Origin of the sequence: Streptomyces sp. NPDC050738, assembly GCF_040654175.1 — a bacterium.
Taxonomy (GTDB): Bacteria; Actinomycetota; Actinomycetes; order Streptomycetales; family Streptomycetaceae; genus Streptomyces.
Window position 1 is genome coordinate 170,075 of record NZ_JBFAHN010000013.1, and the last position, 45,250, is coordinate 215,324.

Annotated in this window: 50 protein-coding genes and 1 riboswitch (1 of these 51 only partly in view); of the genes, 20 read left to right on the forward strand and 30 right to left on the reverse strand. The window is 69.7% G+C overall.

The genetic code is table 11. The features are described from left to right. From AB0H78_RS28880 to AB0H78_RS28890, 3 genes are all read left to right on the forward strand, one after another. Positions 1 to 210 carry the final stretch of a TVP38/TMEM64 family protein gene (locus AB0H78_RS28880; RefSeq protein WP_363237571.1) on the forward strand. 510 nt of this gene lie to the left of the window's left edge, so only the last 210 of its 720 coding nucleotides appear in the window; its start codon lies beyond the left edge, outside the window; it ends in the stop codon at positions 208 to 210. An 87-nt stretch (positions 211 to 297) separates the two neighbouring features. Next, positions 298 to 1,173, forward strand: coding sequence for an undecaprenyl-diphosphate phosphatase (locus AB0H78_RS28885; protein ID WP_363237572.1), 876 nt, complete (start codon positions 298 to 300; stop codon positions 1,171 to 1,173). A 50-nt stretch (positions 1,174 to 1,223) separates the two neighbouring features. Next, positions 1,224 to 1,406 carry a hypothetical protein gene (locus tag AB0H78_RS28890; protein ID WP_363237573.1) on the forward strand — a complete coding sequence of 61 codons (183 nt, stop codon included), beginning with the start codon at positions 1,224 to 1,226 and terminating at the stop codon, positions 1,404 to 1,406. Between the two features lie 31 nt (positions 1,407 to 1,437). Here the strand turns inward: AB0H78_RS28890 and AB0H78_RS28895 are convergent, their stop codons facing one another. Continuing rightward, positions 1,438 to 2,280 (reverse strand): peptidoglycan-binding domain-containing protein, encoded by an 843-nt coding sequence (locus tag AB0H78_RS28895; RefSeq protein ID WP_363237574.1) that lies wholly within the window; start codon positions 2,278 to 2,280, stop codon positions 1,438 to 1,440. Between the two features lie 103 nt (positions 2,281 to 2,383). On the opposite strand from AB0H78_RS28895, the gene AB0H78_RS28900 reads away from it, so the two are divergent. Then, positions 2,384 to 2,875, forward strand: a complete 492-nt coding sequence (locus tag AB0H78_RS28900) for an amino acid transporter (RefSeq protein ID WP_363237620.1) — start codon at positions 2,384 to 2,386, stop codon at positions 2,873 to 2,875. Here the strand turns inward: AB0H78_RS28900 and AB0H78_RS28905 are convergent, their stop codons facing one another. Continuing rightward, positions 2,876 to 3,487: a flavin reductase family protein gene (locus AB0H78_RS28905; RefSeq protein WP_363237575.1), complete on the reverse strand. Its 612-nt coding sequence runs from the start codon at positions 3,485 to 3,487 to the stop codon at positions 2,876 to 2,878. 15 nt (positions 3,488 to 3,502) lie between these two features. Next, positions 3,503 to 4,276, reverse strand: a complete 774-nt coding sequence (locus AB0H78_RS28910; protein ID WP_363237576.1) for a crotonase/enoyl-CoA hydratase family protein — start codon at positions 4,274 to 4,276, stop codon at positions 3,503 to 3,505. Positions 4,277 to 4,328: 52 nt separating this feature from the next. On the opposite strand from AB0H78_RS28910, the gene AB0H78_RS28915 reads away from it, so the two are divergent. Beyond that, a complete protein-coding gene (locus tag AB0H78_RS28915) occupies positions 4,329 to 4,817 on the forward strand; it encodes a nuclear transport factor 2 family protein (RefSeq protein ID WP_363237577.1) in 489 nt (162 codons plus the stop codon). Between the two features lie 81 nt (positions 4,818 to 4,898). Then, entirely contained in the window at positions 4,899 to 6,449 is a 1,551-nt protein-coding gene (gene lnt, locus AB0H78_RS28920; RefSeq protein ID WP_363237578.1) for an apolipoprotein N-acyltransferase, read from the forward strand. Here the strand turns inward: lnt and AB0H78_RS28925 are convergent. Beyond that, on the reverse strand, positions 6,373 to 7,278 hold the full coding sequence (locus tag AB0H78_RS28925) for a Gfo/Idh/MocA family oxidoreductase (RefSeq protein ID WP_363237579.1): 906 nt from the start codon (positions 7,276 to 7,278) through the stop codon (positions 6,373 to 6,375). The genes lnt and AB0H78_RS28925 overlap by 77 nt on opposite strands. Before the next feature lie 249 nt (positions 7,279 to 7,527). Here AB0H78_RS28925 and AB0H78_RS28930 point away from each other — a divergent pair, with 249 nt between their 5' ends. Further along, complete coding sequence (locus AB0H78_RS28930; protein WP_363237580.1) at positions 7,528 to 7,965, forward strand: hypothetical protein; 438 nt, start codon at positions 7,528 to 7,530, stop codon at positions 7,963 to 7,965. Between the two features lie 13 nt (positions 7,966 to 7,978). Here AB0H78_RS28930 and AB0H78_RS28935 read toward each other — a convergent pair whose 3' ends face one another. From AB0H78_RS28935 to AB0H78_RS28960, 6 genes are all read right to left on the reverse strand, one after another. Continuing rightward, positions 7,979 to 8,416 carry a hypothetical protein gene (locus AB0H78_RS28935; RefSeq protein ID WP_363237621.1) on the reverse strand — a complete coding sequence of 146 codons (438 nt, stop codon included), beginning with the start codon at positions 8,414 to 8,416 and terminating at the stop codon, positions 7,979 to 7,981. A 101-nt stretch (positions 8,417 to 8,517) separates the two neighbouring features. Continuing rightward, on the reverse strand, positions 8,518 to 9,201 hold the full coding sequence (gene ung, locus AB0H78_RS28940) for a uracil-DNA glycosylase (protein WP_363237581.1): 684 nt from the start codon (positions 9,199 to 9,201) through the stop codon (positions 8,518 to 8,520). A gap of 111 nt (positions 9,202 to 9,312) precedes the next feature. Then, the gene (locus AB0H78_RS28945) at positions 9,313 to 10,071 is read right to left on the reverse strand and encodes an SDR family oxidoreductase (RefSeq protein WP_363237582.1); all 759 of its coding nucleotides are present in this window, start codon (positions 10,069 to 10,071) and stop codon (positions 9,313 to 9,315) included. 17 nt (positions 10,072 to 10,088) lie between these two features. Then, positions 10,089 to 10,850 carry a 3-oxoacyl-ACP reductase FabG gene (gene fabG / locus AB0H78_RS28950; RefSeq protein ID WP_363237583.1) on the reverse strand — a complete coding sequence of 254 codons (762 nt, stop codon included), beginning with the start codon at positions 10,848 to 10,850 and terminating at the stop codon, positions 10,089 to 10,091. A 154-nt stretch (positions 10,851 to 11,004) separates the two neighbouring features. Next, positions 11,005 to 11,388, reverse strand: a complete 384-nt coding sequence (locus tag AB0H78_RS28955; RefSeq protein WP_363237584.1) for a DUF3037 domain-containing protein — start codon at positions 11,386 to 11,388, stop codon at positions 11,005 to 11,007. Beyond that, entirely contained in the window at positions 11,385 to 12,233 is an 849-nt protein-coding gene (locus AB0H78_RS28960) for a HipA family kinase (RefSeq protein ID WP_363237585.1), read from the reverse strand. Before AB0H78_RS28960 ends, AB0H78_RS28955 begins: the two co-directional genes overlap by 4 nt. Before the next feature lie 86 nt (positions 12,234 to 12,319). Here AB0H78_RS28960 and AB0H78_RS28965 point away from each other — a divergent pair, with 86 nt between their 5' ends. Both AB0H78_RS28965 and AB0H78_RS28970 read left to right on the forward strand, forming a co-directional pair. Further along, positions 12,320 to 14,275: a prolyl oligopeptidase family serine peptidase gene (locus tag AB0H78_RS28965; RefSeq protein WP_363237586.1), complete on the forward strand. Its 1,956-nt coding sequence runs from the start codon at positions 12,320 to 12,322 to the stop codon at positions 14,273 to 14,275. 32 nt (positions 14,276 to 14,307) lie between these two features. Continuing rightward, positions 14,308 to 14,757: a Rieske (2Fe-2S) protein gene (locus AB0H78_RS28970; RefSeq protein WP_363237587.1), complete on the forward strand. Its 450-nt coding sequence runs from the start codon at positions 14,308 to 14,310 to the stop codon at positions 14,755 to 14,757. Here the strand turns inward: AB0H78_RS28970 and AB0H78_RS28975 are convergent. After that, positions 14,744 to 15,394: a cysteine hydrolase gene (locus AB0H78_RS28975; RefSeq protein WP_363237588.1), complete on the reverse strand. Its 651-nt coding sequence runs from the start codon at positions 15,392 to 15,394 to the stop codon at positions 14,744 to 14,746. The genes AB0H78_RS28970 and AB0H78_RS28975 overlap by 14 nt on opposite strands. Positions 15,395 to 15,511: 117 nt before the next feature. Here AB0H78_RS28975 and AB0H78_RS28980 point away from each other — a divergent pair, with 117 nt between their 5' ends. Further along, entirely contained in the window at positions 15,512 to 15,997 is a 486-nt protein-coding gene (locus AB0H78_RS28980) for a pyridoxamine 5'-phosphate oxidase family protein (RefSeq protein WP_363237589.1), read from the forward strand. On the opposite strand, the gene AB0H78_RS28985 is transcribed toward AB0H78_RS28980, so the two are convergent. Further along, entirely contained in the window at positions 15,994 to 16,908 is a 915-nt protein-coding gene (locus AB0H78_RS28985; protein WP_363237590.1) for a LysR family transcriptional regulator, read from the reverse strand. The two genes, AB0H78_RS28980 and AB0H78_RS28985, sit on opposite strands and share 4 nt — an antisense overlap. A gap of 74 nt (positions 16,909 to 16,982) precedes the next feature. Here AB0H78_RS28985 and AB0H78_RS28990 point away from each other — a divergent pair, with 74 nt between their 5' ends. Next, a complete protein-coding gene (locus tag AB0H78_RS28990) occupies positions 16,983 to 17,969 on the forward strand; it encodes a DMT family transporter (protein ID WP_363237591.1) in 987 nt (328 codons plus the stop codon). On the opposite strand, the gene AB0H78_RS28995 is transcribed toward AB0H78_RS28990, so the two are convergent. Beyond that, positions 17,960 to 19,291 carry an aminotransferase class I/II-fold pyridoxal phosphate-dependent enzyme gene (locus AB0H78_RS28995; protein WP_363237592.1) on the reverse strand — a complete coding sequence of 444 codons (1,332 nt, stop codon included), beginning with the start codon at positions 19,289 to 19,291 and terminating at the stop codon, positions 17,960 to 17,962. The genes AB0H78_RS28990 and AB0H78_RS28995 overlap by 10 nt on opposite strands. A 23-nt stretch (positions 19,292 to 19,314) precedes the next feature. On the opposite strand from AB0H78_RS28995, the gene AB0H78_RS29000 reads away from it, so the two are divergent. Both AB0H78_RS29000 and AB0H78_RS29005 read left to right on the forward strand, forming a co-directional pair. Continuing rightward, the gene (locus AB0H78_RS29000) at positions 19,315 to 19,992 is read left to right on the forward strand and encodes a pyridoxamine 5'-phosphate oxidase family protein (RefSeq protein ID WP_363237593.1); all 678 of its coding nucleotides are present in this window, start codon (positions 19,315 to 19,317) and stop codon (positions 19,990 to 19,992) included. Further along, a complete protein-coding gene (locus AB0H78_RS29005; protein WP_363237594.1) occupies positions 19,992 to 20,633 on the forward strand; it encodes an FMN-binding negative transcriptional regulator in 642 nt (213 codons plus the stop codon). Before AB0H78_RS29000 ends, AB0H78_RS29005 begins: the two co-directional genes overlap by 1 nt. Here AB0H78_RS29005 and AB0H78_RS29010 read toward each other — a convergent pair. The 3 genes from AB0H78_RS29010 to AB0H78_RS29020 form a co-directional block, all read right to left on the reverse strand. Then, positions 20,615 to 21,571 carry an EamA family transporter gene (locus AB0H78_RS29010; protein WP_363237595.1) on the reverse strand — a complete coding sequence of 319 codons (957 nt, stop codon included), beginning with the start codon at positions 21,569 to 21,571 and terminating at the stop codon, positions 20,615 to 20,617. The two genes, AB0H78_RS29005 and AB0H78_RS29010, sit on opposite strands and share 19 nt — an antisense overlap. A 165-nt stretch (positions 21,572 to 21,736) precedes the next feature. After that, positions 21,737 to 22,723, reverse strand: a complete 987-nt coding sequence (locus tag AB0H78_RS29015) for an EamA family transporter (protein ID WP_363237596.1) — start codon at positions 22,721 to 22,723, stop codon at positions 21,737 to 21,739. A gap of 37 nt (positions 22,724 to 22,760) precedes the next feature. Continuing rightward, entirely contained in the window at positions 22,761 to 23,294 is a 534-nt protein-coding gene (locus AB0H78_RS29020; protein ID WP_363237597.1) for a Clp protease N-terminal domain-containing protein, read from the reverse strand. A gap of 235 nt (positions 23,295 to 23,529) precedes the next feature. On the opposite strand from AB0H78_RS29020, the gene AB0H78_RS29025 reads away from it, so the two are divergent. Continuing rightward, entirely contained in the window at positions 23,530 to 23,709 is a 180-nt protein-coding gene (locus AB0H78_RS29025; protein ID WP_363237623.1) for a hypothetical protein, read from the forward strand. Between the two features lie 78 nt (positions 23,710 to 23,787). Further along, entirely contained in the window at positions 23,788 to 24,216 is a 429-nt protein-coding gene (locus tag AB0H78_RS29030) for an SRPBCC family protein (RefSeq protein WP_363237598.1), read from the forward strand. Between the two features lie 80 nt (positions 24,217 to 24,296). Here the strand turns inward: AB0H78_RS29030 and AB0H78_RS29035 are convergent, their stop codons facing one another. Next, positions 24,297 to 24,890: a PadR family transcriptional regulator gene (locus AB0H78_RS29035; RefSeq protein ID WP_363237599.1), complete on the reverse strand. Its 594-nt coding sequence runs from the start codon at positions 24,888 to 24,890 to the stop codon at positions 24,297 to 24,299. Between the two features lie 141 nt (positions 24,891 to 25,031). On the opposite strand from AB0H78_RS29035, the gene AB0H78_RS29040 reads away from it, so the two are divergent. Then, positions 25,032 to 25,841 carry a PhzF family phenazine biosynthesis protein gene (locus AB0H78_RS29040; RefSeq protein WP_363237600.1) on the forward strand — a complete coding sequence of 270 codons (810 nt, stop codon included), beginning with the start codon at positions 25,032 to 25,034 and terminating at the stop codon, positions 25,839 to 25,841. Positions 25,842 to 25,902: 61 nt separating this feature from the next. On the opposite strand, the gene AB0H78_RS29045 is transcribed toward AB0H78_RS29040, so the two are convergent. After that, a complete protein-coding gene (locus tag AB0H78_RS29045; protein WP_363237601.1) occupies positions 25,903 to 26,682 on the reverse strand; it encodes a type II CAAX endopeptidase family protein in 780 nt (259 codons plus the stop codon). Between the two features lie 218 nt (positions 26,683 to 26,900). On the opposite strand from AB0H78_RS29045, the gene AB0H78_RS29050 reads away from it, so the two are divergent. Next, positions 26,901 to 28,589 (forward strand): substrate-binding and VWA domain-containing protein, encoded by a 1,689-nt coding sequence (locus AB0H78_RS29050; RefSeq protein ID WP_363237622.1) that lies wholly within the window; start codon positions 26,901 to 26,903, stop codon positions 28,587 to 28,589. Here the strand turns inward: AB0H78_RS29050 and AB0H78_RS29055 are convergent. Next, the gene (locus AB0H78_RS29055; protein WP_363237602.1) at positions 28,584 to 30,092 is read right to left on the reverse strand and encodes a glutamate--cysteine ligase; all 1,509 of its coding nucleotides are present in this window, start codon (positions 30,090 to 30,092) and stop codon (positions 28,584 to 28,586) included. The genes AB0H78_RS29050 and AB0H78_RS29055 overlap by 6 nt on opposite strands. A gap of 477 nt (positions 30,093 to 30,569) precedes the next feature. On the opposite strand from AB0H78_RS29055, the gene AB0H78_RS29060 reads away from it, so the two are divergent. Next, positions 30,570 to 31,154, forward strand: a complete 585-nt coding sequence (locus AB0H78_RS29060) for a hypothetical protein (protein WP_363237603.1) — start codon at positions 30,570 to 30,572, stop codon at positions 31,152 to 31,154. A 256-nt stretch (positions 31,155 to 31,410) separates the two neighbouring features. After that, positions 31,411 to 31,617 carry a DUF5999 family protein gene (locus tag AB0H78_RS29065; RefSeq protein WP_363237604.1) on the forward strand — a complete coding sequence of 69 codons (207 nt, stop codon included), beginning with the start codon at positions 31,411 to 31,413 and terminating at the stop codon, positions 31,615 to 31,617. Positions 31,618 to 31,685: 68 nt separating this feature from the next. On the opposite strand, the gene gcvP is transcribed toward AB0H78_RS29065, so the two are convergent. After that, complete coding sequence (gene gcvP, locus AB0H78_RS29070) at positions 31,686 to 34,571, reverse strand: aminomethyl-transferring glycine dehydrogenase (RefSeq protein WP_363237605.1); 2,886 nt, start codon at positions 34,569 to 34,571, stop codon at positions 31,686 to 31,688. Positions 34,572 to 34,758: 187 nt separating this feature from the next. Continuing rightward, positions 34,759 to 34,858: riboswitch (glycine riboswitch) on the reverse strand. Between the two features lie 114 nt (positions 34,859 to 34,972). Between gcvP and AB0H78_RS29075 the strand changes: the two genes are divergently transcribed. Further along, positions 34,973 to 35,341, forward strand: a complete 369-nt coding sequence (locus AB0H78_RS29075) for a PRC-barrel domain-containing protein (RefSeq protein ID WP_363237606.1) — start codon at positions 34,973 to 34,975, stop codon at positions 35,339 to 35,341. Here the strand turns inward: AB0H78_RS29075 and AB0H78_RS29080 are convergent. From AB0H78_RS29080 to AB0H78_RS29125, 10 genes are all read right to left on the reverse strand, one after another. Continuing rightward, the gene (locus tag AB0H78_RS29080; RefSeq protein ID WP_363237607.1) at positions 35,266 to 36,705 is read right to left on the reverse strand and encodes a DNA polymerase IV; all 1,440 of its coding nucleotides are present in this window, start codon (positions 36,703 to 36,705) and stop codon (positions 35,266 to 35,268) included. The two genes, AB0H78_RS29075 and AB0H78_RS29080, sit on opposite strands and share 76 nt — an antisense overlap. A gap of 57 nt (positions 36,706 to 36,762) precedes the next feature. After that, complete coding sequence (locus AB0H78_RS29085; protein ID WP_363237608.1) at positions 36,763 to 37,329, reverse strand: MerR family transcriptional regulator; 567 nt, start codon at positions 37,327 to 37,329, stop codon at positions 36,763 to 36,765. A gap of 167 nt (positions 37,330 to 37,496) precedes the next feature. Next, the gene (locus AB0H78_RS29090) at positions 37,497 to 37,970 is read right to left on the reverse strand and encodes a bifunctional nuclease family protein (RefSeq protein WP_033327106.1); all 474 of its coding nucleotides are present in this window, start codon (positions 37,968 to 37,970) and stop codon (positions 37,497 to 37,499) included. 53 nt (positions 37,971 to 38,023) lie between these two features. Then, complete coding sequence (locus tag AB0H78_RS29095; protein ID WP_363237609.1) at positions 38,024 to 38,749, reverse strand: MerR family transcriptional regulator; 726 nt, start codon at positions 38,747 to 38,749, stop codon at positions 38,024 to 38,026. A gap of 17 nt (positions 38,750 to 38,766) precedes the next feature. Further along, on the reverse strand, positions 38,767 to 39,525 hold the full coding sequence (locus AB0H78_RS29100) for an FHA domain-containing protein (RefSeq protein ID WP_363237610.1): 759 nt from the start codon (positions 39,523 to 39,525) through the stop codon (positions 38,767 to 38,769). Positions 39,526 to 39,718: 193 nt separating this feature from the next. After that, positions 39,719 to 40,495: a DUF881 domain-containing protein gene (locus tag AB0H78_RS29105; protein ID WP_363237611.1), complete on the reverse strand. Its 777-nt coding sequence runs from the start codon at positions 40,493 to 40,495 to the stop codon at positions 39,719 to 39,721. Between the two features lie 5 nt (positions 40,496 to 40,500). Then, complete coding sequence (locus AB0H78_RS29110) at positions 40,501 to 40,833, reverse strand: small basic family protein (protein WP_031069011.1); 333 nt, start codon at positions 40,831 to 40,833, stop codon at positions 40,501 to 40,503. After that, the gene (locus AB0H78_RS29115) at positions 40,830 to 41,738 is read right to left on the reverse strand and encodes a DUF881 domain-containing protein (RefSeq protein ID WP_363237612.1); all 909 of its coding nucleotides are present in this window, start codon (positions 41,736 to 41,738) and stop codon (positions 40,830 to 40,832) included. The genes AB0H78_RS29110 and AB0H78_RS29115 overlap by 4 nt, the downstream gene beginning before the upstream one ends. A gap of 97 nt (positions 41,739 to 41,835) precedes the next feature. Further along, positions 41,836 to 44,331 (reverse strand): mannose-1-phosphate guanyltransferase, encoded by a 2,496-nt coding sequence (locus tag AB0H78_RS29120; protein WP_363237613.1) that lies wholly within the window; start codon positions 44,329 to 44,331, stop codon positions 41,836 to 41,838. A 114-nt stretch (positions 44,332 to 44,445) separates the two neighbouring features. Next, on the reverse strand, positions 44,446 to 45,054 hold the full coding sequence (locus AB0H78_RS29125) for a CDP-alcohol phosphatidyltransferase family protein (RefSeq protein WP_363237614.1): 609 nt from the start codon (positions 45,052 to 45,054) through the stop codon (positions 44,446 to 44,448). Between the last annotated feature and the right edge of the window lie 196 nt (positions 45,055 to 45,250).

Here is a 45,250-nt window from a genome sequence, read left to right on the forward strand (position 1 = left end):
CGTATGGGCTGGACGTCGTTCCTCGTGGCGACCGGGGTCGGCTCGCTGCCGAACACGGCGGCGTACGTCGTCGCCGGCAGCACGGCGTCCTCGCCGACCTCGCCGACCTTCCTGATCGCCATGGGATTCATCGTGGTGACGGGCGCGGGCGCGGCGGCGGTCGCCTGGCGCAAGCGGCACCGTCTGCACGGGGCCGCTGAGCAGCGCTAACCGGGGGCCGTCGCGGGCCGGTCATTTTGGGGCGCTAGTGTGCCCCCGACCGATCACCCTTTGACCCACCTTGGACGGCCCTCACCCATGTCTTGGTTCGAATCGTTCGTCCTCGGATTCGTACAGGGGCTGACCGAGTTCCTGCCCATCTCCTCCAGCGCCCATCTGCGCCTCGCCTCGGCCTTCGCCGACTGGCCGGACGCGGGGGCCGCGTTCACGGCCATCACCCAGATAGGCACCGAGACCGCGGTCCTGATCTATTTCCGCAAGGACATCGCCAGGATCGTCTCGGCCTGGTTCCGTTCGCTCACCGACCGCTCGCTGCGCGGCGACCACGATGCCCGGATGGGCTGGCTGGTCATCGTGGGCTCGATCCCCATCGGCGTGCTCGGTGTCGTACTGAAGGACCAGATCGACACCAGCTTCCGCGATCTGCGCGTCATCGCCGTCACCCTAATCGCCATGGGCATCGTCCTCGGCGTCGCCGACCGCCTCGCCGCCCGTGACGAGTCCGGCGGCCGCCACAGGGCCGCGAAGGAGCGCAAGTCGCTCCGGGATCTGAGTGTCAGGGACGGTCTCGTCTACGGCATCTGCCAGGCGATGGCGCTGGTCCCCGGGGTCTCGCGGTCCGGCGCGACGATCAGCGGCGGCCTGCTGATGGGCTACACCCGGGAGGCGGCGGCGCGTTACTCGTTCCTGCTGGCGATCCCCGCGGTGCTGGCATCGGGCGTGTTCGAGCTGAAGGACGCGGGCGAGAGCGGACATATCGCGTGGGGGCCCACCGCCTTCGCGACGCTCATCGCCTTCATCGTGGGATATGCCGTTATCTCCTGGTTCATGAAGTACATCTCCAGCAAGAGCTTCATGCCGTTCGTGGTCTACCGGATCGTGCTCGGTATCGTCCTGTTCTTCCTGATCGGCTTCGGTGTGCTGAGTCCGGACGCGGGCCCTGCCGGGGGCTGAGCACGCGTCCGGTGCAGACGGCCGGCGGCCCCGACCGCTAGCCTTGGCCCATGTCCGCACCTTCTGCCCTTCCCGCTTCCCCGCGGCCCAGCGCCGTGTGGAACGAGGCGATCCGCGAGTTCCTGCGGTCCCGGTACGGACGGACGCTGAGCGCCGGGGAGAGCGAGGAGTACCGCCGGCTCCGCAAGGGGTACACCGCCGCGCTCAAGGCCGAGGACTCCGCAGCGGCCTAGTGCTCAGCCGGTGTCTCTCGGGCCGTGACGCTCAGGCGGTGACGGTGAAGCCGTGCTGGGCGCCGAGCCGGGCCAGGGTCTGCCGGCCGGGGATGCCGTCGGCTGCCGGGCCCGTGAGGTGGCAGCGGCGCTGCCAGGCGGAATAGGCGTCGACGGTCCTGGTGCCGAAGCTTCCGTCGACGTACTGCCGCGGCAGGAGCCCCTCGGCGCTGAGCGCCTTCTCCACGATCAGTACGTCGCCGTGATGGGTGGCGCTGCCCTCGGGCGCCGGGGGGTCGTGGCGGGCCGCGTGGACGACGTGGGCCAGCGACACGGCGGGCGCCGGCGTACCGGGCGCATGCCGCCAGGAGGCGACGGCCCTGCCTCCGCGCGCATCGGACGGGTCGGCCGTCGGCGGGCACTGGCCGTCGGGAAAGTGCGGGGCGAAGTAGCCGACGACGCGGGCGCTGCGCCGGGGAGTGGCGTGGGACCAGACCCCGTTGCCCTGCCCGTTGTCGGCGGCTCCGGCGCGGACGCTGTTGCCGCCCTTGGTGAAGACGGTGTCGGCGTCGAATCCGACGACCAGCTCGGTGTGCGCGCCGCCGCCGAGGTTCACCCAGGCTCCGACCGACGGATAGCCGGACCACTGGCCGCGCTTCTTCGCCCAGTCGGAGAAGACGGTGACGTTGTCGACCTTGGGGACCACCGCGTCGAGGCCGACGTCGTGGTACATGTCCCAGTTGAAGATCACGCACCAGCTGACGCCGTTCTCGCCGTACTCCTTCCCGAACCTGGTCATGTTGTTCCAGCCCTCGGAGCTGGTCCAGGTCTCGTAGATCTGCTCGGGTACGGCCACTACGTGGTCGACGAGCCGCCTCCACTGCGCTGATGTCATCGTGATTCCCTCCGGTCGGCGTGAACGGCGGTGCGCCGCCGCCGTGTTCAACGACCGGGCCCCTCGGGGGTCAGCACGAGGCCTCCGATAACGTGCAGATGTGATGACCGCCGAGGACCTTCTGTCCGTGCTCGCGCTGCTGCGCCGGGCGGGCGTCGACAGCTGGGTCGCCGGGGGCTGGGGCATCGACGCCCTCGTAGGAGACCAGGGGCGGGACCACCGCGATCTCGACCTGCTGCACCGTCAGGAACAGGAGCAGGAACTGCTGACGGCCCTCGCCGGGGCCGGGTTCACCGAGACGCTGGACCAGCGGCCGGTGCGGTTCGTGATGGTGCACGCACAAGGCCAGGAAATCGATCTGCATCCCCTGGCCTTCGCGCCGGACGGATCGGCGCTGCAGCGGTCATTCGATCCCGGCAAGCCTTTTCCGTACCCCGCCGAGTGCTTCGTCACCGGCACGGTCGCAGGGACGACGGTGCCGTGCATCTCCGCCGCACAGCAGGTCTTCTTCCACCAGGGGTACGAGCCCGCCGACCGCGACCTGCACGACATGGCCAGGCTGCGCGAGGCGTTCGGCATCGTGACGCACTTCTGATCAGTTCTGCCGGGTCACCGGGTTCTCGTACGGCACCCGGGCGATGTCGAGCACGCCTCCGAAGGTGCCCCACTCGTTCTTGCCGAGCCGCGCGAGCGGCCGCATCTCGGCGATCTCGGGGTGCCCGTCGGTCAGTACGGACGCGTCGACGGCCGCGTGCACCACCCGCCCGAAGACCACCGTCGAGTCTCCGAGACGCAGGGTGCTGTGCAGTTCGCATTCCAGGGCGACCGGGGACGCGGCGACCCGCGGCGGCTTCACCCGCAGGCTGGGCTCGCGTGCGATGCCGACCGCGTCGAACTCGCTGACGGAGTGCGGGAAGTCGGTCGCGGTGGCATTGATCTGCGCGGCGAGCGGCTCCGGTGCCAGGTTCACCACGAAGGCACCGGTCGCCTCGACGTTGCGCAGCGAGTCCTTGCGGCCCACCGAGGTGAACTGCACGATCGGCGGCTCCACGCTGGAGATGGTGAAGAAGGAGTGCGGCGCGAGGTTGTCGGTGCCGTCGGCCGAGGTGGTGGAGACCCAGGCGATGGGCCTGGGGACGACGGTGGCGGTGAGGAGCCGGTAGAAGTCGTTGCGGGAGACCGTGGCGGGGTCGAAATCGATGCGCATGGCATCCAGTATCGTTCAGCGCTCCTCCGCGTCCCCGAAGGACCCGTGCCGGCCGGCACCGGCCGCGAAACGGGCGGCCCCTTCGCCCGCCTGCTCCAGCGACCTCAGGCCGTGGCTCAGCTCGCCCCGCATCGCCTCCGCCTCCTCCAGCCCCTCCTGTTCGAGCAGCGAGAGCCGGTCGCCCCGCAGGCAGGCCTGGGGAAAGGCGGCGATCTCGGCGGCAAGTTCCTCGGCGGCCGCTCTGGCGCTCCCGTCCGGGACGATCCGGTTGGCGAGTCCGATGGCGTACGCCTCCGCCGCGTCCACCGCCCGCCCGGTGAGGACCAGATCCATGGCGCGGCTCGCCCCGATCAGCCGTGGCAGCCGTACGGTCCCTCCGTCGATCAGCGGTACGCCCCAGCGCCGGCAGAACACCCCGAACACCGCGGACTCCTCGACCACCCGCAGATCGCACCAGAGCGCCAGCTCCAGACCGCCGGCGACCGCGTGACCGGCCACGGCCGCGACGACCGGTTTCGTCAGCCGCATCCGGGTGGGGCCCATCGGCCCGTCGCCGGTCTCCGTGACGTCGTTGCGGCGCCCGGTGCTCATCGCCTTGAGGTCGGCGCCCGCGCAGAACGTGCCGCCCTCGCCCCAGAGCACGGCCACCGCGGCCTCCGGGTCCGCCTCGAACTCCCGGAAGGCTGCGGCGAGTTGCCGGGCGGTGGGCCCGTCGACCGCATTGCGCACCTCCGGACGGGCGAGCACGACCGTGGTGACGGGCCCCCTGCGTTCGATTCGTACAGACAATCCTCTGGACCTTCCTCTTGGCCTGGCGGCACTCCTGCCCGACACTGAGCCGATGACGCAGCGCGTGGAACTCGCGACCGTGATGGACCGCCTCGACATCGACGAACTGATCACCGGATACGCGGTGGCGGTCGACGACGGCGAATGGGCGGACTACCGCGGTCTGTTCACCCCGGCCGGCCGTGCCGACTACCGTACGTCCGGCGGAATCGAAGGGCCCGCGGTGGAGGTCGCCGACTGGCTCGCCGAAATGATGCGCCTCTTCCCGGTGCGCCAGCACCTGATCGTGAACAGGCGGCTGCACATCCAGGATCTCGGCGGCTATCCGGGCGACCGCGCCGAACTGCAGGCCGACTACGTCAATCCGATGCGGCTGCGGTCGCCCGACGACGAGGACGACCGGTCCACGGAGCCGAACTTCGAATCCGGCGGACGCTACGCGTTCAGCCTGCTGCGCACCGACCGCGGCTGGCGGATCCACAAGGTCGTCGTCCACGAGAAGTGGCGGCGTACTACGGGGGCGCTCGCCACGGCGGGCTGACGCGCCCGGCGTACCACCCACTGTTCATGATCGCGCCGCTCCCTCACACTGAGGAGGAGCACAGAGAAAGGGAGGCGCGGGATGCAGAGGTTCTTGGTCTCGTCCTGGTGGCGCGGCGGTCTCGCCCTGCTGGCCGGGGCGCTGCCCGCGCTCGCGTTCCCGGCGCCGTCGCTGTGGTGGTTCGCCTACGTGGCGCTGGTCCCGTGGATGCTGCTGATCCGGTCCGCGCCCACGGCCCGGCGGGCTGCGCTGGACGGCTGGCTCGGCGGCACCGGCCTCATGATCGCCGTGCACCACTGGCTGATGCCGAGCCTCACGGTCTTCATCGTCGTCCTGGCGGCCCTGCTCGGGCTGCTCTGGGCGCCCTGGGGCTGGCTGGTACGCCACCTGCTCGGCGGCGCGCCCGCTCCGAGCCGGGTCGCCGCCGCGCTCCTTGTCGTCCCCTCCGGCTGGCTGATGGCGGAACTGGTGCGGTCCTGGCAGGGCTTGGGCGGCCCCTGGGGGATGCTCGGCTCCAGCCAGTGGGATGCCGGCCCGGCGCTGCGCCTGGCGTCCGTCGGCGGGGTGTGGCTGGTGAGTCTGCTGGTGGTGGCGGTGAACACCGGAGTGCTCGCGCTGCTGATCGCGGAGTCGGCCCGTACGGCTGCCGCTGCGGGAATCGTGGGCTGCGCGCTGATCACCACGGCCGTCTCGGTCTGGGCCCCGAGGCCCGAGGAGAGCGGCCGGAGCAGGATCGCCGTGGTCCAGCCGGGAGTTGTCGCCACGCCCGAGGCGCGGTTCGCCCGCGAGGAGGCGCTCACCCGGCGGCTCGCCGGGCAGGACGTGGATCTGGTGGTGTGGGGCGAGAGCAGCGTCGGCCAGGACCTCGCGACCAGCCCCGAGCTGGCCGGCCGTATCGCCTCGCTCTCCCGGCTGGTCGGCGCGGACATCCTGGTCAATGTGGATGCCCGGCGCTCCGACAAGCCCGGCATCTTCAAGAGCTCGGTGCTGGTCGGCCCGGACGGGCCGACGGGCGACCGCTACGACAAGATGCGCCTGGTCCCCTTCGGCGAGTACATCCCGGCCCGTTCGCTCCTGGGCTGGGCGACCTCGGTCGGCAAGGCCGCGGGCGAGGACCGGATGCGCGGGACCCACCAGGTGATCATGAAGCTGCCCGACGGACTGCGGGTGGGGCCGCTGGTCTGCTTCGAGTCCGCTTTCCCCGACATGACCCGGCAGCTGACCAAGGACGGGGCGCAGCTGCTGATCGCCCAGTCGGCGACCTCTTCGTTCCAGCACAGCTGGGCGCCCGAGCAGCACGCCTCGCTCTCGGCGCTGCGGGCGGCGGAGACGGGCCGGCCCATGGTGCACGCCACGCTCACCGGGGTGAGCGCGGTGTACGGGCCCGACGGGCGCAAGGCCGGTCCCTGGCTGGGCACGGACCGCGACACCGCGGCGGTCTACGACATCCCGCTCGCCCACGGCACCACGCTGTACGTCAGGTTCGGCGACTGGGCGGTGCACGGCGCGGTGGCCGTACTCGCCCTGTTCTGCGCGATGACCGCCGTACGGTCGTTCAGGCGGCCTGCTCCAGAGCCTGTTGCACCACTCGCTCGCACAGCTCATGAGTCAGCAGCGCGTCCTGGGCGCTGAGCACCTTCCCCGCCCGTACGGCTTCGAGGAACGAGTGCACGCTCTGCTCGATCCCGCGCTGGCGCGCCACCGGCACCCAGTCGCCGCGCCGGCGCACGGTCGGCTGGCCCTTGTGGTCCACGACCTCGGCGAGGTTGATCACCTGCCGCTTGGTGTCCTGGCCGGAGACTTCGAGGATCTCCTCCGTGGAACCGTTCATCCGGTTCATCGTGCCGATCGCGGTGAAACCGTCGCCGGAGAGCTGGAGCACCACATGGTGCATCAGGCCCTCCAGGATCAGCGCCCTTACGTCGATGTGCTCGACGGGGCCCGGCACCAGGAAGCGCAGGGTGTCCACGACGTGGATGAAGTCGTCGAGCACGAGGGTGCGCGGGTCCTCGGGGAGGCCGACCCGGTTCTTCTGCATGAGGATCAGCTCGCGCGGGTGCTCGGCGCACTGCGCGTAGCCGGGCGCGAGGCGGCGGTTGAAGCCGACGGCCAGGCTGGTGGCGCGCTCCTCGGCGAGGTGCACCAGCCGCTGTGAGGCGGCCAGTTCGTAGGCGAGCGGCTTGTCCACGTACGTCGGCACACCCGCTTCGAGCAGCCGCGTGACGATTTCGGGGTGCACGGCGGTGGGCGCGTGCACGAACGCGGCGTCGAGGCCCTGCGCGAGCAGCGAGTCGAGGTCGGTGTGGCACTGCCCGGACGGGATCCGGTGGGTCCCCGCGACCGTGGCAAGGGTGGCCGGAGTGCGGGTCTGCAGATGCAGTTCCACCCCCGACAGGGTGGTGAGCACGGGCAGATAGGCCTTCTGCGCGATGTCTCCGAGCCCGATGCAGCCGACCTTCACAGGGGCCTCCCTCTCTGTGGCACCGCATGTTCCCGGGGCTGAGACACCGACGGCCGACGCCGCGGTCCCCCGTGACACGGGGCGTTATGTCCTGGTGCTGTGCCTGGGCAGCATACGTGTGCCGCGGTGGCCGCCGGTTCGCGAGGGGACCGGCGGCCACCGGTCACGGCGGCGACCGCCGTCACCCGTGCGGGCCAACCTTGGGCCGCGGGCTCCCCGACGGGCCGCACAGGCACCAGAGTTGCGTCCGTGCACCAGAAGAAAATCACCGTGACACTCCTGGCCGGCCTGGCCGTATCGGCCGTTTCCGGCTGTATGGCCGTCGCGTCGCCGCCCGCGCCCGCACCGTCTCCGCAGTCGGCGCCGACCAAGCCCGCCCCGTACGTGGAACCGCAGATCGTCCAGGCGCCGGCGATCGAAGCGCTGGAGGCGGCCGCACCGCCGGAGAGAGCGGACACCCCTCCTTCGTCGCCTTCGGCCCCTCAAGCACCCAGGACCCGGCGTCCCGACCGGCCGGCGGCGCCCCGCACCGGGACGGCCACGAAGCGCCGGACGCCGCCAGCGCCGCGTATCGAGCCGGCGGTTCCCGCCACCTCCTCCGACGTCTGCGCACTCGGCCAGAGTTACGGCGGCTGGCAGCCCGACAGCCCTCAGGCGCGCATCTGCCGCCAGACGTACGGTGGTTGACCGGCCGGGCCGGTCAGTTCTCCCCCAGCCGCCACTCCAGGCGGTCGATCGCCGCGCGGACCCCGTCTCCGTACCCGTCGTCGGCGAGCGCGTCCGACGCGGAGCGCGCGCGGGCCAGATGGCTCCGCGCGGCCTCGCGACGCTCCAGCTTCAGATAGTCGGCAGCCAGGTTGAGATGCAGTGACGGATAGAAGCCCCGGACCGCGAGCCCGGCGTGATGCTGGTCCACCCGCTGGTCGTCCAGCCCCTGGGCGGCGGACAACGCCCTCAGGTCCCAGAGGAGTTCGTCCTCCGGGTCGTCCTGGGTGTCCGCCATGTAGTGGGCGAGGGTACAGCGGTGCAGTGCGTCGCCGTCCTCGCCGATCTCCGACCACAGGGCGCCGAAGCGGTTGCGAGCCTCTTCCCGGTCACCGCCGTGGAGCAGCATCATCACTTGCCCGATCCTCGTCATGACGGCGTCGTCCGACGCCTCCTGCCGCTGCTCCGTCACTGCCGGCTCCTTCTCGTCCGTGCCTGTGTACAGACGCTAGCCGCAGCCACTGACAATCCGGCTCAGCCCAGGTCCGGGATCCGCCAGTCGATCGCTTCGTGTCCCTGCGCCGCGACCGCCTCGTCGATCTGGGTGAAGGGGCGCGAACCGAAGAACTTCTTCGCGGAGAGCGGGGAGGGGTGCGCTCCCTTGACCACGATGTGCCGCTCCTCGTCGATCAGCGGCAGCTTTTTCTGCGCGTAGTTTCCCCACAGGACGAAGACCACCGGGTCGGGGCGCGCGTCGACCGCGCGGATCACGGCGTCGGTGAACTTCTCCCAGCCCTTGCCCTTGTGGGAGTTGGCCTCCGAAGCGCGCACCGTCAGCACCGCGTTGAGCAGCAGCACACCCTGTTCGGCCCACGGCATCAGATAGCCGTTGTCCGGGACCGGGTGCCCGAGCTCCTCCTTCATCTCCTTGTAGATGTTCCGCAGGGAGGGCGGGGTCTTCACCCCGGGACGCACCGAGAAGCACAGCCCGTGCCCCTGCCCCTCGCCGTGGTACGGATCCTGACCGAGGACCAGCACCTTCACCCTGTCGTACGGCGTGGCGTCCAGCGCGGCGAAGACCTCGTCGCGCGGCGGGTAGACCGGCCCGGCCGCCCGCTCGCCCTCGACGAATTCGGTGAGCTCCTTGAAGTACGGCTTCTGCAGCTCGTCCCCGAGGACGCCGCGCCAGGACTCGGGCAGCATGTCGGTGTCGGTCACGTCAACAACCTCCGGTTTTGGTTCTGTTCTCAACAGCAGAACCTACCCGCGACCACTGACAACGGCCCCGGGCGACTGGGTCGCCCGGGGCCGTGTGCAGAAAACGACCGGTCAGTGCACACCGGCGTTGAGGAAGATGCCACCGTCGACGACCAGCGTCTGCCCGGTGACCCAGTCCGACTGGTCGGAGGTCAGGAACGCGGCCGCGCCCCCGATGTCCGAGGGCACACCGAGGCGCCCCAGCGGGTAGGCCGCGGCGGCCTCCGCCTCACGGCCCTCGTACAGCGCCTGGGCGAACTTGGTCTTCACCACGGCGGGCGCGATGGCGTTGACCCGCACAACCGGTGCGAACTCGTGCGCCAGCTGGAGGGTCAGATTGACCATCGCCGCCTTGCTCATGCCGTACGCGCCGATGAAAGGCGAAGGCGAAAGTCCGGCGACCGAGGCGATGTTGACGATCGCCCCGCCGTTCTCCTTCTGCCATGCCTTCCACGTCTGCTGTGCGAAACCCAGCGCCGAGATGACGTTGGTCTCGAACACCTTGCGGGCGACGTTCAGGTCGAGCTCGGCCATCGGGCCGAACACCGGGTTCGTACCGGCGTTGTTGACCAGGTAGTCGACGCGCCCGAACGCCTCCATGGTGCGCTCCACCGCGACCGCCTGGTGGTCGAGGTCGTGGGCCTTGCCCGCGACACCGATCACCCGGTCGCTGCCGAGCTTCTCGACGGCCTCCTTGAGGGCGTCCTCGTTGCGTCCCGTGATGCACACGCGGTCGCCGCGCGCGACGAGCGCCTCGGCGATCCCGTAGCCGATACCACGGCTCGCGCCCGTGATGAGCGCGGTCTTTCCACTGTCCTGTACGGCAGTCATGTCGGCCCTCTCCCCGATCAGTTGAGCGGTCCGCCGGCGACGTACATGACCTGTCCGGAGACAAAGCCGGCGTCCTCGCCCGTGAAGAAGGCGATGGCGTTGGCGATGTCCTCGGGGTGTCCGACGCGCTGCACCGGGATCTGTGTGGCGGCCGCGGCCTGGAACTCCTCGAAGCCCATGCCGACGCGGGCCGCGGTCTGCGCGGTCATCTCGGTGACGATGAAGCCGGGTGCGACGGCGTTCGCGGTGATGCCGAACTTGCCGAGCTCCTTGGCGAGGGTCTTGGTGAAGCCCTGCAGACCGGCCTTGACGGCCGAGTAGTTGGCCTGGCCGCGGTTGCCCAGCGCGGAGCTCGATGAGAGCGAGACGATCCGGCCGAACTTCTGGTCCACCATGTGCTTCTGGACGGCCTTGGCCATCAGGAACGCGCCCTTGAGGTGCACGTTCATCACGAGGTCCCAGTCGGACTCGCTCATCTTGAAGAGGAGGTTGTCGCGGAGCACACCGGCGTTGTTGACGAGGATCGTCGGGGCGCCGAGCTCGGTGGCGACGCGCGCCACGGCAGCCTCCACCTGGGCGCTGTCGGAGACGTCACAGCCGACGGCGAGAGCCTTGCCGCCGGCCGCGGTGATCTTCTCGACCGTGTCCTTGCAGGCCGCCTCGTCGAGGTCGAGTACGGCTACGGCACGGCCCTCCGCCGCCAGTCGTACGGCGGTGGCGGCGCCAATGCCGCGCGCCGCCCCGGTCACGATGGCAACGCGCTGCTCGGTGGTGGACATCCTGGTTCTCCTCGCCCTTGGATCGCGGCTCTCGATCACTGAGCAACCGCTTAGTATCAGCAATCGAGACGCTAGAAGGCCTGGCACTCCGTGTCAACGGCCCCAGGGATCAGCAGCGAAGATCACACCCGGTGCACAGCCGATGCCCCGCGCCTCAGTGCACCAGCAACGCGAGCAGCCGCTCCAGCTCCGCCTCCGGGTCCAGGGTCAGCCCGGTGTGCACAGGACCCGGCTGTACGACCGTGGAGCGCGGCGCGATCAGCCACCGGAAGCGGCGGCCCGGGTCGTCGCCCGACGCCTGCCCCGCCCCCTCCCCGCCACCGCAGATCCCCTCGACGGCGCGGAGCGCGGCGCGTACCCCGGCGACATCGGCCCCCGGGTCCAGCGCGGCGAGCTTCGCCTCGTCCAGATGCGTACGGGCTGCGACGAAGGACTTCGCGCGGCAGTAGACCACCACGCCTGCGTTGAACACCTCACCGCGTTCCACCCTCGGCATCACCCGCACGAGTGCGTACTCGAAAACGTCCCGCTTGCTCACTGGCCGCCGTCCTTCTTCATTGCCGGTTGCGGCCGGGGCGTGAGACGATCAGCCAGCCAGCCCGGTGCGTTCGAGGGCTTGGCCGCGGTCGGCGGGCCGAAGTTGATGCGTTCATGCATGCCCGCGGCTCGCTCGAGGAGCACCTCCACATAGGCACGCCGGAGCGCGTCGGTGGTCGCGAAGCCCTCCTCGTCCGCCAGCCAGACGTCGGGTACGTCGGCGGCACACGCGGTCAGCAACTCCTCGGTGACCAGGGGCGCGAGCTCGGCCGCCGCGGCGGCGACATCCGGTGCGAACGGCGCCAGCGCGTGGTCCGAAGCGTCGTACACCTTCGTCCCGTAGTTCTTCGCGGACGGCCAGTTGTGGTGCCAGATCATGGTGGCTCCGTGGTCGATGAGCCACAGATCGCCGTGCCAGACCAGCATGTTGGGGTTCCGCCAGGAGCGGTCGACATTGTTGATGACGGCGTCGAACCAGACGATCCGTCCGGCCTCCTGGGGCCCCACCTCGTAGGCGAGCGGGTCGAAGCCGATCGAGCCCGGCAGATAGTCCATGCCGAGGTTCAGCCCGCCGCTCGACTTGAGCAGCTCCTGCACCTCCTGGTCCGGCTCGCCGAGTCCGATGACCGGATCGAGCTCCATCTGTACGAGCTCGGGAATGCGCAGCCCCAGCCTGCGGGCCAGCTGCCCGCAGATGACCTCGGCGACGAGGGTCTTGCGGCCCTGTCCCGCGCCGGTGAATTTCATGACGTACGTACCGAGATCGTCGGCCTCGACGATCCCCGGAAGCGAGCCGCCCTCACGCAAGGGCGTGACATAGCGGGTCGCTGTGACTTCGGTGAGCATGGCGCCAGGTTACTTCGGGGACGCAGGCCGACGATCACTTGTTTTTCCGACCGCCCGACCCCTGCCGAAGGAAACCGATGGAGCCCATGGACACCGAAGCATTCCCCCGCCAGTTCGCCCGCACCCGCCGCTTCACGCTCGGCGCCCCGCGCGACTTCACCGTCTCCCCGGACGGCCTGCGCGTACTGTTCCTGCGCTCCGGTGAGCTCTGGCTCCACGAGGACGGGACGGAGCGGATGCTGGCGCGGGCGGCGGATGCGTACGCGACCGACCGCAGTGGGCACGTGATCGCGTACGCGGCCGACGGCGCACTCTGGACCGCGGCCACAGACGGCACGGTCCCGCGCCGCATCCCGGCCGCCGGTCCGGTGAGCGACCCGCGGCCCTCGCCCGACGGGACACTGATCGCGTATGTCAGCGGGGGCGCGCTGCGGGTCGTGCGCACCGACGGGACGCACGACCGGCTGCTCGCCGCGCCCGAGGGCGACGAGGTGACGTACGGTCTCGCCGACTACACCGCGACCGCCTCCATCGGCAGGACCCGCGGCTTCTGGTGGTCGCCGGGGAGCGACGCGCTGCTGGTGGCCCGGGTCGACCCGACGATGGTCCACCGCAGGTACATCGCCGACCCCTTCCATCCGGACCGGCCGCCGCGCGTGGCCCGCTATCCGGCGGCGGGCACCCCCAACGCCCGGACGTCACTTCACCTGCTGACCGTGGAGGGCGGGCACACGCCGCTCGACCTCACCTTCGAGTACCTCCTCACGGCCGGCTGGGGGCCCGCAGGCCCTGTGGTGAGCCTCCAGTCCCGCGACCAGCGCACGGTGCGGATCCTCGGCATCGACCCGGCGACAGGAAACACCGGGCTGCTGGCGCAGGTGACGGACGAGGCGTGGGTGGAGTTCCCGCCGGGAACGCCTGCCTTCACCGCATCAGGTACGCCGGTGATGTCCGCCGTGCTCGGCGACACCCGCGGGATCCGGATCGCCGAGGCTCTGAGCCCGCACGGGCTTCAGGTGCGCGAAGTGCTGGCCACCGAGGGCGAGCGGGTCCTGTTCACCGCGAGCGAGGAGCCGACGCAGACCCACGTCTGGTCGTACGAGCGGGACAGCGGCTTCACCCGGCTCACCCACGAGCCGGGGGCGCACACGGCCGCCGCCGGAGGCGACACGCTCGTCCTGGACAGCCGTACCCCGGACGGTCAGAAGGTGACGGTGCTGCACGCGGGGAAGCCGGCAGGCCGGATCGCGGTCCTCACCGAGGAACCCCTGGTCGTCCCCCGGCCGATCCATCTGACCCTCGGGAAGCGGCAGTTGCGCAGCCGCCTCCACCTCCCGTCGTGGTACGAGGCGGGCTCGCCCGCACTTCCGGTCCTCCTCAGTCCGTACGCCGGCCCGGGCATGCAGGTCGTGACGCAGGCCCGCGTCTGGTACACGGCCGTCTGCCAGTGGTTCGCCGAGCAGGGCTTCGCCGTGCTGGCCACGGACGGCCGCGGTACCCCGGGCCGGGGCGTCGCCTGGCAGCGGGCGATCGTCGGGGACCGGCTCGGTCCCGTACTGGAGGACCAGATCGACGCCCTGCACGCGGCGGCCGAACGCCATGACGCCCTGGACCTGGAGCGGGTCGCGATCCGCGGCTGGTCGTTCAGCGGCTATCTGGCGGCGGGCGCGGTGCTGCACCGGCCCGATGTGTTCCATGCGGCCGTCGCGGGGGCGCCGCCCACCGACCGCGCGCTGTACGACAGTTACTGGGAGGAGCGCTTCCTCGGCCTCCCGGAGGAGGAACCCGAGGCGTACGAGCGCTCCTCGCTGCTCCCCCACGCGCACCGGCTGACACGCCCGTTGATGCTGGTCCACGGACTCGCCGACGACAACGTCCATCTGGTCCACACCCTGCGTCTTTCGGCCGCCCTGCTCGCCGCCGGACGGCCGCACACGGTGCTGCCGCTCTCCGGCACCGGGCACCTTGTGGGCCGGCCGGGCGTGGCGGACAACCTGCTCCTCCTGGAACTCGCCTTCCTCAAAAAGTCGTTGAAACTCTGAACGACACGCGGCCGCCGTCCGTACAGGTCGGCATGACCTCATCACAGGAGCCCCTGCACACCTACGGCCGCCGGACCGTCGTCTCCGCGGTGGGCGCGGCCGGCATCGCCGCCGCACTCACCGCATGCGGCAGTTCCGACAAGACAGGGGGAGGCGACGCCGTGAAACCGGCACCGGCCGGGGCCGACGGCAAGGGCGGCGCCCTCGCGAAGACCGCCGACATCCCCGAGGGAGGTGGCAAGGTCTTCGCGGATCAGGGCGTGGTGGTCACCCAGCCGACGGCGGGCCAGTTCAAGGCCTTCTCGTCCAAGTGCACCCACCAGGGCTGCGCCGTCTCGAAGATCAGCAACGGCACGATCAGCTGCCCCTGCCACGGCAGTCAGTTCGACGCCGCGGACGGCAGCGTCAAGCACGGCCCCGCCACCCAGCCCCTGCCCGCCGCTGCCATCACGGTGCAGGGGGACTCGATCACGCTCGGCTGACGCGCCGCGGCCACTGCCAGCTCGCGAGTACGTCGTCGGTGGCCGCGACGGTGGCCACGAGCGCGAGCGTGTTGCGGATCATCGCGGGGGTGTAGTCGGCGGGCACCCCCGCGATCGCGTCCGACGCGACCACCACGGTGTAGCCGAGGTTGACCGCGTCGAACACCGCGTTGGGAATGGCCACGTTCGACGACACCCCGACCACGACGAGCGTCCGGCACCCCAGATTGCGCAGCAGCGGATCCACGTCCGTGCCGGCGATGGGCGACAGACCGTGCAGCCGCCGTACGACCAGGTCCTCCTCGGCCACCACGATCGGCTCCGCGATCCGTACGGCGCGCGATCCGGAGTGCTGCTGTACGGGCAGCCGCTCGGCCGCGCGGAACAGCCGTGCGTTGTGATTGGCGCCACGCCCGTCGGGGCGTCGTTCGGCAACCGCGTGCAGCACTTGTACGCCTGCTTCGTGCGCGCCCTCGACCAGCCGCGCGACATTCTGCAGAGCACCCGACGAGCGGGCTTCCTTGGCCAGTTCGGGCAGCGCGCTGTCGAGTCCGACGACGCCTTGCTGGCATTCGATGGTGAGCAGGACCGTGCTGGCAGGGGTGAGCTGCTCGGCGAGCTGTTCTTGCGTCGGCATGGGTCGTCCCCCGTGTCTGGTCGGGTCCGGGCGCGTGACAGTAACCCCCATTGCGCGATGGCGGAAGAGACTCCATGATTTCTGACACCCAGTCAGAAAGCCGGGAGAGGAAGCCAGATGACCGTCGCACAGTCCCAGCAGCAGCCCCAGCCGCAGCGCCGGGGACGCCGGATCATGATGACGGACGAGGAACGGGACACCTTCCTCGCCGAGCAGCGCACCTGCCGGGTGGCGACCGTCTCCGCCGACGGCCGCCCGCACGTCGGCGCGCTCTGGTACGCCTGGGACGGAACATCGCTGTGGCTGTACTCCATCACCCGCAGCCGCCGCTGGGCACAGTTGACCGCCGACCCCCGTCTCGCGGTGGTCGTCGACGACGGGGTGGAGTACGGGGAACTGCGCGGGGTGGAGCTCTCCGGCACCGCGGTCTTCGTCGGCGAGGCCCCCCGTACGGGCGCGACGTGCCCCGAACTCGACGCCCCCGAGCGGCAGTTCGCGGCGAAGAACTTCGGCCTGGACACCATGCCGCACGACGGCCGCCACGCGTGGCTGCGCCTGACTCCGGAGTCGATCGTCTCCTGGGACTTCCGCAAACTCGGCTAGGGCTGGGTGGCCTGCACCTCGGTCCCGGCCGTGTGCAGGGCGTCCACCACAGCCCGGATCGAGGGCCTGCGATCGGCGTCGGCACGCCAGATCGCGTACACATGACGGCACATCGCGGACCGTACGGGTACGGCGACGACCCCGCTCGGCAGGGGCCCGCGCCCCAGACGCGGCGCGATCGCCACCCCCAGACCCGCGGCGATCAGCGCCATCTGGGTCGCGTGCTCGCCCGCGACATGGGCGACCTTGGGCTCGATCCCCTTGCCGCCGAGGGTGAACATCAGCCATTCCCAGCAGAACTCCCCCTCCGGCCAGGTGATCCACTCGTCCTCGGCGAAGTCCTCCAGGTCCACCTCGGCGCGGCCGGCCAGCGGATGATCTGCGGGCATCGCGACATCCGCGAAGTCGTCCAGGAGCGCGCGCTTGGCCATGCCGTCGGGCATCGGTGTCGGCTTGTTGTACCAGTCGATGACGACCGCGACATCGAGATCACCCCGGACCACCGCCCGCACCGAGTCCTCGCCTTCCATCTCCTGGGAAGAGACCCGGAGCGCCGGATGTTCGGCGCGGAGCGCGGCGAGCGCGGCCGGGAAGAGTCCGCGCGCGCCCGTCGGGAACGCCGCGAGCCGCAGGTCGCCCACCACCCGGCCGCGCTGCGCCTCCAGGTCGGACTGGGCGATCTCCACCTGGGACAGGATCCGCGCCGCATGGTCGGCGAGCAGCCGTCCCGCGTCGGTGAGCCGCACGCCCCTGCCGTTCTTCGCGAGCAGCGGCTGACCGGCCTCCCGCTCCAGCTTGGTCAGTTGCTGGGAGACGGCCGAGGTGGTCACATGCAGCCCTTCGGCCGCCCCGCTCACCGAGCCGTGACGGGCCACCGCGTCGAGGGTGCGCAGGCGCTCCAGATTCAACATGTAAGCAATACTAAGGGAACGAGTCCACCTTTTCTCGATTGTGCTACGACGTCATCTCCCGGCAAGCTGTTCCCATGAGCACAGCGACCCCGCACCGGACCGTTTCAGCACCGCCCGCCGCCCCGACCACCACCACCGCGACCACCCCGACCCCGGCCACCCCCCGCCGCACCGTCGACTGGCGCATCCGCTTCGCCGTGCTCTCCCTCATCTGGGGCTTCAGTTTCCTGCTCATCAAGGTCGGGACCGACGGCTACGCCCCCTTCCAGGTCACCTTCGGGCGCCTCTTCTTCGGGACCGCCGTCCTCGCCGTGGCCATGGCGGTCAAGCGCGACCGGCTGCCGCGCGGCGCCCGCACCTGGATGCATCTCGCCGTCGCGGCCCTGCTGCTGAACGCGGCGCCCTTCTCGCTCTTCGCGTACGCGGAGCAGACGATCCCCTCGACGCTCGCGGGAATCTGCAACGCCACCTCGCCGCTCTGGGGCATGGCCCTGTCGATGGTCGCGCTCTCCGAGGACCGCCCCACCCGGCGCCGGGTCGCCGGTCTCGGCGTCGGATTCCTCGGTGTGCTGACCGTGCTCGGCGTCTGGCAGGGCTTCTCGGGACTGGACTACCGGGGCACCGCGATGGCCCTGCTCGCGTCGCTCTGCTACCCGATCGGCTGGATCTACCTCCGCCGCACCCTGGCATCGACCGGCAGTTCCAACCTCGCGATCACCGGCTCCCAGCTCTTCGTCGCCACGCTCGAACTGGCCCTGATCACCCCGCTGTTCACCACCCTGCCCACCTCGTTCCCGGTGGTTCCGCTGCTCGCGGTGGTGGCACTCGGCGCCTTCGGGACCGGGGTCGCGCTGCTGCTCCAGTACGGCCTCGTCGCCGAAGTCGGCCCGACCACCGCGCAGATGGTGACGTACTTCATCCCCGTCATCGCCACCGCAGCCGGCGTCGCGGTGCTCGGTGAGAGCCTCGGCTGGAACACCCCCGTCGGCGCGGTCATCGTCCTGGCCGGGGCCGCCCTCACCCAGACCAGGCCCAGGAAGCGTACGGCGCCTCAGTCGTAGCGCCTCCCGGGAGCCGGGCCGGCAGCGGACGCCACCGCGTCGGCCACCGGCCCGATGTCGTCCTCGGACATCCCCGAGACCGTGAGGCGTACGCCGGGAGCGGCCGCCATCCGGAAGCGCGCGCCCGGTGCGACGGCCCAGCCCGCGTGCAGCAGCCGGGCGACGGCTCCCGTCTCATCGGGCACGGGCACCCACACATTCATCCCGCTGCGGCCGTGGGCGTCGACGCCCCGCGCCCGCAAGGCTTCCACCAGCGCGTCCCTGCGTTTCGCGTACGCCCTGGAGACCGCCCGCGCATCGACGGCGCCCGTGCTCCACAGCTGGACCACGGCGCACTGCAGCAACCTGCTGACCCAGCCGGGTCCGAGCCGCTGACGCCCGAGGACCCGGTCGACGGTCGCCGCGTCGCCGGTAAGCACCGCGAGCCGCAGATCCGGTCCGTACGCCTTCGAAGTGGAGCGCACGAAGGCCCACTTGTCCGTCACCCCGGACAGCGGGTGCAGCGGCAGATCGACGATGCCGTGCCCGTGGTCGTCCTCGACGAAGAGCACCGAAGGGTACGAGGCGAGCACGGCCCGCAGCTCGCGCGCCCGCTCGGAGCCCACCGCGGCGCCCGTAGGATTCTGCGCCCGGGCGGTGACGATCAGCGCCTTCGCCCCGTCCCGCAGCGCCCGCTCGACCTCGCCGGGCAGCGGCCCCTCGTCGTCGAGCGCGACCGGCACGGGCCGCAGACCGAGGGCCGGCACCAGGTCGAGCAGCGCGCCCCAGCCCGGGTCCTCGATGGCGACCGCGTCACCGGACCGCAGATGCGCGGCCAGGACGCGTTCGATCCCGTCCAGCGACCCGGACACCACGGCGATCCGCCCGTCGGGCACCCCGTCGGCATCGAACGCTTCCCGGGCCAGGCGCGCCAGTTCGGGGTCGACGGCGTCCTGTCCGTAGAGACCCGGCCGCTCCTCGTTGTGGCGGGCGGCGGCGGCCAGGGCGTCACCGAGCGGAGGAAGCAGCGCCGGGTCCGGATTGCCGTTGGCGACATTGCGTACGCCCTCGGGCACGTCCGTACGGATGGATTCGCGCGCGGAGATGGCGGGCCGGGGGCGCACCCGGCTGCCCCTGCGCCCGGCCGTCTCGATCACCCCGCGGTCGCGCAGGGTGCGGTAGGCAGCCGCGACGGTGTTGGGGTTCACGCCCAGTTCGGTCGCCATCTCCCTGAGCGGGGGCAGCAGTTGTCCAGGTTCGAGCCGGCCCGCCCCTACGGCCTGCTCCACGCTCGCGGCAATGTCCATTGCGCGGCGACCTTCGATTCCGTAAGCTCCTAGCACAAAGTTGATTATGCACTAGTGCAATGGAGAGCGCAATGCCGGAGCCCGCAGTCCCCTACGAGCCGACCGAGCGCACCATCCCCACCCGCTCCCGGGAACGAGCCTCCTACGACCGCGACCTGGTGCACTCGATACTCGACGAGGGCTACGTCTGCCACCTCGGCTTCGTCCGCGACGGCGCCCCCGTGGTCCTCCCGACGCTCTACGGACGGATCGGCGAACGCCTCTACGTCCACGGCTCGACCGGATCGCGCCCCCTGCGCATGGCGGGCCAGGCCGACCCCGGCCTGGCCGTCTGCCTCACGGTCACCCACGTCGACGGCCTGGTCCTGGCCCGGTCCGCCTTCCACCACTCCCTCAACTACCGCTCGGTGATGGTCCACGGCACCGCCCACCAGGTCACCGACCCCCAGGAGCGCGCGACGGCACTCGACGCGCTCGTCGACAACGTCGTCCCCGGCCGCTCCCGCGACTCCCGCCCGGCCAACGCCAAGGAACGCGCCGCGACCGCCGTGCTCCGCCTGGAGCTCGGTGAGGTCTCGGCCAAGGTCCGCACCGGCCCCCCGAACGACGAGCCCGAGGACCTCTCCCTCCCGCACTGGACCGGCGTCGTCCCGCTCCACCACGGCTACGGCGAGCCGCTCCCCGCCGACGACCTCGACCCGGCCGTCACACTCCCCGACTACCTCAGGGCCCTCTGATGCTCATCCACCCCTGGGACGCGCCGAGCGAGGACGGCGAGTGGCAACAGTGGCTCGCCGCCCACGACTTCGGCCAGCTCGCGGTCAACGGACTGCCCGGCGAGCCTCCGTCCGTCCAGCCCATGCATTTCGTGTACGACGACGAGCACGGCGAGATCCTCACGCATCTGGCCCGCCCGAACCCGATCTGGCCCGCCCTGCTGGCGAGCCCCCAGGTCCTGCTGAGCGTCGTGGACGACTACGCCTTCGTCCCCGGCCCCTGGCAGGCACCGGCGGGCACACCGTCCGAACACGGCGTGCCCACCAGCTTCTACGCGGCCGTCCAACTGCGGTGCACCGCCCACCTGGTGGACGATCCGCAGGAGAAGGCGGCACTGCTGAACCGGCAGATGGCCCACTTCCAGCCGGAGGGCGGCTCGGCGGCCGCAGCCGTCGGCGAGGCCCCGTACGGGCGCATGCTCTCCGGCATCCGCGGCCTGCGCCTGCAAGTGACCGATGTACGGGCCAAGTTCAAGTACGCGAGCCACAAACCCCTGGACGTCCAGGAGCAGATCGCGGACGGCCTGGCCGAGCGCGGCGGCCCCCTGGACGAGGCCGCACGCGCCCACCAGCTGCGCCGCCGTCAGACCAGTACGGCCTGACGGCGCGCGGCGGACGCCGCCCGCAGCTCTCCGCAGGCGAGTCCGGTGACCGAGGCGAGCAGCAGCAGCGTGCCCACCACGGTGGCCGCGGTGAGCTGCTCGCCCAGCACCGTGACCGCGATGACGGCCGCGCTGACCGGCTCGAGGAGCATGATCACCGATACGGTCGCGGCCCGGACCACGGCGGCGCCCGCGAAGTAGAGCGCGTAGGCGAGGGCGGTCGGGATCACTGCGACGTACACCAGTAGCCAGACCACCTGCGCGGTGTCGGCGGTGTGCGGCATCAGTCCCTCGGACGCGGCGAGCGGCAGCAGACACACCGTGCCGACCGCGAACGACCAGGTAGTGGTGGCGAGGGGATCACCGCCGCCGCCCGCACGCCCGAGCCGGCGCGTCAGCAGCGTCATCCCCGCGTACCCGGCCGCGGACAGCAGCGCCCAGCCGACACCGACGGGCCGTACGGACCCGCCGCCGCTCCCCAGGACCAGCACCGCCAGCCCGCCGAGCGCCCCTGCCACGGCGCCGATCCCGCCACCGCCCAGCCGCTCCCCCATGGTCAACCGCGCCCCGACGGCGATGAGTACGGGCCCGGCGCCCAGCGTGACCACGGTGGCGACCGCGAGCCCGGTGTCCTGCACCGCGGCGAAATAGGCGACCTGGAAGACGGTGAAGGAGCCTCCCGTGACGGCGATCCGCAGCGCCTTGCGACGGCGCGGCTCGGCGGGGCCCACGGCCGTACGCGGACGACGCACCACCCGTACGGCCAGCATCACCGCGAGCCCGCCGGCGCACCGCCAGAAGGTGAGGGCGACGGGCCCGAGATCGCTCGCCCGGTAGAGCAGCGAGGCAGCGGCCCCCGCGGTGCCCCAGGCGGCACCGGCGATGATCAGAAAGACGAGGCTGCGCCCGACGGGCAGCCCAACAGCAGTGTTCGACACGTGACTTCTCTCCGCACACAACAGAAACGAGTGGGTGGCTCAGCTCTGTGCGCGGGCAGCGAAGACCTTCCCGGGAACTCCCCGGGCCGGGTCTCCATCAGGAACTGCGGCCGCCCGCGCTATGCGGCAGGAGGCGGAAGTACGGTCAAAAGCATGGTCGTCACCCTAGGCGGCGGCGCTTCCGACCTGCAACACCGTTGTCCCGTCGCCGGATCCGCCCGCGACAGGCCCCGAGGACGACGGGGGCGCCTTGGGCGTGGACGACTGGGCGATGAAGGCGCCGAACAGCACCACTCCCCCGCCGATGATCTGCGGCGCGGACAGATGCTCCCCGAGCAGCACCCAGGCCAGCACGGTCGCGATGACCGCCTCCAGGCAGGCGACGACGCCCGCCACCTGAGGCGAGAGCATGCGCACGGAGACGACCCCTGTGACGTACGCGATGACAGTGGCGATCAGCACGATCCACCCGAGCAGCAGCCAGGCCGGCACCGAGGAACCGTTCATGACGGCGTCCCCGCCGAGCACCTGCCAGTCCATGCCCCAGGGCCGGGCCACGATCGTCAACAGGACGGCGCCGACGATCAGTCCGTACGCGATGACACCGAGCGGGTCGGCGGCATCCTCCCCGTCGCCCCCCTGGTCCGACAGGACGAAGTACCCCACCTGACAGCAGGCAGCGCCCAGGGCGAGCAGCAGTCCCACCACGTCGAAACTGAGCCCCGACCACACCTCGACCACACAGGCGAGCCCACCGACGGCAAGCACCACACCCACCGCGGCGGCCCGTGTCACGGGCCTGCGCTGTACGAACCGCACCCATCCGAGAACCAGCGCCGGGGCGAGGTACTCGACGAGCAGCGCGACACCGACCGGGATCCGCGAGATCGCGGCGAAGTAGCAGGCCTGTACGCCGGCAACGGCGAGCAGTCCGAATCCCAGGAGCAGGACGGGCCTGCGCAGTACGAGATCCCGGTGGCGCCAGGCCACGGGCAGCATGACGAGCGCGGCACCGGCCACCCTCAGCCACACCACGTGCAGCGGGTCGAGCCCCGCTTCGATCAGCGGCTTGGCCGCGACTCCAGATCCACCGAATGCGAGGGCCGACAGCAGGGCAAGACCCAGGCCGGCGCTCCTCCCCTGAGCGTGCATCGGCACATCATGACAGCTCGCGTCATGAGCGTCATCCCTATGACACCTGTCGAGACGGCTCCTGGCCGAGCCGGTCCGCCAGCACCTCCACGTCCACCCCCGCGTGCATCAGCACCTCGACCGCCCGGCAGCCGCGGTCCGCTGCGAGTGCGGCCAGCAGATCGCGCCCCGATGCCCGCGGATCGCCGCGCTCACCCGCCCTCGCCAGCGCATACTCCATGGCCGTGACCGCACAGGGCGACCAGCCGGCCACCCCCGCCTCGCGCACGACGGGCAGCGCCCCGGAGTCCTCCACCGAGCCCTGCCACCTCAGTCCGTACCCGATGGAGCGCTGTACGAGATAGCCCAGCACCTTGGCCAGCTGAGGACCTCCGTCGAAGGCGGAGCGCGCCTCGGGATCCGTCTCGATCACCGAATGCAGGAGATGGGCGGTGTCGATCTGACGGTCTCCGTCGCGCAGCGCGCGCCGGCGCGCACCCGCGACCACCGTCGCCAGCTCCACCGTGAGTCTGGACTCGATCTCGGCACGGGGCGTGGCGGGCTGATCCTCCGGCCGGACAGAACTTTGCACATCTCCCACCTCATCAGGCGCCGAAGCCCGGTCCATCCCCGCCGGGGCCCATTTCCGCATCCGACAGAAGTTGGGCACGTACGTCCGACTCCTCCTCCTTGCGGATGAGACGACAGAAAAGCGCTCCGGGGGCGCGCGCCGCCTTGCGATGCGCCGCCGACGCAACCGCGGCCCGCCCCGCACTCGTCTCCCATCCACAACACCACCACCCCGGCCACCACGAGACGGAGGCCTGATGCCCCTCTGGATGGTCGCCCTCCTCGCGAAGGACGGACGACAGTACGTGTACCGGGTGTACGCACCACAGGACGCGCTGTACGGCGACCTCTTCTGGGCCGCCTTCCACTGCCACGACGAGAACCGCGCTCCGCGTGCCAGCGACTGCTTCGACTCCGCGGAGATCTGGCAGATCTGACAGTTCATCAGTATTGAATGTTCCGCTCCGACCAGCTACTTTGCGCGACATCACAACCCGTCGAGAAGGGGTGGTCGCATGGCCGAAGTCAGCGCGCAGGCACGTTTTGAGGCACCGGCCGAGAAGGTCTGGTCGCAGCTGACCGACTTCGGCTCGTACGGCGAGTGGAACATGACACACACCGACTTCCCCAAGGGCGGTCCCGAAGTGCTCGAAGTCGGGACCGTGTACCAGGAGAACATGAAGCTCATGGGCTTCCCCGCCGAAGTGAACTGGACCATAGAGGAGTTGGAGTCCGGCCGGGTGCTCGTCATCCGCGGCAAGGGCCCGATGGCGGTGGCCCTCAGCCAGCGCTACACGCTGATCCCCGACGGGGACGCCACCACACTCCGCATCGACAGCGAGTTCACCGGCGCCGCGGTGGCACTGATGGCGGGCAAGCTCAAGGACTCGGCGACGGCCGCGCTCAACGAGTCGCTCCGCAAGTTCAACACCCTGGTCGCCTGAGCGACCCGCACACACCACGCACTGCGGCGCCCCACGGATGTCCGTGGGGCGCCGCGGTGTTGGGGCGGACGGGGAAAGAATCAGTCCTCGTCGGCCAGGATCAGATACAGCTTCTTACGGGAGTCGTTGATGACCGAGAGCGCCTTCTGGCGCTGATCCGGGGTACCGGTCTTCCAGACCTGCCCGAACGCCTCCATCAGACCGAAGCCGGCCTGGCGGATCTCGTTCATCGTCTCCCAGTCGACGCCGCGCCCGGCCTCTTCCCAAGGAGCCTCGGGCCCCTCGGCTGCCGCGGTGCCACCGGCGTCGGTGAGCGTGAACAGCTTCTTGCCGCCCTCGCTCTCACTGGTGATCAGACCTTCGTCCTCGAGCAGCTGGAGCGTCGGGTAGACCGATCCGGGGCTGGGACGCCAGGCGCCGCCGCTCCGCTCACCGATCTCCTGGATCATCTCGTAACCGTGCATGGGCCGGTCCTTGAGCAGAGCCAGGATCGAGGCACGCACGTCTCCGCGCCGCGCCCTCCCCCTGGGACCGCCCCGGCCGCCACCACGCCCTCCAGGTCCGAAGGGCCCGCCGAACGGCGGCCCGAACGGGCCGAAGGCGCCACGGCGCCCCTCGAAGTCGCCCCGACCCTGATGGCCGGGACCGCAATTTCCATGTGAATGGGAACGCATCGCAAACACTTCCTTCCATCGTTGATCTGTCGCGATGCGTCAACGATATATCGGAACAGTTCGTTTGGCAACACTCGAAGAGGCCAGCGCACCGAGATTGGCCTTGGCCTGCGGCTTCAGGCCGCCGCTACCGTCGAGGACATGCGGATTCGAATCGTCGACGCCTTCACCGATCGCCCCTTCGCCGGCAACCCGGCCGGGGTCCTGCTCCTCGACGCCTTCCCGGACGACGCCTGGCTGCAGAACGTCGCCAGGGAGGTGAACCACGCGGAGACCGCCTTCGCCCACCCGCTGCCCGCCGGCGGCGAGGCCGACTGGGCGCTGCGCTGGTTCACCCCGGCCACCGAGGTCGACATGTGCGGCCACGCCACGCTCGCCACGGCCCACGTCCTGCACACCACGGGCGCGGCGACCGGCACGGTCCGTTTCGCAGCCCGCTGCGGCATCCTGACCGCGACAGCGCACGAGGACGGAACCACCACCCTCGACTTCCCGACCTCCTCGCTCACCCCGGTCGAGGCACCTGCCGGCATCGCCGAGGCGCTGGGCGCCGGGATCGTCTCGGTCCACGACACCTCGGACCACATCGGGGACCTGCTGGTCGAGCTCGCGGACGAGAAGGCCGTACGCGCCCTCACACCCGACTTCCCGGCCCTGGTGGCGCACTCCCGCCGCGGCATCATCGCCACCGCGGCCGCCGAAGACCCCTCCCTCGGCTACGACTTCGTCTCGCGCGGCTTCTTCCCCCGCGTCGGCATCGACGAGGACCCGGTGACCGGCAGCGCCCACACCGCACTGGCCCCCTTCTGGTCGGCACGCCTGGGCCGCGACGAGCTGACCGGCCTCCAGGCCTCGGCCCGCTCCGGCCTCGTCACGACACGACTGCGCGGCGACCGCACCCTGCTGACCGGATCCGCGGTCACGGTGATCGACGGCGAACTGCTCGCCTGAGCAACCCCGAGAACACCTCAGGGGACGTACGGAAATATCCGTACGTCCCCTGCGCATGCGCCTAGACCGTCGGCAGCCACCCCACCTTGCCCGCCAGCAACGCGTATCCGACGAAGGCCCCGATGTCGAGCAGCGAGTGCGCGACCACCAGCGGTCCGACCCGTCCCCAGCGGCGGTAGAGCAGTACGAACACCACGCCCATCGCCATGTTGCCGATGAAGCCGCCCACCCCCTGGTACAGGTGGTACGAGCCGCGCAGCACCGAGCTCGCCACCAGGGCGGCCATCGGCGACCACCCCAACTGCCCCAGTCTGCGCAGCAGATACCCGACGACGATCACTTCTTCCAGCACGGCGTTCTGCACCGCCGAGAGGATCAGCACCGGGAACTTCCACCACACGTCGGGCAAGGACTCCGGCACCACGGTCAGGTTGCCCCCCGCGGCCCGCGCCGCCAGATAGAAGGCGAGCCCCACGCTGCCGATGCCCGCGGCGATCAGCGTCCCGCGCCCCAGGTCGGGCCACGGCCTGGTCCGGTCGAACCCGATCGCGCGCAGCCCGGACCCCTCGCGCAGCAGCAGATGCGCCACCAGCGCGACCGGCACCAGCGCGGTGGTGATGCCGAAGAGCTGCCAGGCGAGATCCAGCCATGGCCGCCCCGGAGCGTACGAACCGTTCAAGGTCGCGGCCTGATGCTTCAGATCCCCGGGCTTCGTCAGCGAACCGACAAAGCTGATCAGCGCCGAAACTCCGCTCGCGCCGAGCGACAGCGCCAGCACCAGCACCGTTTCGGACCGGAGAATCCTTCGCGAGATCCCCTCTGTGGGAAGAGAATCAGCCACTCGTCCCGCCTCCGCCTGCACACCTGCCTCCAGTTGACCGTTCACGTCTCATCCACACCACCGTCCCGCTAGGGTCTCGGAGGCAGGTACGAAGATCGCACACGACAGGCCGTGGGAAGGGCACCACCGTGGGACGTCACAGCTTGCCCGATGAGTTCGCGCCGGAGGGAACCCGGGTCCGCCCGCCGGTCCGGCGCAGGACGGTGGCCATCGCCACCATGCTCGTCCTGTGCGTGGCGACCGGTACCGCGCTGGCGGCCCAGGGCGGCCTGCTCGGCTTCTCCACCTCCTGTTCCGACTCCGCCGTGAAGCTGCGTCTCGTGGCCTCCCCGGACATCGCACCCGCCATACGCGAGGTCGCCGACCGCGTACGCGAGGACAAGATCACCACCGACGGCGAGTGCATGGACATCACCGTCACGTCCCGCGACTCCTACAAGGTCGCCGACGCCCTCAGCACCACCTCCGCCAAGCCCGGGTTCGAGATCTGGCTCCCCGACTCCCAGCTCTGGGTGCAGCGGGCCGAGGCCACCGGCAAGAGCGTCCCGCTCAGCCCGTCGGGCAGCGTCGCCGCGTCCCCGGTCACGCTGGCCATGGTGCCCTCGGCGGCCAAGGCACTGGGCTGGCCCCGGAAGACCTACACCTGGGCGGAGTTGGCGGGAGCCGCCATGCAGTCGGACAAGATCCATCTGGGTGCGGCCGACCCGGCCAGGAGCGCCTCCGGTCTGCTCGCGCTCAACAGCATCAGCCGCTCCGCGGGCAACGGCCCGGAGAGCGCGACCCAGGTGGCGGCCTCGGCAAAGGTGCTCTCGCAGCGCATATCCGACGGCGACACCCAGGTCCTGGAGACCCTGGCCCGCGACGACTCCGGTGCGGAGAAGGGCAATCCGCGCCGCAATCAGGCCCTGGTCCTCTCCGAGCAGGCGGCCTTCGCCCACAACACCTCGTCCGCCGACGCCCAGCATCTCGACCTGTTCTATGCCAAGGACGGCACCCCGCAACTGGACTACCCGTACACGCTGGTCAACGAGGGCGCACATTCCACGGACCAGAGCCGCGCGGCCCTGCGCTTCATGTCGCTCCTGGGCGAGGACTCAGCCCGTGGCGTCATCGCCCAGCACGGATTCAGAACACCCGACCAGCCCGCCCGCGACAGCGACGTGAAGACGGCGGGCGGTCTCGCACCGCAGCCGTACGGCAAAGAACCGCCCCAGGCGCTGACCGATCAGGAACTCGAAGAGACGCTCGGCATGTGGACGATCACGGTCCAGAGCGCCCGGCTGACCACAGTGGTCGACGCGTCCGGCTCCATGGCCACCCTGGTGCCGGGCCGCGGCTCCCAGACCCGGATGGACGTCACCAAGGCCTCACTCCTGCAGGCACTCGCCCAGTTCACGCCGGAGGACGAGATCGGCCTGTGGGACTTCGCCACCCGGCTCGACGGCAGTCTCGACTACCGCAAGCGCATGGAGACGGTCCGCCTCGGCGACCCGGCGAAGGGCGGCGGCACCCAGCGCGACCGGCTCTCCGCCTCGATCTCGGGGCTGGCGCCCGTTCCGGACGGTGCGACGGGTCTGTACGACACGACGCTGGCCGCGGTCAAGGACGCGCAGGCGACGTACGTGAGCGGCAAGTTCAACGCCGTGGTGGTTCTCACCGACGGAGTCAACGAGGACGACCACGGCATTTCCCGGTCCGGTCTGATCACCAAGCTCAAGCAGCTCACCGACATCCACCGCCCCGTCCCGCTGATCATGATCGCGGTCGGCCCCGACACCGACAAGACGGAGGTCGAGCAGGTCGCCGAGGCCACCGGCGGCGCCGGCTACCAGGTCAGCGACCCGGCGGACATCCACGCCGTACTCCTCAAAGCGGTGATCGCGGCCGCCAGCGCCAAGGCCTCATGACGGGCCGGGGAACCCCACCGGCCAGGTGTGCACCGGCTCCCCCTGATGCATCAGCTCGGCATAGCGCCGGGTGGTGGCGGCCAGCGCGGCCTCCCGCTCGAGTCCGGCCTCCAGCGCGCGGTGGTACGTATCGACCTGCCAGGACGCCCCGTTGACCCGACGCCTGCACCGCTCCTCGATCACGCCCAGATAGTGGTCGCGGTCGGCCGGCTCGATCCCCCAGGCATCGAGGCCCGCGGCCGCCAGGGGCAGCAGTTCATCGCGTACGAGCTTCACCGCGGGCACCTTCGCGATCCCGCCGGACCTCCCCGGGCGCACCCACTCCAGCTCGGCGTCGATGCCGTACCGGCACGCCGCCTCGAAGTTCCGGTCGGCCGCCTCGAACGGCATACGCCGCCACACCGGGCGCGCATCCTCGGCGAGTGCCCGCACCAGGCCGTAGTAGAAGGCCGCGTTCGCCATGACATCGGTGACGGTGGGGCCGGCGGGCAGCACCCGGTTCTCCACCCGCAGATGCGGGACACCGTCGGCGATGCCGTAGACGGGCCGGTTCCAGCGGTAGACCGTGCCGTTGTGCAGCACCAGTTCCTGCAGCCGCGGTATGCCTCCGTCGTCGAGCACGCGCAGCGGCTCCTCCTCGTCGCAGATCGGCAGCAGCGGCGGGAAGTACCGGAGGTTCTCCTCGAAGAGGTCGTACGCCGAGTCGACCCAGCGCTCCCCGAACCAGGTCCGCGGCCTCACCCCCTGGGCCTGCAGTTCGGGCGGCCGGACGTCGGTGGCCTGCTGGAAGAGCGGAGGCCTCGACTCACGCCACAGCTCACGGCCGAACAGGAAGGGCGCGTTGGCCCCGACCGCCACCTGCACCGAGGCGATGGCCTGCGCGGCGTTCCACACATCGGCGAAACGGCCCGGGGTGACCTGGAGGTGCAACTGCACGGAAGTGCAGGCGGCTTCCGGAGTGATGGACCCGGAGGTGCAGGTGAGCCGTTCGACACCCTGTATGTCGAGTACGAAATCCTCACCCCGCTCCGCCACCATCCGGTCGTTGAGCAGCATGTACCGGTCCACGTCGGAGAGATTGGCGGACACCAGATCGCGCTGGGCGAGCGTCGGAAGAATTCCGATCATGACGATCCCGGCGTCGACCTCGTTCGCTTTTCGGTGCGCGTACGCGAGTCCGGTGCGCAGCTCCTCCGCGAGTTGATCAAAAACCCGGCCGGCGAGCCGGTGCGGAACAATGTTCACTTCCAGATTGAACATTCCGAGCTCGGTCTGGAAATCCCGGCTGGCGATGCGCTCCAGGACCTCCGCATTCATCATCCGCGGCATCCCGTCGGAGCCGGCCAGATTCAGCTCGATCTCCAGCCCCATCAGATTCTTCGGGCGATCGAACCTCCTCTCGTCCAGCAGCCGCCCCAGCCCCTCGAGGCACTGTCGCAGCTTCCTCCGGTACGCCTGCCGATCGGACAGGTCGAACCCGCCTGCCACGACCTTCTCCCCCATCGGGGCGTCCCTCCTCGAGTGGGCGGCCAGCGGCAACGGCCGCTCGCGTCACGGTCGATAATGCCCAGGCGGGCTGATCCATAACGCCCCGCGGGGTACCAGTCGACGAGTAACCTTGCCCTGGCACATTCCATCGGCATGGCACACGCGGTGGTTACTGCTCGTTTCGTAGTGGTGAAAAACGCCGACGAGTTCCGGCCGACCGCTCCAGAGGTCTCTTCGCAGCCCAGAGCGATGCACCCCTGCCAAATAGGGTAAATGCCTGCCGAATACGGGCCGAATACCGACTTGCCCGCAATACCGGCGCCCGCTAGATGAAACATCGTGTGAACACGCGTCGTATAAACTCCGCGAACGAGACAGAGAGTTGGCGCCCCGGCCCGTGCCCCCGGCCCCCCTCTGCCCCCGCACGCTGACATCGCCGTCCGCACCGCCCATGCGCCACCGTGTCTCCGAAAAAGTGAGAGGCGATCCACCATGCCGCTGCATGTACCCCCCGCTCCCGCGCCCGCCCTGCGCAGCGTCCTCGCGGCACTCGGTTCCCCCACCGCAGTACGTGAGGCCCGCACCCCTGCCCTTCGCTCCGCCCTCGGTCACCTGACCCCCGAACTCCCCCTGCCCGTCCATGTGATGGACCGGATCGTGCCGGGCAGCCAGCCACCCCGGACCCGCCTCACCGGCTGGCGTTTCCTGATCCGCAGCGGCGACCGTGCCGTGGCTGCGGCGGACACGATGCTCACCGCGGACGGCTGGACCTTCTCCCATTTCTTCGAGGGCCCCTACATCGCCTCCACGGAGCGCGCTCTGCGCCAGGCCGAGGGGATGAAGGCGCACTTCCAGCCGCGACTGCTGTCCATACCTGAGCTGTACATGCTGACCCTGTGGCTGCACGGCACCCACGAGGCCGACCCCGCGGACTCCATGCCCGCCCCGACGGACCTCCTGATCCCCCTGGCCCCGGCCCCGCCCGGTATCGCCGCCCATCGTCCGCACCGAGTCGCGGACCTGCTGCCCGTCATGACGCTGCGCCTTGCGCCCCCGCTCCTGGCCACCCGCGCCTGACCCCCTTTCGACCCATCCGGACTAGCCCGTACCGGCCCCCCCGAACCACCCGAAGGGACAGTCCAGTTGAGCTGAACCGTCCGCACGGGTGATGCGTCATGGAGTAGTAGGAAGTGCTGCCGCTAAATCCCTGCGGATTGACGTCCGTGGGGCAACACTGGGAACGGACCGATGAAAACGGGGGGCGGCCATGAACACAGCTTCGAGCCGCAGGACAGTCACCGCACTCACTACAACGCAGCGAAAGAACGCATCCATGTGCCAGCACCAGCCACCCTGCCCGACAGCCGCCTCCGCCGACCGGGAGGCCGCGCTTCTCGTGGCACACCACCCGGAGCAGGGCTGGAGCCTGCTGTGCAACGGCGTCCTCGTCTTCGAGGACACCGGCGAGCTGCTGCCGGACGGACGGATCATCGCCCCGCACCGGCCACTGGGTGTGGGCCAGGTGGTGGCCGCCGCCTAGGAGCGGTGCATGTACGACGAAGGGGCCGGCCCGGGTGACATCCCCGGAACCGGCCCCATTGCTGTGCGTCAGTTGTCGTAGCTGTCCAGCGGCGGGCAGGAGCAGACGAGGTTACGGTCCCCGAACGCCCCGTCGATCCGGCGCACCGGCGGCCAGTACTTGTCCGCGGCCGAGACCCCCGCCGGGAAGACCGCTTCCTCGCGGCTGTACGGGTGGTCCCACTCGCCGCCGAGCGCACCGGCGGTGTGCGGGGCATTGCTCAGCGGGTTGTCGTCCACCGGCCACTCGCCCGACGCGACCCGCTCGATCTCGCCGCGGATGGCGATCATCGTGTCGCAGAACCGGTCGAGCTCGTAGAGGTTCTCGCTCTCGGTGGGCTCGATCATCAGCGTCCCGGCCACCGGGAACGACATCGTCGGCGCGTGGAAGCCGTAGTCGATGAGGCGCTTGGCGATGTCGTCGACGCTGACACCCGTCGCCTTCGACAGCGGCCGCAGGTCGACGATGCACTCGTGCGCGACCAGCCCGTTGGGGCCGGTGTAGAGCACCGGGTAGTGCGGCTCGAGCCGCTTGGCGATGTAGTTGGCCGCGAGCACCGCGACCTGCGTCGCCTGCTTCAGCCCCTCGCCGCCCATGAGACGTACGTACGCCCACGAGATCGGCAGGATCCCCGCGGATCCCCAGGGAGCGGCCGAGATCGGCCCGACGCCCGTCTCGGGACCCGCGGTCGGCTGGAGCGGGTGGTTCGGAAGATACGGCGCGAGATGCGCGCGCACCCCGACCGGGCCGACGCCAGGACCGCCGCCGCCGTGCGGGATGCAGAAGGTCTTGTGCAGGTTCAGGTGCGAGACGTCACCACCGAACTTGCCCGGCTTGGCCAGACCGACCAGTGCGTTGAGGTTGGCGCCGTCGACGTAGACCTGACCGCCCGCCTCGTGCACCTCCGCGCAGATGTCGGCGACATGCGCCTCGAACACCCCGTGGGTCGAGGGGTAGGTGATCATCAGCACCGACAGCTCATCGCGGTACTGCTCGATCTTGGCGCGCAGGTCCGCGACATCGACCTCGCCGTCGTCCGCGGTCTTCACCACGACGACCTTCATCCCGGCCATCACGGCGCTCGCGGCGTTGGTGCCGTGCGCGGAGGACGGGATGAGGCAGACGGTGCGCTGCAGGTCGCCGTTGGCCCGGTGGTACGCACGGACGGCGAGCAGCCCCGCGAGCTCGCCCTGCGAACCGGCGTTGGGCTGCAGGGAGACCTTGTCGTACCCGGTGACCTCGGCGAGCTGATCCTCCAGCTCACGGATGAGCGTCAGGTACCCGGCGGCCTGGTCGACCGGCGCGAAGGGATGCATCGCCCCGAACTCGGGCCAGGTGACAGGCTCCATCTCGGTGGTCGCGTTCAGCTTCATGGTGCAGGAGCCGAGCGGGATCATGCCCCGGTCCAGCGCGTAGTCACGGTCGGCGAGCTTGCGCAGGTAGCGCAGCATCGCGGTCTCGGAGCGGTGCTGGTGGAAGACCGGGTGGGTGAGCACCTCGTCCTCGCGCAACAGCGTGTCGGGAATCGCCTCGGCGGTCCGGGCGTCAAGAGCTTCGACATCGCCCTCGACTCCGAACGCGCGCCAGACCGCGGTGAGTTGTACACGCGTGGTGGTCTCGTCGCAGGCGACGGAGACATGGTCGGCGTCGACCTGGTGGAGGTTGACCCCCTGCTCACGGGCGGCGGCGACGACCGCGGTGGCCCGCCCCTCGGCCCGTACGGTCAGGGTGTCGAAGTAACTGCCGTGCACGACCTCGACGCCCGCTGCCCGCAGCCCCTCGGCCAGGATCGCGGCGTAGCGGTGGGTGCGCCGGGCGATCGCCCGCAGCCCCTCGGGGCCGTGGTAGACGGCGTACATGCCGGCCATCACGGCGAGAAGCACCTGGGCGGTGCAGATGTTGCTGGTGGCCTTCTCCCGGCGGATGTGCTGCTCACGGGTCTGCAGAGCCAGCCGGTAGGCCTTGTTGCCGTCCGCGTCCACGGACACACCCACGAGACGCCCCGGCAGGCTGCGGGCGAACTTCTCGCGCACGGCCATGAACCCGGCGTGCGGACCGCCGAAGCCCATCGGCACCCCGAACCGCTGCGTGGTGCCGACCGCGATGTCCGCGCCGAGCTCGCCCGGTGAGGTGAGCAGCGTCAGCGCCAGCAGGTCTGCGGCGACCGTGACGATCGCACCGAGCTCGTGGGCCTGGTCGATGACGGGCTTGATGTCCCGTACGCGGCCGGAGGCCCCCGGGTACTGCAGCAGCACCCCGAATACACCGCGCTCGGCGGCCTCGGCGGGGATCCCCTCGCTCAGGTCGGCGACGACGACCTCGACACCGGTCGGCTCGGCGCGCGTCTGGATGACGGCAACGGTCTGCGGCAGCGCATCCGCGTCGATCAGGAAGACACCGTTCTTGACCTTGCCGACCCGGCGGGCGAGAGACATCGCCTCGGCGGCCGCGGTGCCCTCGTCGAGCAGCGAGGCGCCCGACGTCGGCAGTCCGGTCAGATCGGCGACCACGGTCTGGAAGTTGAGCAGCGCCTCCAGCCGGCCCTGCGAGATCTCCGGCTGGTAGGGCGTGTACGCGGTGTACCAGGCCGGGTTCTCCATGACGTTGCGCAGGATCACCGGCGGCGTGAAGGTGCCGTAGTAACCGAGCCCGATCATCGGGGCGAGAACCTGGTTGCGGTCGGCGAGGACACGCAGCTCGGCGAGTACCTCGGCCTCGGTCCGCGCCTCGGGCAGCTGCAGCGCCCCGGCGCTCTTGATCACCTCGGGCACCGCGGCGGCGGTCAGCTCGTCCAGCGAGCCGTAGCCGACCTGAGCGAGCATCTTCGCCTGCGCCCCGGCATCGGGCCCGATGTGGCGCTGCTCGAAGGGGATGCCACGCTCCAGCTGGGAGAGCGGAATGCGGTTGGCGGTCATGGCGGAGGCCTCCTGGTCGACGCGACCTGCGAGGGGCACCACGGCGCGGGTGCCCGAACGGCCTCCCCCTCTGTCATCTCAACCTGAGAGTTTCACCGGCCCGCACAAGGCGCACCGGCTTTCACCGTCGGTGAGGAAGGGATCCGGTACGTGCCCGCCCGACGCCCGCCCTGCTTTCCAGAGTGACCTCGTCCACGCGGTACGTGTGCCTGAGAGATTCCGGGGAGGATTTGCTCCTTCGGCGCCCCCAGACGATCTCCGTCGGAGGACTCTCCCGCGCGGGGTCAGCAGCCGTGCGCCAGCCTACCAGCGCGGCCGACCGACAGGTCTTCGAGTGGACGGCACCCCAGATCTGCACTTTTGTAGTGTTTACAGACCAGTTGCGACCAGTTGGAGGGACCGTGCAGACCGACATCGATCCGCGCAGCCTGATCGGCCGCAAGGCATTCGACCGCAATGGCACAAAAATCGGCACGGTCGACGAGGTGTACCTGGACGACGCCACCGGCGTCCCCGAGTGGGCAGCCGTCCGCACCGGCCTCTTCAGCCGGGACGCCTTCGTCCCGCTGGAACCGAGCGAACTCGTCGACGACACCCTCCACGTCCCTTTCGAGCGGTCCCTGATCAAGGACGCCCCGGACTTCGGCGTGGGCCGCCACCTCTCCCCCGAACAAGAGCTCCAGCTCTACCACCACTACGGTCTGGACGTCTCGGCCCCCGCTCCCGCACCGGACCGGGACTTCGGCCGGCTCGCGGGCGACAACGACTGACCGTCCCCGGCCCGTACGAGCGGGAGCGGTTCGGACAGCTCAAGACCGGGATCGTCCACCCGGAAGGTACGCACCCGCCCCGGCACGACCGACCAGGGCTCCTCGAAGCGGACCGTGACCCGCCCCACCCCGCTGCCCTGCACCCATCCGGCCCCGAACTCCGCATGGTGTACGTCATGACCGGCCGGCCAGCGCCGCTCGGCCGGCGGCACACTCTCCTCCGCCACCGGCGCCGCACCTTCCACCCGCGGCGCCGTTTCCACCGCGGCCTCCTCCAGCGCCGCCCGCTCGCTGGCGGCCTGCGCGAAAAGATCCTCCTGCGTGTAGTCGGCCAGGCCCGTGACACCCACTCCCAGCAGCCGCACACCGCCCGTGGTGTCCACCGACTCCAGCAGCCGCCCCGCGGCCTCACGCACCACCGTGGGATCGTCCGTGGGCCCGCGCAGCGTCTCCGACCGCGTCAGCGTCGAGAAGTCGTACCGCCGCACCTTGAGCACGACGGTGCGCCCGGAGCGCCCGGCGGCCCGCAGCCGCTCCACGCACCGCCCGGCGAGCCGGTCGACTTCCGTCCTGACCCGCACCCGGTCGTGCAGGTCCACATCGAAGGTGTCCTCCACCGACACCGATTTGGTGTCCCGCTCGGCCACGACGGGCCGGTCGTCATGACCGACGGCCATCCGGTACAACGAAGCCCCGTGCGACTTCCCCAGCAGTCGTACGAGCTCGTCCTCCCCCGCCCGCGCGAGATCGGCGACGACGCTCATCCCGGCCCGCCGCAGATGGTCCTCGGTGGCCGGCCCCACACCGGGCAGCGTGCGCACGGTCAACGGCGCCAGCAGCTCCCGCTCGGTCCCCGGTTCGATCAGCTCGAGACCGTTCGGCTTGGCCCGTTCGGAAGCGATCTTCGCCAGCATCTTTGACCCGGCGAGCCCCACCGACCCGCTGAGACCCGTGACCGCCAGAATGTCCCTCCGCAACTGCTCACCGACCGCCCGCGCCGAGTCCGAGTCGTCGGCGGCCTCTCCGGCCTCCAGGTCCACGAAGGCCTCGTCCAGGCTGAGCGGCTCTATCACCGGCGACAGCCGCCCAAGGAGCTCCATCACCTGGTTGCTCACATCGCGGTACAACGAGAAGCGCGGCACCAGATACGCGGCGTTCGGACAGAGCCGCCGGGCCTGGGCCATCGGCATCGCCGACCCCACCCCGAAACGCCGCGCCTCGTACGAGGCGGTGGAGACCACTCCACGCGGCCCCAGCCCACCCACCACCACCGGCTTCCCGCGCAGACTCGGCTTCGACGCCTGCTCTGCGGCGGCGAAGAAGGCATCCATGTCCAGATGCAGGATGGTGGGCGCGGCTCTCACATCAACCGATGCTGCCCTACGCCACTGACAATCGGCCCCCGCAAGCGCCCCGCCACCTCACACGGCGCGATTGCGCCGCCGGGCCAGCTCGTCCGCGGGGTTCTGCCCCACCAGCGTCTCGCCGGTGTCGATCCGCTCTCCGTGCAGCTGCGAGAGGGCGCTCTCCACGTCCTGCCACACCACACCCACAGCGATCCCGAAGATCCCCTGACCGCCCTGGAGCAGGCTGACGACCTCGTCGGGCGAGGTGCACTCGTACACCGTCGCTCCGTCGCTCATCAAGGTCATCCGCTCAAGACCGACGAAGCCACGCTCCCGCAGATGCTGGACCGTGGTGCGAATGCTCTGGAGTGCGACCCCGGTGTCGAGGAATCGCTTCACGATCTTCAGAACGACGACGTCCCTGAAGCTGTAGAGCCGCTGGGTCCCCGACCCGTAAGCGGGCCGCACACTCGGCTCGACGAGCCCCGTACGCGCCCAGTAGTCAAGCTGCCGATAGGTGATGCCCGCCGCCGCACACGCGGTCGGTCCCCGGTATCCGACGGTGTCGGCCTCTTGTTCGGCCGCCCCGCCGTGAAGCGGATACGGCCCGCCCGCCGCCGTACCGTCAACGCTGCTGCTCACGACGACCTCCGTCCTTGACCTGCCTTCTCGACGGTAGGCAGTCACCCGGGGTGCGTCAACGATCGCCACACTCGGCACGCCGAGTGATAATCACCCTGAGAGTGGTTTCCCGCACCCCTCTGCGGGGAAAGGCTACTCGAATGTCCTGGGGGCACCCGGCCGGAACGTCACTGGCTGTTGGTCCCGAAGTCCTCCGGCGAGATCTGGTCGAGGAACTCCCGGAACTTCTCGACCTCGTCCTCCTGCTCGTCAGGAATCGCGATTCCCGCGTCGTCCAGCACCCCGTCACTGCCGTAGATCGGCGTACCGGTGCGCAGCGCGAGCGCTATGGCGTCGGACGGCCGCGCGCTCACCTCGACCCCGCTGGCGAAGACCAGCTCCGCGTAGAAGACGCCGTCACGCAGATCAGTGATGCGGACCTCGGTCAGCTCCTGGCCGACCGCTTCCAGAACATCCTTGAAGAGATCATGCGTCAGCGGCCTCGCGGGCGCCATCCCCTGCTGGGCGAAGGCGATCGCGGTCGCCTCCCCTGGTCCGATCCAGATAGGGAGGTATCGATCGCCTCCCACTTCACGCAGGAGAACGATCGGCTGGTTGGAGGGCATTTCCACCCGGACACCCACAACGTCGAGCTCGTTCACACAGCAACCCTAGGACGTGCCCGGCACGTTTGGGTAGTCGGGCTCCTCCATACTCAACTCAACCGGACGCCGAGAGCCGTCTGCACGAGTGCCGCATGGAGCCGCACGGAGAGCATGGCGAGCTCTCTCGCCGTCGTCTCGGCATGGGCTCTGGTCTGCGGATTGCGGTGGCGGCGCAGCGGTCCGACCACCTGCTCCACCAGTCCGGCCTCACGGTCGGCGGCGGCTTTCATCGCGCGCAGATGTCGGGGTTCAAGACCGAACCGCCCCAGATCCGCCAGAAGTCGCGCCACGTTCACGGCCTCCGCGTCGTAACCACCCTCGGCCACGGGCGCGATCAGGCCGTACGACTCCCACTCATCGAGCTCCTCCACGCTGACCTCGGCAGCGGCAAGCAGCACGTCCCGCCCGATCCGGGCAGCCGTGGCCCGCTCGGCCCCGGCCTCCTCGTGTGCCGCGTCCTGGGACGGCAGCTGGACCTGCTCACCGCGCTCCAGCGCGTCGAGGTGGTCGCGGATGACCCGCAGCGGCAGATAGTGGTCCCGCTGCATCCGCAGCACCTGGGCAAGCCGCTCGACGTCGCCCGTGCTGAATTTGCGATAGCCGGACGGGGTGCGCTGCGGTTCGACGAGTCCCTCGGCCTCCAGGAAGCGGATCTTGGAGATCGTCACTTCGGGAAACTCTTCGCGCAGTATGTTCAGGACGGTTCCGATGCTCACAGCACGGCCGCCCGCAGGGGCGGTGCCGTCGCCGGCACCGCCCGTCGTTGATTGCAGCATGGACCTTCCCTGGGGGGTCACACGCCCCGCTGGCTCGCGTAGAAGACCAGCCGGTACTTGCCAATCTGAACTTCGTCGCCGTTCGCCAGTGCAACGGAGTCGATGCGCTCACGGTTCACATAGGTGCCGTTGAGGCTGCCGACGTCCGCCACGGTGAAGCCACCGTCGACACCGCGACGGAACTCCACATGGCGACGCGAAACCGTGACGTCGTCGAGGAAGATGTCGCTCTGCGGATGACGGCCGGCCGTGGTCAGCTCGCCGTCCAGCAGGAAGCGGCTGCCCGAATTCGGACCTCGGCGCACCACCAGAAGCCCCGAGCCGAGCGGAAGCGCGTCGACAGCGGCCTGAGCCTCGGGCGAGAGCGAGGGGCTGGCCGTCTGACCGGTCGCCTCCGCCTCGTACGCCTCAAGACCAGAAATGGAGATGGTCGACGTCGTCTCGGAAGGCCGCTCGGGCGTTGCCCCTGCCCGCAGCGGAGCGCCACAGTTGGAGCAGAACCGACTGGCCTCGGCATTCCGATGCCCGCACCTCGTACAAACCGGCATGGACTCCTCCTGCAATGGTTCCCCAAAACCTATGCGGCCTTGACCGGCAGGGTCAACAGACGACGCGCCCGGAATGTCACCACCGGGACCGCCCACCTCATCGCGGAAGAGCGGGCGTTCCCCGGCCTGCTCCTCACCCTGCCCATGACGCGGAGCACGGTGCCGGGCGGTGGCGTTGCCACTGTCCTCGCGTGCGCTCTTGCCGAACAACTTCGCAAACAACTTCACGGGCGATTCCCCTTGACCGAAACAGACCCGCCCGTGGGGCAGGACGAACCCTGAACGAACACACCTGCCGAACCGGACATCCACACAACGTCCGTATCCACCCGACAGTTTCCACCACGTACCCCGCTTGAAGCGCGGCGACCCCCCGCAACCTCATGCCCTGGTCCCACGACCCCCATGCGCCCCCGCCTCACTACGATGACGACCGAGCGTAGTCAGGCCGCTTCGCCGGTCGCAAGGCATCCACGACGATCTTCTCAACTCGTGCCACCGTGGCGGTGGCCTGCTCTTTCTCCAGAGTCTGCACGACACCGCCCGGGATGTTGAGCGCGGGCTCCAGATCCTCCGGCTTCCCGATCACCTTGAAGGTGTACGGCGCGCTGATCTTCTGACTGTCCACTCGGATGCCGCCCTCGTCCGAGAAGTAGGTGTCACCCACGACCCTGACGTCATTGATCTGGATGGCCTCCGCGCCCGCGGCCCGCAGCTCCTGGATGGTGTCGAGAAGCATGTCGGCCTGCACCGCCTTGTGCGGGTCCTGGATCGTCAGAGTGATCCCTGGCCCCTGCGCCGCCACCGTGCCGGCCAGGATGCCGAGCTGCCGGGCCTTCTCCTGGGTCTGCTTACGTGCCTCTTCCGCCTGGTCCGAGCTGCTCTCCAGCTCGGTCCGCTGGCCCTCCAGCCGCTGCTTCTCGTCCTCGAGCCGCTGCGTACGGTTGTCGAGCTCGTCGAGGATGCGCACCAGGTCCTCCTGGCGGGCACCGCGCAGCGCGCTGTTGTCGCTCGTGGAACGGACCTGAATGGCGAGTCCGAGACCGAGCACGAAGAGCAGCACCGCGACGATGAGTTGGGCACGCGTGATCCGCGGCGGCCACAGTCCCTCGGCCAGCCGCTGCCGACCGGTCCGCTGCACCGGTTCGGTCCGCTCTTCGTCGGCCCGGCCCTCTTCGGGAATCCCGTCGTTGCTCATCGGCCTCAAGCCCGGAAGACGTGCCGGCGGATGGCCGCGGCGTTGGAGAAGATCCTGATGCCGAGTACGACCACGACGCCCGTGGACAGCTGCGCGCCGACGCCCAGCTTGTCGCCCAGGAACACGATCAGAGCTGCGACCACCACGTTCGAGAGGAAGGAGACGACGAAGACCTTGTCGACGAAGATGCCGTCGAGCATGGCCCTCAGTCCACCGAAGACCGCGTCGAGGGCAGCCACGACGGCGATCGGCAGATAGGGCTCGACCACCGCCGGCACCTCGGGCCGGACAAACAGTCCGACCACGACTCCCACCACGAGGCCCAGTACGGCGATCACGATGTGCCTTTCCCTGTGTTGGCCGACGCGGCGGCCGTTGGTTTTGCGGTACGTACGATCAGGCTCGGGGCGGCAGGCAGCTGCACCTCGTCCTGGTCGGAGATGCTGGTGCGGATGGAGTAGTTCTCCTGCAGCACGTGCAGATACTGGCCGTCGGCACTCGCCTGGAACGCGGAACTCAGCCGCTTCCCGTCCCCCACCGCGAGCACCGTGTACGGCGGTACGAGCGGCTTGTTGTCCACCAGTATGGCGTCGCCTGCGGCCCGGATCGCCGAGAGCGCCGTCAGACGCTGCCCGTTGATGGCGATCGCCTCGGCGCCGGACTGCCACAGACCGTTGACGACCCGCTGCATGTCCCTGTCCCGTACGCGACCCGTGTCGGAGAAACCGGTGCTCTCGCGCGGCCCGCCGCCGCCCTGGTCGGTGTCCTTGGCGTCGTCCACGACGAGCTTCACACCCGGCCCGTGGACCTCCGTGGCCCCGGAGAGCAGCGCCACCAACTCCCCCTGGTCGCCGCCGTGCTGCTCCAGCGCCTTGCGCTGGCGCTCGCCCACCTCGTCACGGAGGGCATCCACCTTCTGCTGCTTCTTGTCGGCAGCCTCGGTCTCCGACTCGACCCGGTCGATGAGCTCCTGGCGTTCCTTCGCGACCACAGGGGCAGTGACCCTGGCCTGCGCCGCACCCACCGTGACGACCAATGCGGCGATCACCAGGCCGGCGGCAAGTCCCAGTTTCGCGCGCAGAGTTCGAGGCATCCCTGCCCGGCCCTCGGCGGCCCGCCGGGCCGTGGCCTCCGCATACCCGTCGTCCAGGCTGTGGTCCATCACATTGGTCAGCAGCGACATCGACGCATCGGGGCGTGCGGGCGGAGAGCCTGTGCTCCGAATGGGGGGCTGCTGCGACATGCCGCACATCGTCGCACGTCGGAGCATCAGGTACCGAATGGCCCCACCGGTGTGCCGGGCGGTGTACTGCTACTCCGCCCGGCACACCGGCATCACCTCAGTGACCTGCGCTGTCCACGACCGCCGACCACTCGTCGAGGAGCACCTGGGCGGAAGCGTCGTCCGGACCTTCGGCCCACAGATGAGTGACGGCTTCTGCCGGATCCGGCAGCACCATCACCCAGCGACCATCGGTCTCCACCACCCGTACGCCGTCGGTCGTGTCCACGGACCGGTCAGCAGCCGCTTCCACCACGCGGCGCATGACCAGGCCCTTGACCGCCCACGGGGTGGCAAGGTCCCTCCGGAGCACATGCGCGCGCGGAATCCGCGCATCGATCTGGCTCAGGGTCAGTTGCGTACGGGCCACGAGACCGATCAGCCTGACGAACGCGGCTGAACCGTCGAAGACACTGCTGAACTCGGGAATGATGAAACCGCCGCGCCCATCACCACCGAAGATCGTCGTCTCCTCACGGCCCACCCTGGTCAGGTCGTCCGGCGACGTGGTCGTCCACTCCACCTGTGTGCCGTGATACGCCGCCACCTGCTCGGCGATCCTGGTGGTGGTGACCGGAAGAGCCACGCGCCCACTGCGCCGCTCCGCAGCGACGAGATCGAGCATCACCAGCAGCGCCCGGTCGTCCTCCACGATCCGCCCTCGCTCGTCCACCAGGGACAGCCGCTCGCCCACCGGGTCGAACCGCACCCCGAAGGCGGCCCGCGCCGAGGCGACGATCTCCCCAAGTCTCACGAGGCCTGAACGACGGGTGTCCGCCGTCTCCGTCGGCCTGGACTCGTCGAGACCCGGATTGATGGTCAGTGCGTCCACACCCAGGCGCCCCAGCAGGCTGGGCAGTACGAGCCCTGCGCTGCCGTTGGACGCGTCCACGACCACCTTCAGCCCTGCCTCGGCGATGCCTGTGGTGTCCACATCGCGGAGCAGGGAGCCGGTGTACGAGTCGAAGACACTGGACGGGAAGTGCAGATCGCCGATCTCCCCGGGGAACGCGCGCCGGTACTCCTGGCGGGCGTACACCCGGTCCAGTTTGCGCTGACCGCCTTGCGAGAGATCCGCTCCCCGCTCGTCGAAGAACATGATGTCCACGGAGTCGGGCACACCGGGAGAGGTGCGGATCATGATCCCGCCGGCGCTGCCACGCGCCGTCTGCTGCCGTGCGACCGGCAGCGGCACGTTCTCCAGGTCCCGTACGTCGATCGCACTCGCCTGCAGTGCCGAGATCACGGCCCGCTTCAAAGCACGCGCGCCTCGCGAGTGGTCACGCGCCGTCGTGACGGTGGACCCCTTCTTCAGCGTGGTCGCATAAGCACCGGCCAGCCGTACCGCAAGCTCGGGCGTGATCTCCACATTCAGGATCCCGGAGACACCACGGGCGCCGAACAGATGTGCCTGCCCCCGGGACTCCCAGATGACGGACGTATTGACGAAGGCGCCCGCTTCGATGGTCTTGAACGGGTAGACCCGGACATTGCCCTGAACAATCGATTCCTCACCGACGAGGCATTCGTCGCCGATGACCGCGCCGTCCTCGATCCGCGCAGCGCGCATGATGTCGGTGTTCTTGCCGATCACGCAGCCGCGCAGATTGCAGTGCTGACCGATGTAGACATTGTCGTGGACCACTGCCTTGTGCAGGAAGGCCCCGCTCTTCACGACGACGTTCGACCCCACGACCGTGTGCTCACGGATCTCCGCGTCGGCCTCGACCTTCGCGTAGTCCCCGATGTACAGCGGTCCGCGGAGCACCGCGTCCGGGTGCACTTCCGCGCCCTCCGCGACCCAGACACCCGGCGAGATCTCAAAGCCGTCGATGTCGACGTCGACCTTGCCCTCGAGCACGTCCGCCTGGGCCTTCACGTAACTCTCGTGGGTCCCGACGTCCTCCCAGTAGCCCTCGGCGATATAGCCGTAGACCGGCTTACCCTCCTTCATCAGCTGGGGAAAGACATCGCCGGACCAGTCAACGGACGCATCGGCTTCGACGTAGTCGAAGACCTCGGGCTCCATGACGTAAATTCCCGTATTCACGGTGTCCGAGAAGACCTGACCCCAGGTGGGCTTCTCCAGGAAGCGCTCGACCTTGCCTTCTTCGTCGACGATGGTGATACCGAATTCCAATGGATTCGGCACACGTGTCAGGCACACCGTGACCAGCGCACCCTTTTCCTTGTGGAAACTGATGAGATCGGTCAGATCGAAATCAGTGAGTGCATCACCGGAGATGACGAGGAAAGTATCGTCCTTCAACGCCTCCTCGGCATTCTTCACGCTGCCGGCTGTGCCGAGTGGCTTCTCCTCATTGGCATAGGTGAGCTCCATCCCGAGCTCTTCGCCGTCGCCGAAGTAGTTCTTCACGAGCGAGGCGAGGAACTGCACGGTTACGACGGTCTCGTTGAGCCCATGCCGCTTGAGCAGACGCAGCACATGCTCCATGATCGGCCGATTGGCCACCGGCAGGAGCGGCTTGGGCATGCTCGAGGTCATTGGACGAAGGCGAGTGCCTTCGCCGCCAGCCATCACGACGGCTTTCATGTCGGAAGCGTCCTCCTAAAGAGACGACGGGTTCAGCCGATCTCACCCGTCCTGAAGAGCCTCTCAGGCATCATGCGCACACCGGCAACACCGCACGGCACCGCACCGACGAGCTCAATCGGCTACTGCGTCCGCCCTGACGATCCGGCGGACCTGTACTACGTAGAGGATCCCTGCCCACCAATACAGAGTTGTACCCCAAATAGCGAACGCCCATCCGAAAACCGCACCCAGGGACGCCAGCCATCCGTGACCGTCGCTGAGCAGGAGCAACGGGAAGGCATACATCAAGTTGAAGGTAGCGGCCTTACCCAGGAAGTTCACCTGCGGCGGCGGATAGCCGTGCCTCCGAAGGATTCCCACCATCACCAGGAGCATCAGCTCACGCGCCAATAGCGCGCCCGTCAGCCAGAGCGGCAGGATGTCGCGCCAGGTCAGACCGACCAGCGTGGAGAGAATGTAGAGCCGATCCGCAGCGGGGTCGAGAAGGCGCCCCAGGCTGCTGATCTGGTTCCACCGCCTGGCCAGCTTCCCGTCAAGGTAGTCGCTGATGCCGCTGAGCATCAGTACGAGCAATGCCCAGCCGTCGCTCTTGGGCCCGCCGAACTCAGGTCGGAGAATCAGCCACAGGAAGACGGGCACGCCGACAAGGCGGGCCATGCTGAGGATGTTGGGGATGGTGAGGACCCGGTTCGTCTGAACTCGGGTCTCCTGGACCTCCACCCGGGGGCCTCCTGTGAGGAATGTGCCAACGATGCCCCCTGACCTTACCCTCAGCCGCGGCTGGCAGGTACACAGGGGTTGCCTCAAGGGCCGGCACTGCTCTGGAACGCAGAAAACCCCCGCACCAAAGGTGCGGGGGTTCCCCATAAAATAAGTTCGGCGGCGTCCTACTCTCCCACAGGGTCCCCCCTGCAGT

Bases quoted from the DNA above. Each gene is read 5' to 3' on its own strand.
- AB0H78_RS29105 (WP_363237611.1), bottom strand. From the start codon at position 40,495: ATGAGCAACGACGGGATTCCCGAAGAGGGCCGGGCCGACGAAGAGCGG.
- gcvP (WP_363237605.1), bottom strand. From the start codon at position 34,571: ATGACCGCCAACCGCATTCCGCTCTCCCAGCTGGAGCGTGGCATCCCC.
- AB0H78_RS28885 (WP_363237572.1), top strand. From the start codon at position 298: ATGTCTTGGTTCGAATCGTTCGTCCTCGGATTCGTACAGGGGCTGACC.
- AB0H78_RS28960 (WP_363237585.1), bottom strand. From the start codon at position 12,233: ATGCTCACCGAAGTCACAGCGACCCGCTATGTCACGCCCTTGCGTGAG.
- fabG (WP_363237583.1), bottom strand. From the start codon at position 10,850: ATGTCCACCACCGAGCAGCGCGTTGCCATCGTGACCGGGGCGGCGCGC.
- AB0H78_RS28985 (WP_363237590.1), bottom strand. From the start codon at position 16,908: ATGTTGAATCTGGAGCGCCTGCGCACCCTCGACGCGGTGGCCCGTCAC.
- AB0H78_RS28975 (WP_363237588.1), bottom strand. From the start codon at position 15,394: ATGCCGACGCAAGAACAGCTCGCCGAGCAGCTCACCCCTGCCAGCACG.
- AB0H78_RS29025 (WP_363237623.1), top strand. From the start codon at position 23,530: ATGCCCCTCTGGATGGTCGCCCTCCTCGCGAAGGACGGACGACAGTAC.
- AB0H78_RS29030 (WP_363237598.1), top strand. From the start codon at position 23,788: ATGGCCGAAGTCAGCGCGCAGGCACGTTTTGAGGCACCGGCCGAGAAG.
- AB0H78_RS29120 (WP_363237613.1), bottom strand. From the start codon at position 44,331: ATGAAAGCCGTCGTGATGGCTGGCGGCGAAGGCACTCGCCTTCGTCCA.
- AB0H78_RS29055 (WP_363237602.1), bottom strand. From the start codon at position 30,092: ATGGGGGAGAAGGTCGTGGCAGGCGGGTTCGACCTGTCCGATCGGCAG.
- AB0H78_RS28890 (WP_363237573.1), top strand. From the start codon at position 1,224: ATGTCCGCACCTTCTGCCCTTCCCGCTTCCCCGCGGCCCAGCGCCGTG.
- AB0H78_RS29095 (WP_363237609.1), bottom strand. From the start codon at position 38,749: ATGCTGCAATCAACGACGGGCGGTGCCGGCGACGGCACCGCCCCTGCG.
- AB0H78_RS29115 (WP_363237612.1), bottom strand. From the start codon at position 41,738: ATGTCGCAGCAGCCCCCCATTCGGAGCACAGGCTCTCCGCCCGCACGC.
- AB0H78_RS29060 (WP_363237603.1), top strand. From the start codon at position 30,570: ATGCCGCTGCATGTACCCCCCGCTCCCGCGCCCGCCCTGCGCAGCGTC.
- AB0H78_RS29005 (WP_363237594.1), top strand. From the start codon at position 19,992: ATGCTCATCCACCCCTGGGACGCGCCGAGCGAGGACGGCGAGTGGCAA.
- AB0H78_RS28905 (WP_363237575.1), bottom strand. From the start codon at position 3,487: ATGCGCATCGATTTCGACCCCGCCACGGTCTCCCGCAACGACTTCTAC.
- AB0H78_RS28900 (WP_363237620.1), top strand. From the start codon at position 2,384: ATGACCGCCGAGGACCTTCTGTCCGTGCTCGCGCTGCTGCGCCGGGCG.
- AB0H78_RS29050 (WP_363237622.1), top strand. From the start codon at position 26,901: ATGCTCGTCCTGTGCGTGGCGACCGGTACCGCGCTGGCGGCCCAGGGC.
- AB0H78_RS29040 (WP_363237600.1), top strand. From the start codon at position 25,032: ATGCGGATTCGAATCGTCGACGCCTTCACCGATCGCCCCTTCGCCGGC.
- AB0H78_RS28945 (WP_363237582.1), bottom strand. From the start codon at position 10,071: ATGACTGCCGTACAGGACAGTGGAAAGACCGCGCTCATCACGGGCGCG.
- AB0H78_RS28970 (WP_363237587.1), top strand. From the start codon at position 14,308: ATGACCTCATCACAGGAGCCCCTGCACACCTACGGCCGCCGGACCGTC.
- AB0H78_RS28965 (WP_363237586.1), top strand. From the start codon at position 12,320: ATGGACACCGAAGCATTCCCCCGCCAGTTCGCCCGCACCCGCCGCTTC.
- AB0H78_RS29000 (WP_363237593.1), top strand. From the start codon at position 19,315: ATGGAGAGCGCAATGCCGGAGCCCGCAGTCCCCTACGAGCCGACCGAG.
- AB0H78_RS29015 (WP_363237596.1), bottom strand. From the start codon at position 22,723: ATGCACGCTCAGGGGAGGAGCGCCGGCCTGGGTCTTGCCCTGCTGTCG.
- AB0H78_RS28990 (WP_363237591.1), top strand. From the start codon at position 16,983: ATGAGCACAGCGACCCCGCACCGGACCGTTTCAGCACCGCCCGCCGCC.
- AB0H78_RS28935 (WP_363237621.1), bottom strand. From the start codon at position 8,416: ATGACGAGGATCGGGCAAGTGATGATGCTGCTCCACGGCGGTGACCGG.
- AB0H78_RS28915 (WP_363237577.1), top strand. From the start codon at position 4,329: ATGACGCAGCGCGTGGAACTCGCGACCGTGATGGACCGCCTCGACATC.
- AB0H78_RS28895 (WP_363237574.1), bottom strand. From the start codon at position 2,280: ATGACATCAGCGCAGTGGAGGCGGCTCGTCGACCACGTAGTGGCCGTA.
- AB0H78_RS29035 (WP_363237599.1), bottom strand. From the start codon at position 24,890: ATGCGTTCCCATTCACATGGAAATTGCGGTCCCGGCCATCAGGGTCGG.
- lnt (WP_363237578.1), top strand. From the start codon at position 4,899: ATGCAGAGGTTCTTGGTCTCGTCCTGGTGGCGCGGCGGTCTCGCCCTG.
- AB0H78_RS28980 (WP_363237589.1), top strand. From the start codon at position 15,512: ATGACCGTCGCACAGTCCCAGCAGCAGCCCCAGCCGCAGCGCCGGGGA.
- AB0H78_RS29065 (WP_363237604.1), top strand. From the start codon at position 31,411: ATGTGCCAGCACCAGCCACCCTGCCCGACAGCCGCCTCCGCCGACCGG.